Below are 57,671 nucleotides of genomic sequence, written 5' to 3'. Positions count from 1 at the left end.
GGCCGGTGATCGTGGCGAGGTCGCGGACCGCGCCGTCGATCAGCTTGGCGTCGCGAGCAGCCTCGCCGACACCCATGTTGACGACGATCTTGACCAGCCGCGGCACCTGCATGGGGTTGCCGTAGCTGCGCTGCTCACGCAGCTGGGCCACGATCTCGTTGCGGTACCGCTCCTTGAGGCGCGGCAGGGTCTTTTCGGTAGCCGTGGTCATCACAGGTCCTTACCGGTGCTGCGCGCGATGCGGACCTTCTGGCCGTTGTCGTCGATCCGGTAACCGACGCGGGTCGGCTTGCCGTCGGAGTCCAGGACCTGCACGTTCGAGACGTGGATCGGGGCCTCCTGAGTGACGATGCCGCCGGTCTTGGCGCCACGCTGGGTCGTGCTGATGCGGGTGTGCTTCTTGACCCGGTTCACGCCCTCGACCAGGACCTTGTCCTGCCGCGGGTAGGCCTGAATGACCTTGCCCTTGGCACCCTTGTCCTTGCCGGCGATGACGACGACCGTGTCGCCCTTCTTGACCTTCACGGTCACAACACCTCCGGCGCGAGGGAAATAATCTTCATGAACCGCTTGTCCCGCAGCTCCCGGCCCACCGGGCCGAAGATACGGGTTCCACGCGGGTCCCCGCCGTCCTTGATGATGACGGCGGCGTTCTCGTCGAAGCGGATGTACGAGCCGTCCGGACGCCGCCTCTCCTTGGCCGTGCGAACGACGACAGCCTTGACGACGTCGCCCTTCTTCACACCGGCACCCGGGATCGCGTCCTTGACCGTGGCCACGATGACGTCGCCGATACTCGCGTAGCGCCGACCCGAGCCGCCGAGAACCCGGATGCACAGGATCTCCCGGGCACCCGTGTTGTCGGCGACGCGCAGTCGCGACTCCTGCTGAATCACGTCTATCTCCTATGTCTGCCGGTTCTCCGGCCGCCGTAGCGGCCGGAGCCTGGCGGAACCAACGCCCGACGCAACGCCGGGCGAGCTCGAGCCTTCGCTACTTGGCCTTTTCCAGGATCTCCACGATCCGCCAACGCTTGGTGGCGCTCAGCGGCCGGGTCTCCATGATGAGAACCCGGTCACCGGTGCCAGCGGCGTTCTGCTCGTCGTGCACCTTCAGCTTGGCCGTACGGCGCATGATCTTGCCGTACAGCGCGTGCCGAACCCGGTCCTCGACCTCGACAACGACGGTCTTGTCCATCTTGTCGCTGATCACCAGGCCCTCGCGGACCTTGCGGCGCGACCGCGCGGCGGCGGTGGCGGTCTCTTCGGTCATGATGCAGTCACCTCAGTCGGCGCGGCCGAGAGCCCCAGCTCGCGCTCACGCATGATCGTGTAGATCCGGGCGATCTCCCGACGGATGACCTGCAACCGCCGGTTGTTGTCCAGCTGCCCGGTTGCGGCCTGCACGCGGAGGTTGAACAGCTCCGCCTTGGCCTCCCGCAGCTTCGTGACCAGCTCCTCTTCGGAGAGCTCACGCAGCTCGGTCGCCTTAACGCCCGCTGCCATCAGGATTCACCCACTTCGCGCGTAACAATGCGGCACTTCATCGGGAGCTTGTGGATCGCGCGACGCATGGCCTCTCGCGCGGTCTGCTCGTTGGGGAAGGACATCTCGAAGAGAACCCGCCCCGGCTTGACGTTGGCGACCCACCACTCGGGCGAACCCTTACCGGAACCCATCCGGGTCTCGGCAGGCTTCTTGGTGAGGGCCTGGTCCGGGAAGATCGTGATCCAGACCTTGCCACCACGCTTGATGTGGCGAGTCATCGCGATACGTGCCGACTCGATCTGCCGGTTCGTCACGTACGCCGGCTCGAGAGCCTGGATCCCGAACTCGCCGAACACCACCCGGTTACCACCCTTGGACGCGCCACTGCGGTCCGGGTGGTGCGGCTTGCGGAAGCCCTTCGGGGGCTTGCGCGGCATCAGCATCTGTCAGCCCTCCTGCTGCGTTTCTGCCGGAGCAGCAGCGGCGGCGACAGCTGCGCTGTCCACCGGCTCGCCGCTCGGCGTCTCGGCCTGCTGCGCGATGGTGGTCGCAGCAGCCCGCCCGGCCTCGGTGCCACCGGCCGTGGTGCCGGACGAACCCGACCGACCACGACGCGGACGCTCGGGACGGTCGCCACGCTCACCACGACGCGGGCGGGACGGACCGGCCTCGGCCGGAGCTTCCCGGCCCGGGACGGCGTCGCCCTTGTAGATCCAGACCTTCACACCGATCCGACCGAACGTGGTACGGGCCTCGAAGAAGCCGTACTCGATGTTGGCCCGCAGCGTGTGCAGCGGAACCCGGCCCTCACGGTAGAACTCGGTCCGGCTCATCTCGGCGCCGCCGAGGCGACCCGAGACCTGAACCCGGATGCCCTTGCAGACCGGGTTCTTCATCGCCGACTGCATGGCCTTGCGCATCGCCCGACGGAAGCTGACCCGGCTGGACAGCTGCTCGGCCACGCCCTGCGCGACCAGCTGAGCGTCCGACTCGGGGTTCTTCACCTCGATGATGTTCAGCTGAACCTGCTTGCCGGTGAGCTTCTCAAGCTCGCCGCGGATCCGGTCGGCCTCCGCACCCTTACGGCCGATGACGATGCCCGGCCGGGCGGTGTGGATGTCGACCCGGACCCGGTCGCGGGTGCGCTCGATGTCGACCTTGGAAATCCCGGCACGCTCGAGGCCCTTGGACATCATGCGGCGGATCTTGACATCCTCGCCGATGTAGTCCTTGTAGAGCTTGTCCGCGAACCAGCGGGACTTCCAGTCGGTCGAGATGCCGAGCCGGAACCCAGTGGGGTGAACCTTCTGACCCATTACTCGGCGTCCTCCGTCTTGCTCTGCGCTTCGGCCGGTGCGGCCTCCGTGGCCGGGGCGGCCTTCTTCGCCGCGGCCTTCCTCGGCGCTGCCGGCGCGACCGCTTCGACCGCCACAGTGATGTGGCAGGTGCGCTTGCGGATTCGGTACGCCCGACCCTGCGCCCGCGGCTGGAACCGCTTCATCGTCGGGCCCTCGTCCACGAAGGCCTCGCTGACGAGCAGCGCGTCGGGGTCCAGCCGCTCGTTGTTCTCCGCGTTGGCGATCGCGCTAGCGAGCACCTTGTACACCTGCTCGCTCGCAGCCTGCGGCGCGAACTGCAGCACCGTGAGCGCCTCCTTCGCGGGCAGGCCGCGGACGAGGTTGACCACCCGGCGCGCCTTCATCGGCGAGATGCGCACGTGCCGCGCAACCGCCCGCGCGCCCGGAAGCACCGGAGCGTCGCCCTTTCCTGGCATCGCTGTAACCCCTTGTTCCCTCTATCCGTATGCCCGCGGCGTCAGCGCCGACGGCTCTTCCGGTCGTCCTTCTCGTGACCCTTGAACGTGCGGGTCAGCGCGAACTCGCCGAGCTTGTGCCCGACCATCGCCTCGGTCACGAACACCGGGACGTGCTTGCGTCCGTCATGCACGGCGATCGTGTGCCCCAGCATCTCGGGGATGATCGTCGAGCGCCGCGACCAGGTCTTGATCACGTTCTTGGAGCCCTTGTCGTTCTGAACTTCCACCTTCTTGAGCAGGTGGTCGTCTACGAACGGGCCCTTCTTCAGGCTGCGAGGCATGTCTTATCTCCCTCAGCCGCGCTTACGCGTGGCGTAGCGGCGGCGGACGATCAGCCGGTCACTCGGCTGGCCCTTACGGCGGGTGCGGCCCTCGGGCTTACCCTGCGGGTTGACCGGGTGGCGACCACCGGAGGTCTTACCCTCACCACCACCGTGCGGGTGGTCGACCGGGTTCATGGCGACACCACGGACGGTCGGGCGCTTGCCCTTCCACCGCATACGGCCGGCCTTGCCCCAGTTGATGTTCGACTGGTCGGCGTTGCCGATCTCGCCGACGCTGGCGCGGCAGCGCACGTCCACCCGCCGGATCTCACCGGACGGCATACGCAGGGTCGCGTACGCGCCCTCACGGCCGAGCAGCTGGATGCCGACGCCGGCGGAACGGGCCAGCTTGGCCCCGCCACCCGGACGCAGCTCCACGTTGTGGATCGTGGTACCGACCGGGATGTTGCGCAGCGGCAGGTTGTTACCCGGCTTGATGTCGGCGCCCGGGCCGGACTCGACGCGGTCGCCCTGCTTCATGTCCTTCGGCGCGATGATGTACCGCTTCTCGCCGTCGGCGTAGTGCAGCAGCGCGATGCGCGCCGTGCGGTTCGGGTCGTACTCGATGTGAGCGACCTTCGCCGGCACGCCGTCCTTGTCGACCCGCTTGAAGTCGATCAGACGGTACTGACGCTTGTGACCGCCACCGTGGTGCCGCGTGGTGATCCGGCCGTGGGCGTTACGCCCGCCCTTCTTCGGCAACGGAGCCAGCAGCGACTTTTCCGGCGTGGACCGGGTGATCTCGGCGAAGTCAGCGACACTCGAGCCACGTCGGCCCGGCGTCGTCGGCTTGTACTTACGGATAGCCATTGTCTACACCCCTCAGCTGACCGGGCCGCCGAAGGCCTCGATACGGTCACCGTCAGCCAGCTTCACGATCGCCCGCTTGGTCGCCTTGCGCTGACCGAAGCCGGTCTTGGTGCGCTTGCGCTTACCCTGGCGGTTGAGCGTGTTGACCGTCAGGACGCGGACGTTGAAGATCTGCTGGATAGCGATCTTGATCTCGGTCTTGTTCGCGTCCGGGTGCACCAGGAAGGTGTACCAGTTCCGGTTCAGCTCGCTGTAGCTCTTCTCCGAGACGACCGGCGCCACGATGATGTCGCGCGGGTCGGCGATGGTGCTCACTTGCCACCCTCCTCGGTGGTCTCGGCGGGCACGCCCAGGAACTCGTCCAGGGCGTCCTTGGTGAAGACCACGTCGTCGGCCACCAGCACGTCGTACGTGTTCAGCTGGCCGGACTCGATCAGGTGCACGCGCGGCTCGTTGCGCAGCGACACCCAGTTCAGCTCGTCGGTGCTGCTCAGCACGACCAGGACCCGACGGGCCTCGGTGAGCTTGGTCAGCGTGGCCAGGGCCGCCTTGGTCGACGGCTTCTCGCCCGAGACGAACGCCTCGACGACGTGCACCTGCCCGGCGCGTGCCCGGTCGGAGAGGGCACCCCGCAGAGCGGCGGCCTTCATCTTCTTCGGGGTCCGCTGGCTGTAGTCGCGCGGCACGGGACCGTGCACGACGCCACCGCCGGCGAACTGCGGCGCGCGGATCGAGCCCTGCCGGGCGCGACCGGTGCCCTTCTGCTTGTACGGCTTCTTGCCGCCACCGGCGACCTCGCCGCGGGTCTTGGCCTTGTGCGTGCCCTGTCGGGCCGCCGCGAGCTGGGCCACCACGACCTGGTGCATCAGCGCGACGTTGGCCTGCACGTCGAAGATGTCCTCCGGCAGCTCCACGGAGCCGCTGGTGGTGCCTTCGACGGTGCGCACGTCAACGGTGGTCACTTGGCCGCACCGCCCTTCTTCACCTTGCTCTTGGCCGCGGTACGGACCAGAACGAGCGCGCCCTTGGGACCAGGAATGGCACCCCGGACGAGCAGCAGGTTGTTCTCGGTGTCGACCGCCTGGACGGTGAGGTTCTGCACGGTGTACCGAACGCCACCCATACGGCCGGCCATCCGGGTGCCCTTGAAGACACGACCCGGAGTGGCGCAGGCGCCGATGGAGCCGGGCGAGCGGTGCTTGCGCTCGACGCCGTGCCCGGCGCCCAGACCGTGGAAGCCGTGCCGCTTCATCGGGCCGGCGTAGCCCTTGCCCTTGGTCTTGCCGGTGACGTCGATGGTGACGCCGGCCGGGAACTCCTCGACAGTGACTTCCTGGCCGAGCGAGTATTCCCCAGCGTCAGTGGTGCGCAGCTCGACGATGTGCCGGCGCGGCGCCACGTCCGCCTTGGCGTAGTGCCCGCTGATCGGCTTCTTGACCTTGCGCGGGTCGATGGTGCCGTACGCGAGCTGGACCGCGGAGTAACCGTCCTTCTCGGCGCTACGAACCTGGCTGATGACGCACGGGCCGGCCTCGACCACGGTCACGGGAACAACACGGTTGTTCTCCCAGACCTGGGTCATGCCGAGCTTGGCGCCCAGGATCCCCTTGACTTGCCTGTCCATTTGTCCGGTCCCTACAGCTTGATCTCGATGTCGACGCCAGCCGGCAGGTCGAGGCGCATGAGCGAGTCGACCGTCTTCGGGGTCGGGTCGATGATGTCGATCAGCCGCTTGTGCGTGCGCATCTCGAAGTGCTCGCGCGAGTCCTTGTACTTGTGCGGCGAGCGGATAACGCAGAAACGGTTGATCTCCGTGGGCAGCGGCACCGGGCCCGCGACCTGCGCCCCGGTGCGCGTCACCGTCTCGACGATCTTCCGAGCCGAGGAGTCGACGACCTCGTGGTCATAGGCCTTGAGCCGGATGCGGATCTTCTGTCCCGCCATGGTGGCTTCTGTTCCTTCTCTCGATGCCGCTGTGTTGCGGGCGCCTGTACCGGCTGGCACAGGCCCACTTCGCCGACCCCCGCGGTCGGGCGTGTCGCGCCCTCGGGCCGAGCTCCGCCCCTAGGTACCGGAGTGGTGCTGACCGCACGGGGGGTCAAGGCGCCGATCGCATTACCGCGACCTGAACGCCGTGCGAGGGTGGTTGGCGACTGGGCCGCCAACCACCCTACGCTCGACTGCCTCGCCACCCGGAGGTTCAGCGAAAGCCGAACACAGGCGACGAACTGTCGTTACGCAACCTGACTAGTATGCCGCACGACCGGCGGCGGGTCTAATCGGGGTTACCTAGTTCACTTGTTAATCTTGGTGACGAACCCGGCGCCGACGGTGCGGCCACCCTCGCGGATCGCGAACTTGAGGTTCTCCTCCATGGCGATGGGCTGGATCAGCTTCACCGACATGGACGTGTTGTCACCCGGCATGACCATCTCGGTGCCCTCGGGGAGGGTGACGACACCGGTGACGTCAGTGGTCCGGAAGTAGAACTGCGGGCGGTAGTTCTGGAAGAACGGGGTGTGGCGGCCACCCTCCTCCTTGGAGAGGATGTAGACCGTCGCCTCGAACTCCGTGTGCGGGGTGTTCGAGCCCGGCTTCACGACGACCATGCCGCGCTCGACCTCGTCGCGCTTGGTACCGCGCAGCAGCAGGCCGACGTTCTCGCCTGCGCGGGCGTCGTCAAGGGTCTTCCGGAACATCTCGATCGCGGTGACCTTGGTCTTGAAGCTCTTCTCCTTGATACCGACGAGCTCAACATCCTCGTTCGGCAGGAGAACGCCGCGCTCCACGCGACCGGTGACGACGGTGCCACGACCGGTGATCGTGAAGACGTCCTCAACCGGCATCAGGAACGGCTTGTCAACCTCGCGCTCCGGCTGCGGGATCGAGGTGTCGACAGCGGTCATCAGGTCCAGCAGCTTGCCGGTCCACTCGGGGTCACCCTCGAGGGCCTTCAGCGCCGAAACCCGAACGACCGGCAGGTCGTCACCCGGGTACTCCTGCGAGGAGAGCAGCTCACGGACCTCGAGCTCGACGAGCTCCAGGAGCTCCTCGTCATCGACCATGTCGCTCTTGTTGAGCGCCACGACGATGTACGGCACACCGACCTGACGGGCCAGCAGCACGTGCTCGCGGGTCTGCGGCATCGGGCCGTCAGTCGCCGCCACCACCAGGATCGCGCCGTCCATCTGCGCGGCACCGGTGATCATGTTCTTGATGTAGTCGGCGTGCCCAGGGCAGTCGACGTGCGCGTAGTGCCGCGACTCGGTCTGGTACTCGACGTGCGCGATCGAGATCGTGATGCCGCGGGCCTTCTCCTCCGGCGCCTTGTCGATCTCGTCGAACGGCGTGTAGGGGTTCAGGTCCGGGTACTGGTCGTGCAGGACCTTGGTGATGGCCGCCGTCAGCGTCGTCTTACCGTGGTCGATGTGACCAATGGTGCCGATGTTGACGTGCGGCTTAGTCCGCTCGAACTTAGCCTTCGCCACTGGTGTCCTCCTGTGGACTTCTTGGTTCGTACGCCCGGCGCGCCGGTCGGCGCTTAGGACTCTGTCGACAGCCTTTCCGGCCTGACGGCCGGAGAGCCTTTGTGGGTTCTGCGGCGATGAAGCCTACAGGCCCGGTCTCACGCGATCCGATCGTGGTGGCCGCGGGCGGGTGAACCCTCCCGCGACCAACCACGAATCACCTGCTCAGAGCGCTACTCGCCCGTTGCCTTGGCGATGATCTCCTTCGCGACGCTCTGCGGAACCTCGGCGTAGGAGTCGAACTGCATGCTGTAGCTAGCCCGGCCCTGGGTCTTCGACCGCAGGTCGCCGACGTAGCCGAACATCTCCGACAACGGCACCAGGGCCCGGACGATGCGGGCGCCACTGCGCTCCTCCATCGCCTGGATGATGCCGCGGCGGGAGTTGAGGTCACCGATGACGTCACCCATGTTCTCCTCAGGAGTGGTGACTTCAACGGCCATCATCGGCTCGAGCAGTGCCGGATCGGCCTTGCGGGCCGCGTCCTTCATCACCATCGAGCCGGCGATCTTGAATGCCATTTCCGACGAGTCGACCTCGTGGTACTGGCCGTCCAGCAGGGTCAGCTTCACGCCGACCAGCGGGAAGCCCGCCAGGATGCCGTACTGCAGCGCGTCCTGCGCACCGGCGTCCACCGAGGGGATGAACTCCCGGGGGATGCGGCCGCCGCTGACGGCGTTGGCGAACTCGTAGGTCGGCGAGTCGTTGTCCAGCGGAAGCGGCTCGACGCTCACGATCACGCGGGCGTACTGGCCGGAACCACCGGTCTGCTTCTTGTGGGTGTACTCGACCTTCTCCACCTTGCGGCGGATGGTCTCGCGGTACGCCACCTGCGGCTTGCCGACGTTCGCCTCGACGTTGAACTCGCGGCGCATCCGGTCGACCAGGATGTCCAGGTGCAGCTCACCCATGCCGGAGATGACCGTCTGACCGGTCTCCTCGTCCAGCTGGACGCGGAAGGTCGGGTCCTCCTCGGCCAGGCGCTGGATGGCCGTGCCCAGCTTCTCCTGGTCGGACTTGGTCTTCGGCTCGATCGCCACCGAGATGACCGGCTCCGGGAAGGTCATGGACTCCAGGATCACCGGGTTCGCCGGGTCGGAGAGAGTGTCGCCGGTGGTGGTCTGCTTGAGACCCTGCACGGCGATGATGTCGCCGGCCTGCGCCGACGGACGCTCTTCCCGCTTGTTGGCGTGCATCTGGTAGATCTTGCCGATCCGCTCCTTGCGGTCCTTGGTGGAGTTGACCACCTGGGAACCGGAATCGAGCGTGCCGGAGTAGACCCGCACGTAGGTGAGCTTGCCCAGGTGCTTGTCCGTCTGGATCTTGAAGGCCAGGCCGGAGAAGGGCTCCGAGTTGGACGGCTTACGCAGCAGCGGGGTCTCGCCGTCGGTGGCCGTACCCTCGATCGCCGGAACGTCCAGCGGCGACGGCAGGAAGTCGACAACGGCGTCGAGCATGGGCTGAACGCCCTTGTTCTTGAACGCCGAGCCGCAGAGCACCGGGTTGGCCTTGCCGGCGATGGTGGCACGCCGGATGGCGGCCTTGATCTCCCCGGCGGGGATGTCCTCGCCCTCCAGGTACTTCTCCATCACCGCGTCGTCGACGTCGGCGAGGGTCTCCATCAGCTTCTCGCGCCACTCGGCCGCGGAGTCGGCCAGCTCGGCCGGGATCTCCTCAACCGCGTAGTCCTCACCCTTCTGGGTCTCCCCGCGCCAGGTGAGCGCGCGCATGCCGATCAGGTCGACGACACCGATGTGGTCACCCTCGAGCCCGATCGGGATCTGGAGCACCAGCGGGGTGGCGTTCAACCGGTCGATCATCATCTGCACGCAGCGGAAGAAGTCGGCGCCGGTCCGGTCGAGCTTGTTGACGAAGCACATACGCGGGACGTTGTACTTGTCGGCCTGCCGCCAGACGTTCTCCGTCTGCGGTTCGACGCCGGCGACACCGTCGTAAACCGCTACCGCACCGTCCAGGACCCGCAACGACCGCTCGACCTCGACCGTGAAGTCGACGTGGCCAGGCGTGTCGATGATCTGGATCGTGTGGTCTTTCCACTCACACTTGGTAGCAGCGGAGGTGATGGTGATACCACGCTCCTGCTCCTGCTCCATCCAGTCCATGACGGCAGCGCCCTCGTGGACTTCACCGATCTTGTACGTGATGCCGGTGTAGAACAGGATTCGCTCGGTGGTCGTGGTCTTACCGGCATCGATGTGCGCCATGATGCCGATGTTGCGTACCTTGGCGAGCGCGTCTGCGGCGGCCACTTCAATCCCTACTTATCGTCGTCTCGACTCAACTGGTGGCGGTTCCGGCGCCCGGAGGCGCCGGAACCAGGGTGTTACCAGCGGTAGTGCGCGAAGGCCTTGTTCGACTCGGCCATCTTGTGCGTGTCCTCGCGCCGCTTGACGGCGGCACCGAGGCCGTTGCTCGCGTCCAGCAGCTCGTTCATCAGCCGCTCGACCATGGTCTTCTCGCGCCGGGCGCGGGAGTACGTGACCAGCCAGCGCAGGCCCAGGGTGGTCGCCCGGGTCGGGCGGACCTCGACCGGAACCTGGTAGGTGGCGCCACCGACACGACGGCTGCGCACCTCGAGGGTCGGCTTGACGTTGTCCATCGCCCGCTTGAGGGTGACGACCGGGTCGGTGCCGGACTTCTCGCGGCAGCCCTCGAGGGCCGCGTACACGATGGACTCGGCGAGCTGACGCTTGCCACGGAGCAGGATCTTGTTCACCAGCTGGGTGACCAGCGGCGAGTTGTACACCGGGTCAGCGACCAGTGGCCGCCGCGGAGCGGGTCCCTTACGCGGCATGTCAGCTCTTCTCCTTCTTCGCGCCGTAACGGCTGCGCGCCTGCTTGCGGTTGCGGACACCCTGGGTGTCCAGCGAGCCGCGAACGATCTTGTAACGCACGCCGGGGAGGTCCTTCACCCGACCACCGCGAACGAGCACGATCGAGTGCTCCTGCAGGTTGTGACCGACGCCGGGGATGTAGGCGGTCACCTCGATCTGGCTGCTGAGCTTCACGCGAGCGACCTTGCGCAGCGCCGAGTTCGGCTTCTTCGGGGTGGTGGTGTACACGCGGGTGCACACGCCGCGCCGCTGAGGGGAACCCTTCAGCGCCGGGGTCTTGGTCTTGGTCGTCTTCGCCTGGCGGCCCTTTCGGACCAGCTGCTGGATCGTGGGCACCGGGTTTCTCCGCTCCCTTCGGCCGCATCGCGGCCGCGCCGTCTGCTCGTTAGCCGGCCTGATGACCGGCTCTCCTACATTCCGACCAGGGTCGCCTTACGGAGACCCCGGCACCCGCGGTCGGGCGTGTCGCCCTCGTCACGGCCCCGTTGCGACGCTCTCGCGTTCGTACCGGGTTTTGTCACCGGCGCGCGGGTCGCCCCGCCCCGGATCCTTGGCTTGTCGTGCCGCCGCCCGTAAGCCGGAAACAGCGCACGCACGAGTTGCCCGGGCATGCCCGGGCACAAGGGGAAAGAGTACCTACCACAACCGCCCAGGTCAAAACGGAATGGCCCGGCGGCCGTCTCACACCCGCCGGCCGGATCTCGTCCTGCCCCGTCGCCCGCGATGGGCACCTACGAATACAAGTGTACCGGCTTCCCCGCAGAAGCACCCATCGCCCCCGGGGTGACCGGAAGCCTTCCGCGGAAAACCGCCGTCAGGTGCCGGATCTCTCGGTGATGACCCTCACGTCAGTGTGAGGAGCAGGGCGAGACCCAGGCCCAGCAGGCTGAGCAGCGCCCCCGCCGCGCCGCAGCTGATCCCGGCCATCGCCAGCCCACGGCCGGTGAACTGGACCGCTGAGGGCGCGGTCGGCCTCCGGATCTGCCGCCGGCCGAGCAGCCCGATGACGACCGCCGCCCCGCCGGCCAGCACACCCAGCACGGCGAACGCCCCGGAGGCCCAGGCCCCGCCGTCGTTCTTGAAGGCCACTCCGAAGCAGATCACCAGCAGGGAGACCAGAAGTGACGCGATCCCCGCCACCAGCGCCCCGATGGCCAGCCCGGAGGTGACCGGTGCCACGTCCAGGTGCACGACGCCGAACGGCGTACCCGAAACCCCCTCCACCCGCTTCGGCGGCCGGCGTTGGTCGTCGGTGGGCGGCGGTACCGAACGCCCCGACGCGCCACCCCACCCGGGGCCGTGCCCCGGCGGCGGCGGACCCCAGCCGGGCGGCGCACCGGGCCCGGACGACGGCGGGCCCCAGCCGTACGGCGCAGCCGGCCCGGACGTGGACGGGCCCCACCCAGGCGGCGCAGACGGCGCAGACGACGACGGACCCCACCCAGCCGGCACACTCGGCGCAGACGAGGACGGACCCCAGCCGTACGGCACTCCCGGTCCAGCCGCCGGCGGGCCCCAGCCGGGCGGCGCACCCGGCCCGGAGGTGGGCGGGCCCCATCCCTGCGGAGTCGAGGTCGGTGCGCTGGAGACCGGGTACGGCTGGTCGGAGCCGGGCGTCGCGGTCGTGCCCCAACCGTTCGGACCCCAACCGGGAGGCGGCACCGCAGGGGGCGGCGGGACCGGAGTGGACACCGGTGGGTGCGGCTCACCGCTCGGACCGGGTCGCGCCCAGTCGCTCGGCTCGGATGGCGGAGCCGGCGGGTCCGGCGGGCCGGCCGGTTCGTCCGCAGGGGGCCGCGCCGGTTCCGTCACGAGGTCCTCCTGTCGAAAGGCCGCCACCGACACACGGCGGACACCGGCCAGGCTACCGCCGCGAGCACCGCCGCCCGCGCCGGGCGCGGCCACCGGCCGCTCAGTCCATGTTCGCCGGGTAGTCGTGGCCGAACGGGGCACCGGCCAAACGGACCACCCCGATGACCACAGCGACCACCACACTGACCGCGACCAGCACCAGGCCGGTCCAGGCCATCCACTCCCCCCGTCGCAGCCAGACGCCGCCGGTCAGGAAACCCCCCGAGGCGTACGCCTCCCGGCGCGCCTGCCGGGCCAGTTGCAGGGCCACAGTGGCCGGCACCACGCCACCGATGAACAGCCCGGTCAGCATGCCGAGCAGGCCCAGCGCGAAGACCGCCCGTGCCTTCGTGGCGCGGGCCGGGTCCGGGTCCAGCGGGTGGCGCACGCCCTGCTGGGCGACGGACACCTGCCCGGGTGCGGTCGTCATCCCCCCATCATGCCGAACCCGGCCCGAGGGTGGGTGGGCACGGACACGACGAGGCCCCCGGCTTTCACCGGGGGCCTCGTCGTGTGACTGGTGCTTAGCGGTACGACCCGAAGTCGAAGTCGTCCAGCGGCACTGCCTGCCCGCTGGCCGGCCCGAACCCGTAGTCGGTCTCCGGGTAACCGGTCATCGAGTAGACCTTGGCCTTGGCCTCCTCGGTCGGCTCGACCCGGACGTTGCGGTACTTGCTGATGCCGGTACCCGCCGGGATGAGCTTTCCGATGATCACGTTCTCCTTGAGGCCGACCAGCGAGTCGCTGCGCGAGTTGATCGCAGCGTCGGTCAGCACCCGGGTGGTCTCCTGGAAGGAGGCCGCGGAGAGCCAGGAGTCGGTGGCCAGCGAGGCCTTCGTGATACCCATCAGCACCGGACGACCAGCGGCGGGCTCGCCGCCCTCCGAGACGAGCCGGCGGTTCTCCGACTCGAACAGCGCCCGGTCGACGAGCACACCCGGCAGGAACTCGGTCGAGCCGGAGTCGATGACCGTCACCCGCTTGAGCATCTGGCGGATGATGATCTCGATGTGCTTGTCGTGGATGAGCACACCCTGCGAGCGGTAGACCTCCTGGACCTCACTGGTCAGGTGGACCTGGACCGCCCGCGGACCCATGATCCGCAGCAACTCGTGCGGGTCGATGGTGCCCTCGGTCAGCTTCTCGCCGACCGCTACGTGACCGCCGTCGTGGGTACGGAGCTTGACGCGCTTCGAGATCTTGTCGTAGACGATCTCTTCGCTGCCGTCGTCCGGCACCACGATGATCTTGCGCGAGCGCTCGCCATCCTCGATCCGGATCCGACCGGGGGTGTCGGCGATGGGCGCCTTACCCTTCGGGACCCGAGCCTCGAAGATTTCCTGAACACGCGGCAGACCCTGGGTGATGTCCTCACCCGCGACACCACCGGTGTGGAAGGTACGCATCGTCAGCTGCGTACCGGGCTCACCGATGGACTGGGCGGCGATGATGCCGACCGCCTCGCCGATGTCGACCGACTTACCGGTCGGCAGCGAGCGGCCGTAGCAGGCCGCGCAGACGCCCAGCTTCGACTCGCAGGTGAGCACGCTGCGCACCCGGACCGTCTCCACACCAGCGGCGACGATCTTGTCGACCCCGATGGAGTTGATGTCCTGACCGCGCTCGGCCACCACGGTGCCGTCCGGCCCCTTGATGTCGTCGGCGAGGGTCCGGGCGTGCACGCTGGTCTCGGCGTGAGTGTGGACGACGAGCTTGCCGTCCAGCTTCTCGCCGATCTGCATCGGGATCGCCCGGTCGGTGCCGCAGTCCTCTTCGCGGATGATGACGTCCTGCGAGACGTCCACCAGACGACGGGTCAGGTAACCCGAGTCGGCGGTCCGCAGCGCGGTGTCGGCGAGACCCTTACGGGCACCGTGCGTGGAGATGAAGTACTCCAGCACGGACAGACCCTCCCGGTAGCTGGCCTTGATCGGCCGCGGGATGATCTCGCCCTTGGGGTTGGCCACCAGACCACGGATCGCCGCGATCTGCCGGAGCTGGAGCAGGTTACCGCGAGCACCCGAGTTGATCATCTTCCACAGCGGGTTCTCCTGCGGCAGCGCGGTGTCCATCTCCTTGGCGACCTCGTTGGTCGCCTTGGTCCAGATCTCGATGAGCTCGCCGCGACGCTCCTCGGCGGTCATCAGACCACGCTGGTACTGCTTGTCGATCTGGTCGGCGTCCTTCTCGTACTTCGCCAGGATCTCCGCCTTGCGCGGCGGAGCGATGACGTCCTCCATGCCGATCGTCACGCCGGACCAGGTGGCCCAGTGGAAACCGGCCTCCTTGAGCCCGTCCAGGGTGGCGGCCAGCGCCACCTTGGGGAAGCGCTCCGCGAGGTCGTTGACGATCGCGGAGAGCTGACCCTTGCGGATCTCGTAGTTCACGAAGCGGTAGCCCTGCGGCAGCGTCTCGTTGAACAGCACCCGACCCAGGGTGGTCTCCACGGTCAGCGGGTCACCCTCGACCCAGCCCTCCGGGGCGCTCCACGCCTCGGAGCCGTTGCCGTTGTCGACACCGACCACGCCACGCAGGCGGATCTTCACCGGCGCCTGCAGGTGCAGCTCGCCGTTGTCGAAGGCCATCCGCGCCTCGGCGTCCGAGCTGAACGCCCGGCCCTCGCCCTTCTCACCGGCGGTGAGGTGGGTGAGGTGGTACAGACCGATGACCATGTCCTGGGTAGGCATGGTGACCGGCTTACCGTCGGCCGGCTTGAGGATGTTGTTCGACGACAGCATCAGGATCCGCGCCTCGGCCTGAGCCTCGGCGGACAGCGGCACGTGCACCGCCATCTGGTCACCGTCGAAGTCGGCGTTGAACGCGGTGCAGACCAGCGGGTGGATCTGGATCGCCTTGCCCTCGACCAGCTGCGGCTCGAAGGCCTGGATGCCCAGGCGGTGCAGGGTCGGCGCCCGGTTGAGCAGCACCGGGTGCTCGCCGATGACCTCTTCCAGCACGTCCCACACGACCGGGCGCTGACGCTCGACCATCCGCTTGGCGGACTTGATGTTCTGTGCGTGGTTGAGGTCGACCAGCCGCTTCATCACGAAGGGCTTGAACAGCTCCAGCGCCATCTGCTTGGGCAGACCGCACTGGTGCAGCTTGAGCTTCGGGCCGACCACGATGACCGAACGGCCGGAGTAGTCGACGCGCTTGCCCAGCAGGTTCTGGCGGAACCGGCCCTGCTTGCCCTTGAGCATGTCGGACAGCGACTTCAGCGGGCGGTTACCCGGGCCGGTGACCGGCCGGCCGCGACGGCCGTTGTCGAACAGCGCGTCGACGGCCTCCTGGAGCATCCGCTTCTCGTTGTTGACGATGATCTCGGGCGCGCCGAGGTCGATCAGCCGCTTGAGGCGGTTGTTCCGGTTGATCACGCGGCGGTACAGGTCGTTCAGGTCGGAGGTCGCGAAGCGGCCACCGTCGAGCTGCACCATCGGGCGCAGGTCCGGCGGGATGACCGGGACGCAGTCCAGCACCATGCCGAGCGGCGAGTTGCGGGTGTTCAGGAACGCCGCGACGACCTTGAGTCGCTTGAGCGCACGGATCTTCCGCTGACCCTTGCCGGACCGGATGGTCTCCCGCAGACTCTCGGCCTCGGCGTCGAGGTCCATGTTCTGGACCAGCGCCTTGATCGCCTCGGCGCCCATGGAACCGGTGAAGTACTCACCGAACCGGTCGCGCAGCTCGCGGTAGAGCAGCTCGTCGGTGACGAGCTGCTTCGGCTCCAGCTTGCGGAAGGTGTCCAGCACCTCGTCCAGGCGGTCGATCTCGCGCTGGGCCCGGTCGCGGATCTGGCGCATCTCGCGCTCTCCGCCCTCCTTGACCTTGCGCCGGACGTCCGCCTTGGCACCCTCGGCCTCCAGCTCGGCCAGGTCGGCCTCGAGCTTGGCGGCCCGCTTCTCGATCTCCGAGTCGCGGCTGTTCTCGGACTGCCGCTTCTCGGCCAGGATCTCGTTCTCGATCGTCGAGAGGTCGCGGTGACGCGACTCCGCGTCCACGCTCGTCACGACGTACGAGGCGAAGTAGATGATCTTCTCGAGGTCCTTGGGAGCGAGGTCCAGCAGGTAACCCAGCCGGCTCGGAACGCCCTTGAAGTACCAGATGTGGGTCACCGGAGCGGCGAGCTCGATGTGCCCCATCCGCTCACGGCGGACCTTGGAGCGAGTCACCTCGACGCCGCAGCGCTCACAGATGATGCCCTTGAACCGGACGCGCTTGTACTTACCGCAGTAGCACTCCCAGTCCCGCTGCGGACCGAAGATCTTCTCGCAGAAGAGCCCGTCCTTTTCCGGCTTCAGGGTGCGGTAGTTGATCGTCTCAGGCTTCTTGACCTCGCCGTGCGACCACTGACGGATGTCGTCGGCGGTGGCGAGGCCAATGCGCAGCTCGTCGAAGAAGTTGACGTCGAGCACTATGTCCCCTATGTCGTCGTCTGTACTGCTAATTCTCGGGTGGGGTCGGGGGCCGGCGAGCCGGCCCCCGACCGCTCACCTCAGACCTCTTCGACCGAGCTCGGCTCGCGCCGGGACAGGTCGATGCCCAGCTCCTCAGCGGCCCGGAACACCTCGTCGTCGGTCTCGCGCATTTCCAGGGCCACACCGTCGCTGGAGAGCACCTCGACGTTGAGGCACAGCGACTGCAGCTCCTTGAGCAGCACCTTGAACGACTCCGGGATGCCCGGCTCCGGGATGTTCTCGCCCTTGACGATGGCCTCGTAGACCTTCACTCGGCCGAGCACGTCGTCGGACTTGATCGTGAGCAGCTCCTGCAGGGCGTAGGCAGCGCCGTACGCCTGCATCGCCCAGCACTCCATCTCACCGAAACGCTGACCACCGAACTGCGCCTTACCACCCAGCGGCTGCTGCGTGATCATCGAGTACGGGCCGGTCGAACGAGCGTGGATCTTGTCGTCGACCAGGTGGTTGAGCTTCAGGATGTAGACGTAGCCGACAGCGATCGGGTCCGGCAGCGGCTCACCGGAACGACCATCGAACAGCTGCGCCTTGCCGGTACGACCGATGAGCTGCTTGCCGTCCCGGTTGGGCAGGGTCGACTCGAGCAGACCGGAGATCTCCTCTTCGCGAGCACCGTCGAAGACCGGGGTGGCCACGTTGGTGTCGCCCTCGGACTCGTGCGCGTCGATCGAGCGCAGCTGACGCTTCCAGTCGGCGTCGTCGCCCTCGACCTTCCAACCGGTCTTGGCGACCCAACCGAGGTGGGTCTCCAGCACCTGGCCGATGTTCATCCGGCTCGGAACACCGAGCGGGTTGAGCACGATGTCGACCGGAGTGCCGTCCTCGAGGAACGGCATGTCCTCGATCGGCAGGATCTTCGAGATGACACCCTTGTTGCCGTGCCGGCCGGCGAGCTTGTCGCCGTCCTGGATCTTGCGCTTCTGGGCGACGTAGACCCGGACCAGCTCGTTGACACCCGGCGGCAACTCGTCGCCGTCCTCGCGGGAGAACGTGCGCACACCGATGACCGTGCCGGTCTCGCCGTGCGGCACCTTCAGCGAGGTGTCCCGAACCTCACGCGCCTTCTCACCGAAGATCGCGCGGAGCAGGCGCTCCTCCGGGGTCAGCTCGGTCTCACCCTTGGGCGTGACCTTGCCGACCAGGATGTCACCGGGGACGACCTCGGCGCCGATCCGAATGATGCCGCGCTCGTCGAGGTCAGCGAGCATTTCCTCGCTGACGTTCGGGATGTCGCGGGTGATCTCCTCCGGACCGAGCTTGGTGTCCCGGGCGTCGACCTCGTGCTCCTCGATGTGGATCGAGGTGAGCACGTCCTGCTGCACGAGGCGCTGCGACAGGATGATCGCGTCCTCGTAGTTGTGGCCCTCCCAGCACATGAACGCCACCAGAAGGTTGCGTCCGAGTGCCATCTCGCCCTCGTCGGTGCACGGACCGTCGGCGATGACCTGACCGGCCTCGACGCGGTCGCCCTCGAAGACGACCGGCTTCTGGTTGACGCAGGAGCCGGCGTTGGAGCGGCGGAACTTGTGCAGCAGGTACGTCCGGCGGTGGCCGTCATCCTGGTGGATGGTGACGTAGTCGGCGCAGAGATCCTCGATCACACCGCCGACCTCGGCGACCACCACGTCGCCAGCGTCGACAGCGGCCCGGTACTCCATGCCCGTACCCACGAGCGGCGCCTCGGCCTTGACCAGCGGCACCGCCTGGCGCTGCATGTTCGCGCCCATCAGTGCCCGGTTGGCGTCGTCGTGCTCGAGGAACGGGATCATGGCGGTCGCGACCGAGGTCATCTGCCGGGGCGAGACGTCCATGTAGTCGACGGCACCGGGGAGGACGTCCTCGGTCTCGCCGCCCTTACGACGGCAGAGCACCCGCTCCTCGGCGAACGTGCCGTCAGCCTTCAGGCGCGCGTTGGCCTGGGCCTTGACGAACCGGTCCTCCTCGTCCGCGGTCAGGTAGTCGATCTGGTCGGTGACCCGACCCTCGACGACCTTCCGGTACGGCGTCTCGATGAAGCCGAACGGGTTGACCCGGGCGAAGGTGGACAGCGCGCCGATCAGGCCGATGTTCGGGCCTTCCGGCGTCTCGATCGGGCACATCCGGCCGTAGTGGGACGGGTGCACGTCGCGGACCTCGAAGCCGGCCCGCTCCCGGGACAGACCACCCGGGCCGAGCGCGCTCAGCCGACGCCGGTGAGTCAGGCCCGCCAGCGGGTTGGTCTGGTCCATGAACTGGGACAGCTGGGACGTCCCGAAGAACTCCTTGATCGCCGCCACCACCGGGCGGATGTTGATCAGGGTCTGCGGGGTGATCGCCTCGACGTCCTGCGTGGTCATCCGCTCGCGGACGACCCGCTCCATCCGGGACAGGCCGACCCGAACCTGGTTCTGGATCAGCTCGCCAACGGTACGGAGACGCCGGTTGCCGAAGTGGTCGATGTCGTCGGCCTCGTAGCCGTCCTCACCGGCGTGCAGCCGGCACAGGTACTCCACGGTGGCGACGATGTCGTCCTCGGTCAGCGTGCCGGTGGTGATCGGAACGCCGACTTCCAGCTTCTTGTTGAACTTGTAGCGCCCGACCTTGGCGACGTCGTACCTCTTCGGGTTGAAGAAGAGGTTGTCGAGCAGGGTCTGGGCGTTCTCGCGCGTCGGCGGCTCGCCAGGGCGCAGCTTGCGGTAGATGTCGAGCAGAGCCTCGTCGGCGCCGGCGATGTGGTCCTTCTCGAGCGTGGTCATCATCAGCTCGGACCAGCCGAACTTCTCACGGATCCGCTCGGCCGACCATCCGATGGCCTTGAGCAGGACGGTGACGGCCTGCCGACGCTTGCGGTCGATACGTACACCGACCGTGTCGCGCTTATCGATGTCGAACTCCAGCCAGGCACCCCGACTCGGGATGACCTTGACGCTGGAGAGGTCGCGGTCGGAGGTCTTGTCCGGCTGCTTGTCGAAGTACACGCCCGGAGACCGGACGAGCTGGCTGACCACGACGCGCTCGGTGCCGTTGATGACGAAGGTGCCCTTGGGCGTCATCATCGGGAAGTCACCCATGAACACCGTCTGGCTCTTGATCTCGCCAGTGGTGTTGTTGGTGAACTCCGCGGTCACGAAGAGCGGAGCGCAGTAGGTCAGGTCCTTCTCCTTGCACTCCTCGATCGAGGCCTTGACCTCGTCGAAGCGCGGCGCTGAGAAGGAGAGCGACATGGTGCCGGAGAAGTCCTCAATGGGACTGATCTCTTCAAGGATCTCCGCGAGACCCGATCGTGCGTGCGGGTCGTCCGCCGACCGGCCCTGCCAAGCCTCGTTGCCGACGAGCCAGTCGAAGGACTCGTTCTGAATGGCAAGGAGGTTGGGGACCTCGAGGTGTTCGGTGATCCTGCCGAATGAAACTCGGCGGGGAGCGAATGCGCTCGACGTACGACTGGTCTTCGCAGGGCGGGAAGCTGCCAAGATGCGTCCTTCCGAGGACCGGTGCTGCAGAACGGCTGGTACGCGTGCACTCCAATGACCCCACCAGAAATATCCGTAAACGGACATTTCCGAGCAGGGGTCAAGTCGGAAGGCAGCGCAAACTAGCAGTGTAGCCGAGAGGCTAACCGCTGTCCAGCCCACCCCGCAGGTTGTTTGCGGAGCGCGCCTCGGCCCCCGTCAACCGGGGTCTGCCGGGCCGCTCAGAACGCAACTCCCCACTGGGCCGCTCGGGTTACAGCGGCCGATGGTGCCGTCGCTGTCATACCCACGTCGTGGCCGTCGCAAGCGCGGTGTCTTGCTGGTGTCAGCGTGCCTGGCAGCCCCGGGCCGCGTCAAGGGCCGGTATCCGGGTTGTCCCTTGTTTCCCACTGGAGGGCGACCCGCCACGCTCGTTCGGGTCAAGGGTACCCATGCTCGGAGCCCAGCTCAGGACCGGTCGCAGCCAGATCCACCAAAACAGCGGGCGGTGATCCTTGTCGGATCACCGCCCGCCGCTACGCGATGGTGTCCCAGCTCACGAGCCGGGTACGCGTTGGTGGAACGTCAGGTCACTTGAGGGTGACCTTGGCGCCCTCACCCTCGAGCTTGGCCTTCGCCTTGTCGGCGGTCTCCTTGTTGACCTTCTCCAGGATGGCCTTCGGCGCGGACTCGACCGCGTCCTTGGCCTCCTTGAGGCCCAGGCCGGTCAGCTCACGCACGACCTTGATGACCTGGATCTTCTTGCCACCGTCAGCCTCGAGGATGACGTCGAACTCGTCCTGCTCCGGCTCGGCCTCGGCCGCAGCGGCGCCGCCGCCGCCACCCTGGGCGATCGCGACCGGAGCGGCAGCGGTGACCTCGAAGGTCGTCTCGAACTGCTTCACGAACTCAGAGAGCTCGATCAGCGTCATCTCCTTGAACGCGTCGAGCAGCTCGTCGGTGCTGAGCTTCGCCATATCTGGCGTCCTTTCCTGATTCTGTTAAGTAAGAACTGGTGCGCCGTGGGGGCCTCAGGCCGCCTCGGCGCTCTCCTTCTCGCGCTTGTCCTGCAGTGCAGCCGCCAGACGGGCGGTCTTCGACAGCGGGGCCTGGAACAGGGCCGCGGCCTTGCTCAGGTTGCCCTTCATCGCGCCGGCCAGCTTGGCCAGCAGCACCTCGCGGGACTCAAGGTCGGCGAGCTTCGTGACCTCGGCCGCGGTGATGGCCTTGCCCTCGAAGACACCGCCCTTGATGACGAGCTTCGGGTTGGCCTTCGCGAAGTCGCGAAGCCCCTTCGCCGCCTCGACGACGTCGCCCGAAACGAAAGTCAGCGCGGTAGGACCGGTGAACAGCTCGTCGAGGCCGGTGATGCCCGCGTCCGTCGCAGCACGCTTGGCCAGCGTGTTCTTCGCGACCGTGTAGCTGGTATCGGCGCCGAGCGAGCGCCGAAGCTGGGTGAGCTGGGAAACCGTCAGACCGCGGTACTCGGTCAGCACGGTGGCGCCCGAGCTGCGGAAGCTCTCGGTCAGCTCAGCGACGGCCGTGGCCTTGTCGGCCCGGATCGGCTTGTCCGCCATGTCCCTCCTCTCTCGTTACTCGAGGCTGGTCCCCGTCTCGGCCGAAGCCGGAACGGGGGCGGAGGCGACGCGACAACGAAAAAACCCCGGCGCAGGGCGCACGGGGCGAGGGCCGGCGGATCGTCATGGTCGGCGGACCATGCTCACTGCCGAGTTACGCTTGCCGCCCTACGCGGGTCGCCCGTCGTCGCGGGACCTTCGACCGTGCCGAAGCACGGTGACCAGCGGTCTTTGGGTGGTTCCTCATCCATGAGAACACGGATGACGGTTGAAGAGTACGCGCCCCGACCAGCAGCGCCAAATCGCGCCCGGTGAGCCGCGTCACCCGTACCAGCGCCGGTCAGCCCTGGGCCCGCCGGCGCCACAGGTAGCCGCCGACGACAGCGGCGCTCCAGGCCAGCGCCCACCCGCTCAGCCCCAGCAGGGTCAGCGCGGCGGCGTCGCCGGCGGTGGTGCGAGCGGCCGCCATGATCGGCGGCGCCAGCCAAGGGGCCACCGAGCCGGTCAGGCCGAACACCACGGCGCCGACCCCGCCCAGGGCCAACACCGCGACGCCGTACCCGGCACCGCCCACCGACGCCCGGCTGGCCAGCGCCCCCAGAGCAACAGCAGCGGGTACGACCAGCACGTGCGCCCACAGCCCCAGCGCGAGCCCGACCGGAATCGACCTGTCCCCCGGATCGACCGGGCCGGACACCCCGCCGACCAGCCACGGAAAGAGCAGGGCGACGGCCACCGTCACCAGCGCCGCCACCGCGGCGGCGAGCAGACCGGCCAACCGCTCCCGGGCCACCCCGACCGTCACCTGCGCCAGCCGACGCTGCACGTCCGGCTCGACGTCCAACAGGATCTTGGTCTGCCAGGCGAGCACCGGAAAGAGCACCACAGCGGAGACCCCGTACGCCTCCGCCGGCTGGGCGCGGCCACCGCCGTAGAGGGTGCCGAGCGTGATCAGCCCGGCGAGCAACGGCGCCAACGCCCGGCCGGTTCGCAGGAAACCGGCCAGCCGCATCCGGACCAGGGCGCTCACCGGGACTCCCCCGCTGCCGACTCGACAGCGGCGTCAGCGGCCTCCGGCTGCTCCGCTGTCAGCTCCCCGGCCATCCCGGGCGGCGGCTCGGCGGGTCGGGCGGCACCGACCGGCCGGAGCGGTTCGACGGGTAGGGCCTGGGATGCGGCGGTGGAGGCGTCGGAGCGTACCCGCAGCACCTGGTGGCCCTCGGCGCGCAACCGGGCGACCGTGCCGGCGACCCGCGCGGCCGGCACCGCGACCTCGACAACAGCGATCGTCTCGTCCGTCGACGACGTCTCCTCGCGGAGCGAGCCGTCGGCCACCGACCAGCGGCGCGCGGCCGGGAGCCGGACCGTCTCGCCGCGGTGGTCGCTGACCAGGACGGACCCGTCGGCGGCGAGCACCTCGGCGATCAGCTCCGGCACCAACTCACGGGTGGCGGCGTCCAGCCCCTCCCACGGCTCGTCGAGCACCAGCAGGCCCGGTGGGCGCAGCAGCGCCTGGGCGAGGCCGACCTTCTGCGCGGTGCCCTTGGACAGCTCCGGCAACCGGACCGAGCGGAAGGCGGACAGCCCGAGCCGGTCCGTCCAGGAGGTCACGGCCTCGTCGGCCGCAGCCCTGCCCAGCCCCGCCACCCGGGCCATGCCGGTCAGATAGCGGGTCACAGTGAACGGTTGGTCAGCGGGGAAACGCTCCGGCACCCAGCCCACCCGCGCCGGCCGGTCGGTGACCCGGCCCCGGCCCGGGCGGAGGACCCCCGCGGCCACCTGGAGCAGTGTCGACTTGCCCACCCCGTTGCGACCCAGCACGATCGCCACCTCGCCGGGACCGATCCGCACGTCGATGCCTTGCAGCACCCACGGCCCTCGCCGGTGGTACCGCAACCAGACATTTTCCAGCCGCATGGCGTCGAGCCTGCCACACCTGGAACGCGCCGGGGCGCCGCCACGATCGTGGCGGCGCCCCGGCGGAGCGAACTGTCGACTCAGGCGTCGGCCTGGTCCTCCCGAAGGTTCTTCACCAGGTTCGGGTCGACCGGGACACCCGGACCCATCGTGGTGGTCAGGATGACCTTGCGGAGGTACTTGCCCTTGGCCGCGGACGGCTTGGCACGCAGCACCTCGTCGAGCACCGCAGCGTAGTTGTCCACCAGCTGAGTCTCCGTGAAGGAGGCCTTGCCGATGATCAGGTGCAGGTTGGAGTGCTTGTCCACCCGGAAGGTGATCTTGCCGCCCTTGATGTCCGACACCGCCTTGGTGACGTCCATGGTCACCGTGCCGGTCTTCGGGTTCGGCATGAGACCGCGCGGGCCCAGGATCCGCGCGATCCGGCCGATCTTGGCCATCTGGTCCGGCGTGGCGATCGCCGCGTCGAAGTCCAGCCAACCACCCTGGATGCGGGCGACCAGCTCATCGGTGCCCACCTCGTCCGCACCCGCGGCGGCGGCCTCTTCGGCCTTCGCGCCGCTGGCGAACACGATCACGCGGGCGGTCTTACCGGTGCCGTGCGGCAGGTTGACCACGCCGCGGACCATCTGGTCCGCCTTGCGGGGGTCGACGCCGAGGCGCATGGCGACCTCGACCGTGGCGTCGAACTTGACGTTGGTGGTCTCCTTGGCCAACTTCACGGCCTCGGTGGGGGTGTAGAGCTTCGACCGGTCGATGACATCGGCGGCCTTGCGGTAGCTCTTGCTGCGCTGCATTGCTGATTACTCCTGTGGTCTCTGGCGGGCCGCTCGGCGCGAGCCCTCCCACGATTCGGGTCGAAGGCCGGGGCCGACGTCAGTCGTTGACGGTGATGCCCATCGACCGGGCGGTGCCGGCGATGATCTTCTCGGCCTGGGCGATGTCGTTGGCGTTGAGGTCGGCCATCTTCTTCTCGGCGATCTCACGCAGCTGGGCGCGGCTGACCGAGCCGACCTTCTCGGACTGCGGAACACCCGAACCCTTCTGCACACCGGCGGCCTTGATCAGCAGCCGGGCAGCGGGCGGGGTCTTCAGCACGAACGTGAAGGACCGGTCCTCGAACACGCTGATCTCGGCGGGGACGATGTCGCCCCGCTGAGACTCGGTCTGCGCGTTGTAGGACTTGCAGAACTCCATGATGTTGACGCCGTGCTGGCCGAGCGCGGGGCCGACCGGCGGCGCCGGCGTGGCCTGGCCCGCCGGCAGCTGAAGCGTGAACGTCTTGACGAGCTTCTTCTTCGGAGGCATGTCACTTCCTGGGGCTTGGAGCTGGGAAAATGCGGCTGTCGCCGCCCTCGGGCGCGCACGGTCAGCGCGGTGCGACAGCGGCGACATTCAAGAGTAGCGCAGGCCGCAGCCCACTCGTCCGCCGAGGTCGAGCGAGAGCGCGTACGCCGACGTCGGCGGCGGGCCGGGCCCGCCGCCGACGACCAATCAGATCTTGGCGACCTGGTTGAAGTTGAGCTCCACCGGAGTCTCGCGACCGAAGATCGACACCAGCACCTTGAGCTTCTGCTGGTCGGCGTTGATCTCGCTGATCGTGGCCGGCAGCGACGCGAACGCGCCGTCGGTGACGGTGACGGAATCGCCCACCTCGAAGTCGAGGACCTTGATCTCCGGCTTCGACTTCTTCTGCTCGGTCTCGACAGCCGGCGCCAGCCACTTCAGCACCTCGTCGAGCGAGAGCGGAGCAGGCCGGTCGGCCCGGTCGGTCGCGCCGACGAAGCCGGTCACACCCGGGGTGTTCCGGACACAGGAGTAGGACTCGGCGGTCAGCTCCATCCGGACCAGGATGTAACCCGGGAAGACCTTGGCCTGGATCTGCGAACGCTTACCGTTCTTGACCTCGACCTCTTCCCGGGTCGGCACCTCGACCTGGTAGATGAAGTCCTCCATGTCGAGGCTCGTGATCCGGGTCTCGAGGTTGGTCTTGACCTTGTTCTCGTAGCCGGCGTACGAGTGCACCACGTACCAGTCACCCGGCGCGTAGCGCAGCTTCTGCCTCAGCTCCGCGACGGGGTCGTAGTCCTCGTCCGGTGCGGGCTCGGTAGTAGGGAACTCCGGCTCGCTGGCGGCCTCGACCGACTCGTCACCAGCCGCCGTCGCGACAGTGGACTGCTCGTCCACCGGTCCGGCGGTCTCGTCGTACTCAGGCACGCTCGCTCACTTCCGTCACTATGGCTGGAGGCAGCCGGTCAGTCCGAGTTGCCAAAGACAAACAACACGACCTTGGCGAAGCCGAAGTCCAGCACACCCACGATCGTCAGCATCACCGCGACGAACGCCACCACCACGGCGGTGTAGGTCAGCAACTCCTTGCGGGTCGGCCAGATGACCTTACGCAGTTCAGCTACGACCTCGCGGAAGAACCGGGCGATGCGGCCGAAGACGCCCACCCGACCCGTTTCCGACCGCGTGGTCGGCTTGCTGTCCGCCGACTCCGCCCGGGCACGGGACCGCGTGGCGGTGCCCCCCCGGGAAACCGGCTCGTCCGCGCCGGAGGCGTCGTCGTCGGCCACGTCGTCGACGATCTCGTCGTCCAGACGATCGTCGCCGTCGTCGTCGCGCCGCTTGTTGTCGGCCACTTCGCCCTCCGTCGCGGAATCTGGGGTCGCACGCCGAGTGGCGTACGCGGCGCTGGTCACGCCGGCCGGACCCAACCGTCCCGCGACGGGCCGCGGCCGGTGGATCACCCGGAGGGCCCCGATTGCCTCGGAACCACCCCGCCGATGCCACCACCACGGGCCGGACGCCGCCAAGCTGGCGGCGCGACCCACGGGAACGGTCAGGCCTGAGGCGCAGGGGTGACAGGACTTGAACCTGCAGCCTGCGGTTTTGGAGACCGCTGCTCTGCCAATTGAGCTACACCCCTATGTGGCAACACTCGCCCCACGCGGCCACAGACGACCGAGCAGGGGTCACTTGCCCCACGGCGGACCAGTGTACGGGTAGCCGCCCGACTTTCCCAACCGGTCTCTCCGCCACGCGTGGCGGGCTCGGTTCAGCGTGCCGTTCGGATGGTTGCCCGCGCCTGCGACAGCACCTTGTCGCCCAGGCAGGTGGCGGTCACCTCGAGTCGGGTGAGACCGTCCTCGGTCACCTCGCGGACCCGCGCGGTCACCTCGATCTCAGTCCCCTGGTCGTCGTCGGGGACCACCACCGGCCGGGTGAAACGCACGCCGTACTCGACCACCGCGTCCGGCGACCCGGCCCACTCGGTGACCGCCCGCCCGACCAGCGCCATGGTGAACATGCCGTGGGCGATCACTCCGGGCAGACCCACTTTGGTGGCGACCCGGTCGCTCCAGTGGATCGGGTTGAAGTCGCCCGAGGCGCCGGCGTAGCGCACCAGGTCCGCCCGGGTCACCTGAAACGTCTGCGCTGGCAACTCCATCTCAGGCCTCCCCGCGAATGACATACCTGGCCCAGACCGCGACCACGGGCTCCCCGCCGACGGTGCTCACGTCGGTGCGCGTGGTCAGGAAACCGTGCCCACCCCTGGTGCTGACGTCCTCGATGGTGTTGGTGCAGACCAGCTCGTCGCCGGCGACCACCGGCCGGGTGTACGCGAACCGCTGGTCGCCGTGCACCAGGCGGCTGTAGTCGACACCCAGGGCCGGGTCCTCGATGATCTGGCTGCTCGCGGCCATCGTCACGATCACCGGAAAGGTCGGCGGGGCGACCACGTCGGGGTGGCCCAGCGCCTGCGCGGCCTCCGGGTCGTGGTGGGCCGGGTCGGTGGCGCCGATGGCGCTGGCGAACTCGCGGATCTTTTCACGGCCCACCTGGTAGGGGGCGGTCGGCGGATACGTCCGGCCGACGAAGGAAGGGTCCAGAGGCATGCCGCGAACCTACACGGAAAGCCCAATCGCCGACCTGATCGGTAGGCGGCGGCGGAGCCGCACCAAACCGGTCAGATCGGCGATCGGAAAGCTTCGACAACGGCCGGCCCTGAGGCCGGCCAGCAGTCAGCGGGTCTCGCGGTGGACCGTGTGCCGACCGTCACGCGGGCAGAACTTCTTCAGCTCGATGCGGTCGGGGTCGTTGCGCCGGTTCTTGCGCGTGATGTAGTTGCGCTCCTTGCACTCCACACACGCCAAAGTGATCTTCGGCCGGACATCGGTAGCCTTCGCCACGGCGGAGTGCCTTCCTCGCTAACGGAAACAACTACGACGCGCCAGCCTAGACGCTGACAGCGCGGACATGCAAAGTGGGCGCCAGAAGCGCCCATTTTCTTACGACCACCGGCAACGAGCCCGGAAGACGAGAGTAGCGGTGGCCGGACTTGAACCGGCGACACAGCGATTATGAGCCGCTTGCTCTACCATCTGAGCTACACCGCTGCGATGGGTCCAGCTGAACCCTCGAGCCCCCTTACGGAATCGAACCGTAGACCTTCTCCTTACCATGGAGACGCTCTGCCGACTGAGCTAAGGGGGCCTGCGCGATCTCCCCGTGGGGCGCGCAGGAGTAAGAGTACACGGCCCGGCTCGACAGGTGAAATCGGATCCCCGGTGATCGTCCGCGCCCTGTTCAGGGCACGACACGCAGGCGCGGCAGCTCTCCGTTCGACGCTGTCTCCGGCTCGACCTGGGCGCCGAACCAGGCAGCCAACCGCTCGTACGGCAGCGGCCGGCTGAACAGGAAGCCCTGCCCGATCTCGCAGCCGATGTCCTGAAGAAGCTCCAGGGTCAGCTCGCTCTCCACCCCCTCGGCCACCACCGCCAGGCCGAACTGCTGGGAGAGGGTGACCACCGCGTTGACGATCGCCAGGTCACCCGGATCGGTCGCCATGCCCTGCACGAAGGAACGGTCCACCTTCACCTCGTGCACCGGCAGCCGGCGCAGGTGCGCCAGAGACGAGTCACCGGTGCCGAAGTCGTCCACCGACAGTCGTACGCCGAGATCCCGCAGCCGTTGCAGGGTGGGGATCGGCCGGTCCGTGCCGTCCAGCACCCCCGACTCGGTGATCTCCAGGGTGAGGCGCTGCGCCGGCACCTTGTACTCGGTCAACAACTCTTGGACCCGGTCCGGGAAGTGCCGGTCGATGAGCGTACGAGCCGAGAGGTTGACCGCGATGGGCAGCGGCTGGTCGGCCAGCGCCCAGTCCCGGCTGCGCCTAAGGCCCTCCCGGAGCACCACCTCGGTGAGCCGGCTCAACTGGCCGGTGTGCTCGGCCACCGCAACGAAGTCCTCGGGCGCGACAGTGCCGTGCGCCGGGTGCTCCCAGCGGGCCAGACACTCCACACCCACCAGGCGCCGGTCCCGCAGAGTCACCTTCGGCTGGAAGTAGACCTCCAGCTCGTCCTGGTCAAGTGCTCGGCGCAGATCGCCGGCCAGACCCAACCGGCGAAGTGAACGGGACTCCAGCGCGGGATTGAACAGCTGCACGCTGCCCGGCACCGACTTGGCCGCGGTGGCGGCGAGGTCGACCCGAAGCAGCAGGGTCGCCGCGTCGCTGCCATGATCCGGGTGTACGGCCACCCCGACGGCCGTGTCCACGTCGAGGGTGAGCGCGTCGAAGACCATCTCGTCGCGGATCTGGTCGCGCAGTTGGGCGGCCAACTCGAGTGCGGCCTCAGCGCTCTCCAACCGCAGCGTCACCAGGAACTCGTCCCCGCCGGCACGGCCGACCAGAGCCGACGACGGCGCGCTGGCCCGCAACCGATTGGCGACCTCGATGAGGACCTTGTCCCCGGCCGCGTGCCCCAGGGACTCGTTGACCTGGCGCAGCCCGTCGACGTCGAAGAGCAGCAGCGCCACCACCTCGCCCGGTGCGCGGATCTTGACCGACTCGTCCAGCGCTCCGGTGATCCGCCGCCGGTTGGGCAGTCGGGTCAACGTGTCGTGGTGCGCGTCGTGCCGGAGCCGGTCGACCAGCCGCGAATTCTCCAGGGCCACTGCCGCGTGCGCGGCGACCGTCTCGAAGACGGGGATGTCGCCGGGCGTGAAATGACCCACGTCGCTGAGCCGGTTGACCACCTCGAGCGTGCCGATCACCGCCTGACCCGAGTAGAGCGGCACCACGATGATGTCCTTCACACCGGTGGCGCGCAGCGACCCCCGCAGGCTCTCCTCGTCACCGAGGCGCACACCCATGGCCAGACTGCGGCGCTGACGGCGGGCCTCCTCGCGAACGACCACCGGCGTCGGCGACGTGTCCAACAGGCCGGTGTCGTCGACCCGCGCGGTCAGCATCACCTCCGGGTGACGCCCCTGGGCCGGCAGCCACAGCGTCGCGTACTCGGCCTGCATCAACCCCCGGATCCGACCGAGCAGGACGTCAGCCAGGTTGCCGCTCTGCCCGTTGGCGGTCATCGCCTGGGTGAGTTCGTACATGTCGCCGAGCGTCCGGTGCTGCCGGAAGAACTGCTCGTACGACCGGTAGACCTTCGCGAGCGCGACCCCGAGCACGACGATCAACACGGCCGACCACCAGGTGCTGTCCACCGCGATCAGGACGATCAGCCCGACCACGAGGTTGACACCGTTGGCCAGCAGAGACGGCAACCCGCTACGCAGCACACCCAGCGCGGCGTGCCGGCCGTGCATGATCGCAATCACTCCGGCCACGCCGGCGAGGGTCGACACCACGACGGTGCCGACGGACGCGAAGAGCACGCCCCACGTCCGCGGTCCGACCCCCACGACCGGTGGGAGCGCCAGCAACACGAGGCCGGCCAGCGATACGGCAGCAGCGGCGTTGGCGACGTTGAAGGCCAGTTTCTCCGCGCCGAAGCGGTACCGCAGGTGGGTTATCAGCGTGGAGAGGGTGTAGACCAGGACGACCATCAGCGGCGGAAGAAAGACGAACGCCGGCACCAGCGGGATCTCGACGAGCCGCACCCCGAAGGACTGCCGCCCGATGACGAAGTTCAGCATCGGCAGGCCGGCGATTACCATCACGCCCAGCAGGACGGCGGCGAGCCCCCAGGACCCGGAGGGGTGCGGCCGGTTCGGGGTCACCAACCCGATCGTCATCGAGAAGACGACGGCCAGGAACATCAACGGGCCGGTGATGAACCATGCGTACTGGGCCGGGCGCCGAGGAGACCCCGAGCCACCCGACGCGGACCGGCGGCCAGCCATCCCACTCCTTACCGGTCACTGCTGCGAAGGACGCGCGGCCGGGAACGAAGCTGACGACACCGTCCGATGCGACCCTGGTGTCACCAGCCCCGGCTAGCGCTGCGGCGCCGTCCAGACGTAGTCAAAAGCCTGGAACTCCCCGAAACTTCCGGAAGCCCCACCTGCCACTACAACGAAAGCCAGTGCTGCGAACACCATGCCGACCCGCCGGGCCAGCCTTTGACCAGACATCGTGTGCTCCTCATGGCAGGGGTGTCGGGAAGGCAAGATTCCACGATGGTGCCACACACGAGGCAGCCCGCAAAGCGGTCGGACGGCTGAGCAGCGCAGGCCCATCCAGCCGGCCTGAACGCTTCAACGACGGAAGCCCTGCAAGGTCGTCGGCTCGTCCCAGGAGACGCGCAGATGATGCGTGTTCAAGTTATAGCCACAATTTGGATCTACGTCATGGATGCCGCTTCCAGTAGCAAAGCCCGCCGCGAACGCAAAGCCGGCAGGTATGGGCGGCACCGGATCTTCCCGACCATCGAAACTCCCCAGGACGATGGGCGCCGGTTGGCCGGGTTCGCAACCGGTGACCAGTTGAACACAACAATCCTCTCGGATCCATAGGATCGGAGTCTCTCGATTATCACCACCGGAGACGGACGGTTCGAGACTCTGTAGCCTTCGCGACCGATCGGCGAGTTCCGGACGGCTCCTCCCAGGCCGCGAAGTGGCCTCCTTGAAGTACGAGAGGCCGGGCCCGGCAATCGTCTAGACCTCAGCCGGAAATCGCCCGATAACTCCTGGTACCACCCGGGCGGACGAGGTGCCGGTCCCGGACAGCCAGTACAGCGCCACGGTGTCGACAAGGGACTCGCGAGTGAGACCGCCCCTCGGTGTGCCATCGAGCAACGGTGCCGTTCATGCGTAGAAAGGCGAGGCTGTCAGCCATGTGACGACACCCTGACGGAGCGAGAGGATGCGCCTACCCTGTGCGCAGGGTTCGCCCGGCAACGCTCCGAAGGGGGCCGTCCCATGCCATCCATCCTCGGCGCAGCTCTCCTCGCGGCCGCCTTGACGGCCGCACCAACCGCGTCCGCCGCACCAACCGCGTCCGCCGCCGCCCCCGTGCGCGGCACCGTGGCCGGCTACCGGCTGGTGGAGCTCGGCACCCTCGGCGGCGACAGCAGCTTCGCCACCGCCATGAACAACCGCGGCGACGTTGTCGGCCGCGCACAGGCCGCCGACGGCACCTACCGCGGGTTCCTCTGGCGGCACGGCCGGATGACCGATCTCGGCGCCTTCACCCCCACCGACGTCAACGACCGCGGCCAGGTCGTCGGCTACCCCGCCGACGGCTCCGGCGGGTACGTCTGGGACCACGGCGTGGTGCGGCCGCTGGGCCCGTCCGCCCTACCCCTGGCGATCAACAACCGTGGCCAGGTTGTCGGCCGCACCGACGAAGGCCCCGTCCTATGGACGAACGGCCGTGCCCGGTCCCTGCCTCTCACCGAGGTGTCCGACATCAACGAGCACGGCCAGGTCTCAGGTGGGACGTACCTGCCCCCGGACGGCTTCCACGCCGTCCGGTGGCACAACGGCCGGGTCACCGACCTCGGCGCCGGCCCCTTCAACCGCAGCAACACGTACGCCCTCAACGACCGCGGCTGGGTGATCGGCTGGCATTTCTCGGCCGACCAGTTCCCGCGCGGCATCCTCTGGCGGCACGGCCGCGCCCTGGACGTCGGCACCCTCGGCGGCAACTCCACCGAGTTGCGGGCGATCAACAACCGCGGGGAGATCCTGGCCACCTCGCAGGCCGACGACGGAATCTCCCGCCCGGCGCTGTGGCGACGCGGCGTCCTGCACGACCTCAGCCTCGTCGGCGTCGGCATGTACGGCGAGTTCGTCGGCCTCGATGACCGCGGCCGTATCGCCGCCTCGATCCGCACTGTCTCGGGTGTCAGAGCGGTCGTCTACCACCCACGCTGACCGCCCTCCGCATCGCCTCGCCTCGTTGCAGGGTCGCCTTGATGGCGGGAAGGTTCGCGCCGGCCGGCACGGCGAAAGCGGCAGAAGGGAGTTCCTTGCAACGCCGTCTTGAAGGATCAAGCCGCGGGTTGCTCGCATAGATCATCCGGCCTCGCGTGCGGTCTACAACGGCGCAGTCAGCCAGACAAACGACAACGGCCCCCGATCAGCATTCCTGCTGGTCAGGGGCCGTGTCTGCACCTGGTGGCGGGTACAGGATTCGAACCTCTGAAGCTTTCGCGACGGATTTACAGAGCGTCGGCGGTCATATCCAACCCAGGGCCGGTGACCTGGCGTTTCGGTCGTCGGAGGAAGAAACGATCCAGTCAGCCGCCCACCATCTGCCCACACCCACAGGCTTCACTTCTGCGGCAGGGTCAGGCCGTTCGGAGGATTACCGAGGAGCCCATCATCGAATTTCGGCGGAACCTGAAACCTCGCCGTGCGGAAGGACACGTTCCCCCCAACAAAAATGACATATTTGAAGGACACATTCCCGCCGCTGAACGTCGCCCGGTCGAAGGCAACCTTCCCACCCCTGAACGCCGCCGCGTCAAAAGAAATGTCTCCGCCACTAAATATCGACTCGCCGAAGAACACCTCCCCGTCACTAAACACCGTGTTCTCGAATGACACCAACCCACCACTGAACATCGCCATGTAGAAGACCTTCGCGCCAGTGAATCTCACCCTGTCGAAGAACACCTGCCCGCCACTGAACGTCACCCCGCCGAAGAAAACCTCACCGCCACTGAACGTCGCATCCCCAAAGAACACGTCTCCACCACTGAACGTCGCCTTGGTAAAGAGCACATCTCCGCCGCTGAGGGCAGCCCCGCCGAAGAGCACCCGTCCGCCACTGAATTCCGCATCCTCAAAGGACACTTTTCCACTACTAAACGTCGCCCCGCCGAAGGAGACTTTCCCGCCGCTGAACGTCGCCCTGTCGAAGGACACGTCCCCCCCACCACCGAACGTTGCTCCCTCGAAGGAGACGTCCCCGCCATTGAACCTCGCCCCCGTCAGGTCCCCACCGTCGAAGACGGCGCCGGTGAAGTCAAAGTCGTAGCCGCACCAAGAGGCCGGGTCGTCGTCGGCAAGACGTAAGTGCCTGCCGACGAGGCGGACAACGGTATGACGTACCTCCCGCTCCTCGCGTGCGGCTCGGGCCTCATCTGCGGCCCCGATCGGCGTTTGGTCCTCAGCCCGCGTAGGCGTCTCGCTCGAAGCGTCCGCAGGCGGCGTGTAGGGCATGCGAACGTAGGCGCAGAGAACATCGATGCACGTCTGCCGCCCTTGTCGCCAGTCATCAGCAAGGCCAGCCATGGCATAGACGCCGGCTAGCCGTACGGCTGCCTTCTCCGAGCCGAGTTGCTCGGATGCCTTGGCGAAGCGCTCGTTGAAAAGTCGGACACCGTTGCGTTCAGTCTCGACCTTTGCCCGCTCATCGGCCGCTTCAGCGAAAGCCTTGGCCTCCTCGGCGCGCAGATCAGCAGCGTGCGCCAGTTGGTGCGCGAATTCGGCCAGCTTGTTCGTGTGCTCCGCCACTCGCTGCCGTCGGTAGGCGACCACCAAAGCGGCGACACCCCCGACACCCGCCACAACTGCGAATGCAAGCTTCAGGAGATCGAATAGCGTGGCCGCTGTGACGCTCGCGTCACGTTTGAAGGCCGGCCAGCCTGCGCCCCAGAAGGCCGCAACAATCAAGGCTCCGACCAGCAGAAACGCCACCGCAACTGCCAGAGCGATTGACCGGCCCATGTCCCTGAGTTGCAGCTCCGGCACTGGGCTTTTTGCGCCTCGGATCGCACCAACCCTCACTTGGACCTCGGGCTGGGCTACGTGCGGCGGTATAGGCGACTCCACAACCACTCCTTCTAGCGCACGCCGTCCACTCAGCTCTCCGCACGGGCCTGCGGCCAGTGCGCAGGGTCTCATCTGAGCGCGTCGCCGATCTTGTCGTTCATGGTGTCGTCTCCCCCGTCGATGCAGTTGCCGTAGACCCGGAGCAGGACGGCGACGCCGTGGCCCAGACGCCGGGCGACCTCGGTCGGCGGGACACCTGCATGAGAGCAGGCCAGACGCGGATTCCGAGACGGAGACGCGACGACGCCAGGTCGCCGCCGACCCGGAGCTGGCAGCCCTCTTCGCTGTCGAAGTCGGCACTGCGCTAGTCGAACAAGAGAGCGTTACCCGAACAAACGGAGCGGTCGGCACAGTCATCAGAAGCTACCGACTGCTTCGAACGAGACAGTAGCGGTCGGGACCTAGTGCGCCGCTAGAGCCTCACCGATGCCACTGTTGTCCCCCAACCGCTTGACCTGCAATTACGGCCCGCCACCACGGGCGACATCTCGGCGACCGCCCCTTTGCCGCCGACTGTGCCTCAACGCTCTCAGTGGCTAGGCCAGCCATTGGTGGGCTACCAAGGGCGGGAGCGTGCAGGTATAACCACCTGATGGCCCTTGCAGAAGTACTCACCATCAACATCGGTGTGTCGATCACGAAGTGGATCACCAAGGCGTGGCTTGGGGACGGCTTGCGAGCGGAACTGGCGGGCGGCGCCTACGACCTCGTTGGTCAGCGTGTCCCAGAGTTCTTCGCACAACGGCGACTCAATCGACAACTCGAACAAGTGGCCGAGACCTCCGGCGAGAAGCTCTCAGCTCTGATTGAGCAGGAGTTCAGAAACACTCCCGATAACGAGAGGAGCGCCGCAGTCATCGCTGCGTCGGATTCCCTGGAGGCAGGCATCGGCCGCATTAACCTTGCCGAACTGGACTTCGACCCTTTCCGTCTTTACAAGGAGTTGAAGCTAATTGATCTGCATAGGGTAGAGCGAGCTGCATTGTCCGGATCAGCCGCACGGCTATACGACCTTGTGCTTTCGGAGTCCTGCACCTACATAGTGGAGGTGGCATTGACGCTTCCACAGGCAGCCACGTCTGCATATATCGAATTACTACGTCGTGATACGGCCCTAATTGACCTTGTTCGCGAAGTATATCAACGGCTCCCAGACCCGCGGGCATTGCAATCTCATTCGAAGAGTCACCTCGCGGAATACGAAACAAGCTATCGACGCCTCATGGCTCGAAAGTTCGACCGCCTCGAGTTGTTTGGCTTGTCAGTATCCGAACTAGGCCGGCGGTATGCTCTGAGCGTCGCTTACATCACGCTTTCCGTCAAGCAGAGGACCCCCACGGCGGTCGCGGACCGAAGCGTGGAAGACGACCTCATAGACGAGACCCCCGACGGAGACCAAGATTACCTACGTGTCGATGAGGCGATCGGCCGGACTGAACGAATTTTCGTTAGAGGGCCAGCAGGGTGCGGCAAGACCACTCTACTTCAATGGCTTGCAGTAAAGGCGGCGCGCGAGGATTTCGAAGGACCGCTCGCCGAATGGAACGGGCTAGTCCCAATATTCCTTCCGCTCAGAAGGCTTGATCCGGGCAACCTTCCTGGCCCACGCAACTTCCTCAAGCATACGAGCGCTTCTATTGCCGAGGAAGCGCCTGAGGGGTGGATTGATGGAACTCTGCGCCATGGTCGGGCGCTGGTTATGGTCGATGGCGTGGATGAGGTTCCTGAGAGCGCGCGTCCAAGTGTTCGCCGCTGGCTAGAGGACCTCATGGATACGTATCCAGACTGCCGATACGTAGTAACAAGCCGCCCTGCGGCCGTGCCAGAAAACTGGTTACGATCTTCAGAGTTCGAGCCAATGGATTTACAGCCGATGACCGGAAGCGACATTCACGCATTCGTTTCACACTGGCACGAGGCAGCCGCTCGCGGCGTAGATGACTCAGAGGCTCTAGGCGAACTCGAGGGATACAAGATTGCTCTTTTACGATCTGTCAGAACAAATCGGCAGATCAGAAATCTGGCTACGACTCCACTCCTCTGTGCGATGCTCTGCGCCCTGAATCGAGATCGACGCACTCACCTTCCAAGAGATCGCGTAGAACTTTACCGGATTGCCCTTGAAACTTTATTGGAGAGGCGAGATATAGAGCGGCAAATCGACCATACTGCCTACCCTCAGCTATCGCTTCCTCAGAAGATCATATTGTTGCGCGAGCTCGCTTACTGGTTGATGCTTAATGACCAATCTGATACCGATCTATCAATTGCTGGGGATCGGATCGAGTACAGGCTGCGGAATATGCCAGGGGTCCCGGACTCTGCCCCCGAAGTTGTGAGATATCTGCTCGTACGGAGCGGACTACTTCGGGAGCCTATCCCGGGTAGGGTTGACTTCATTCATCGAACCTTCCAAGAATATCTAGCCGCGATTGAGATTGCCGAGTTAGGCAATATCCCATTCCTCATCAGTAAGGCGGATGAGGATCAGTGGCGAGAGGTGGTCATTCTGGCATCTGGCCACTGCAGTGTCAGGCAAAAGGAGTTGCTGCTTGATGGCATCATAGACCGCGGAAACGAGGAGCCAGCAAACCGACACCGCTTGCATCTGCTCGCGGTGGCTTGCTTGGAAACGGCCAGAGAGTTGCCGCCCGCCCTCGCCGATCGGATTACCCAATGCCTCTACGAGCTTCTTCCCCCAGGCAACTTTACTGATGCTCGGGACTTGTCGTCCGCAGGCGACCTTGCACTGACCCTCCTCGGTCGTTACGCGCGCGAGCGCGCGCCTATCGCTGCCGCATGTGTAAGAACCGCAGCGCTCGTCGGGGGGGATCTCGCGACCGAAGTTCTGGCTTCATTCGGGAGCGATCGACGAATTACTGTGCAGAAAGAATTGATTCGCGCTTGGGGACTTGCCGAGAACTCCGAGGAGTTCGCCCGCAGAGTCCTTGCTGACACGCCCTTTGCCAGGGGTTCCGTTGTCATTACAGATTCCAACCTGCTGCCCTCTGTCCATATGCTCCGCGGTGCAGCCGACGTCCGCGCCCGTGTGCCCGGTTCGCCAATCGACGAAATACCGCCTACCCCGACCCTTACGTTCCTTGATGTTTCGGACTCTCCGCGGCTACGTCACCTCGAACACCTTCGTCGTTCGCCGAATCTGAAGACGCTGATCACGTCTCGTTGCGGCTCGATTGAGAATCTAGACTTCCTTGGCGAGTCTGTGAACCTTGGGCGGCTGGCGATCCAGGGCTGTTCTGGCTTGGTTGATGTTGCAGGTCTGCGGGGTGCGCCCAGGCTTCAGTACTTAAACGCATCTTTTTGTGATCGCGTCGTGGACTGGACACCACTACAGGCGCTGAAGTCACTGACGCAGCTTTACCTAACCGCAACTAATATTACCGACCTTGAGCCTCTGTCGGAGATGACCGCCCTAGAGATCATCGGATTGGAAGGGACAGAGATTACGTCGCTTGACCCATTGATTAGCTCTGCAAGAACGATCAATAATCTCGACATTTCTGGGTGCGAGCAGCTTCAACACCTAGATGCAATAGCAGAAATGACGCATTTAAGCACTCTCAGTTGCGTGGATTGCGCCGCCCTTTCCCATATGCCGGATCTGAAGCGGTTGGAGGCTCTTCGCCACCTCAATTTAACGAGCTGTTCGGGCCTCGTGAGCCTCACATCACTTCCTCGTAACTTGGAATTCCTTGCGATGGATCACTGCGGTTCGCTGCAGATCGGCCGGGACGCATGGGAGCTGCCACGACTTGACACCCTTTACCTAGATGGCACGACGACGGACGACCTTTCTTTCCTAGAAGGCTGCGAGCGATTGAGCTCCTTGACACTCTACGAGTCGTCCAACCTCCGTAGCCTACGGCCACTTGCCAGCCTTAAACAGTTGAGCGATCTAGACATTCGAGGCTGCAACGAAGGCTTGGACCTCCGGGATTTGGGCGATTCCCGAGATGAATCGATTGTCGTGTTCCTGAGGTCCGATCAGGCTGTTCAAGGTGAGAGGGAGTTCCTGGACTGGGGTAACTATGTAAACCGGTCGGGCTCCTACAGCGCCATATAGGAAGCAGACCCTGCTTCAGATTGCATCTACTCTGCAACGAAGCGACGAGGGATTATTGGGGGGCTTAAGCGAAGCCTTAACACCCCTCCGGGGCCCACCCCGGCACTCTTTTCGCCCGTCGTAGCTCCCGTCTTGCACTCTTGTTCGATAACGGGAGTGGCTCAAGCCTGGGTCGGCAGGCGGAACTAGCCTCGCGGGACGGTGTGCTGACGTCCTAGCCCGCCGGTGATTCGCCCCGTTGCCGAATTTCTCTGTTCTGGATCAAGAGCGCCGCTGCGCGGCGCAACGCGGGGGGCGGTAGACCGCCCAGCGGCAAGCCACCCCGGACCGCTACGCGGCCGGGGCGGGAAGCCACCGAATGCCGCCGGGCAGCCGCCCCCGCGCCGAGGTGGGGGCAGTCGATCCGCCGGCTACGGGCGTGAAGCGTCTTCCCTGTCCTGACTGACCGCGAAGCAGGCAACGACGCGGGAGCCGTCAGGTGCGAGGAAGAGTTGGTAGAACCAAGCCGTCCCGGCGCCGCCAACCTGACCGATCAGCAACTCTCCCATTTCTTCGGCCGAGACCAGCCGATCCACCGCCTGGACGAACCCGAGCGTCCGGATGCCGCGCGTACGGGTGTGACGCTCTCGACGCCGGTAGGTGGTGACCAGGGCCGCAACCGGTGCCGCCCCGTCGAAGACCTTGAAGTCGTGGCCCGCTCGCAGAGCGTCGCGACATGACTCGTAAGCGTCGCCGTCCTCAGCGCCGAGAAGGACGATCAGGGTGTCTCGCTTCACCGGGCCATCCTGCCGGTCCGCCGACGTCCCAGGCCCGGGAGGGAGCAGACTCCGAAGCCGACGAGCTCGACCACCGGACGGCGGTACGGAAGCCGGCACCGCTGGCCGCCGTCGAAGTCTGGGCTTCCGACTGCCGCACCAGTCCAAGAAACGGGATTGGCTTGCCCCCGAGCGTCCGGCTGCCGGCCCGCAAGGCCGCGCCTACCTAGCAAGGCCACCCCGCGCCGGTATGCCGTCGAGAGGCGCCTAGAACCGATCTGCCGAGTCCAGGAGCCCGCACTCGGCCGCTCGGCGTCGACCGGCAGGAGCAAGATCGACCTGCCCACCATCTGCCCACAACCAGTCGTCATCAACTGGACTCAGCCGGACTCGACCAGATAAACGACAACGGCCCCCGATCAGCATCTCTGCTGGTCAGGGGCCGTGTCTGCACCTGGTGGCGGGTAGAGGATTCGAACCTCTGAAGCTTTCGCGACGGATTTACAGTCCGCTCCCATTGGCCGCTCGGGCAACCCGCCAGGGCACCCCACCGCGTCGTAACGCGGCGGCGGAAGCAAGGATAGCGGCTCCCCCCGGCACCTACGCAACCGGGTACGGTCAGGGGGTCGTGCCGCTGGTCGGCGGCCGACGGCAGGCCCAGACCGCCGGACAGCAGGAGCAGAAACATGGCAGCGAACCCGTCGTTCGACATCGTGAGCAAGGTTGACCGTCAGGAGGTCGACAACGCCCTTCGGCAGGCGGAGAAGGAGCTTGCGACGCGGTTCGACTTCCGCGGCACCGGCGCTGAGATCTCCTGGTCTGGCGAGGAGGCGATCGGCCTTCAGGCGGAGACCGAGGAGCGCGTCCGCGCCGCACTGGACGTGTTCAAGGAGAAGCTCGTCAAGCGGAACATCTCGCTGAAGTCGCTGGATGCTGGGGAGCCGCGCCCGTCGGGCAAGATCTTCAAGATCGACTGCAAGGTGATCCAGGGCATCGAGACGGACAAGGCCAAGGCGATCAGCAAGAAGATCCGCGAAGAGGGCCCCAAGGGCGTGCAGGCGCAGATCCAGGGCGACCAGCTGCGGGTCACCGGCAAGAAGAGGGACGACCTCCAGGCGGTCATCTCGCTGCTCAAGGGCGAGGACTTCGGCGTCGCCCTCCAGTTCAACAACTACCGCTGACGGCTGTCCTCAGCAATCCGGTCCCCGGCCGCAGCGCGTCCGGCTGAGATCGACTCGGGTTCCTGAAAGTCGGGGCATCCGGGCGAGTGGGACCCCGCGACTTTCAGGAACCCGAGTCGATCAAGGACAACCAACCACGGCACCGCGGTCAGACGGGGACGGGGTGTTCGGCGCGTACCGCTGTGGTTTCCGCACGGGCGATGGGCCCGGCGGGTAGTGCGGCGACCGCGGCCCCGACGGCGACCGCCGCCCCGGCGAACAGGAACGCCCAGCGGACACCGCCGGCGTGGTCCACGATCAGACCGGCCACCGAGCCGCCGGCGGCGCTCGCCGCCACCGCGACGGTGACCACCCAGGTGTACGCCTCGTTCAACATGCCGGTTGGGGCGATCCGGCCGACCAGGGTGTTCTCCAGGGTCAGCGCGGGCGCGATGGTGGCCCCGCCGGCGACCAGGGCGACACCCAGCGCGAGTGGGGTGGGCATCACCGCGAACACGGCGAAGGTGGCGGCCAGCGCGGCGAGCAGCAGGGCGAACTGCCGGGTCATGTTCGGTGCCGGCTTGCGGACGCCGAACCAGAGCCCACCGAGGGCACTGCCGACCCCCCAGACCGCGAGCAGCACGCCGGCGAGGCTCTCCGGGTCACCGGTGGAGTGGTCGCTCGCGAACGCGGGCACGATCACGCCGGCGGCCCCGAACGCGATGCCCAGGCCGGCGACGCAGATCAGCAGGGCGGGGAAGCCGGGGACCCGTAGCGGGCCGAGCCCGCGCGCGTGGTGTTCCCGCGGGTGCGGACGCCAGCCGCGCATGACCCGGCCGAGGGCCACGGCGGTGGTGCCGACCAGGGTGACCACGGCGGCGCCGATCAGCGCGGCCGCCGCGTCGGCGACGAGGACGAAGCCGGCGACGAGCAGTGGGCCGAGGACGAAGACGATTTCGAACAATGTGGTCTCGGCGGCCAGCGCAGTGTTGCGGAGGTGGTATCGGCCGGAGTTGGGGCCGGTCACGTCGTTCCAGGCGCCTCGGATGGCGGCGGTGAGCGGCGGGTAGGTGGCGCCGGCCACGCCTGCGGCGAGGTAGATGACGGGGAGCGCGGCGTCGCCGGAGCGGCTGGCCAGCAGCAACCCGATGAGTGCCAGCGGATGGGCGACTGCGGTGAGCAGCAGGACGGGGCTGGGGCCGACCCGGTCGGCGATCCGTCCGGCCACCGGGCTGAGCGCGGCACCGGCGAGGGCGTAGATGCCGCCGGCGATGGCCGCCAGCGAGTAGCGCCCGGTCACCTGCTCGACGACCAGGAGCAGCGCCAGCGGGGTCATGCCGATTCCGAGCCGCCCGATGATGCCGGTGATCAGCAGCATGGGCGCGCCGGGGATCCGCCAGACACCCAGGTACTGACGCAGCGCGGTCACCGTGAACCTCCCGAGGATGTAATGAGCGTGAGCCGTTATGACCCTAACGCCGCCGCCTGACAGCAGGACAGCGGAATAGGTCCACGACACAGCGATCCGCCCGCACCCGGCGTGGCCGGGTACGGGCGGAGGCGGTCGATCAGTGGATCAGCGGGTCAGCGGGTCAGCGGGTCAGCGCTGGAACTGCACAGGCCCCGAGTTGCGGGCCATCTGCTCCAGCCGGGCGACGCGGTCCTCCATCTTCGGGTGGGTGGAGAAGAGCGCTGCCATGCCGCCGCCCCGGAACGGGTTGGCGATCATGAGGTGGGCGGTGCTGGTGAGCTGGCCCTGGGCCGGCAACGGCCGACGTCGGGCCACCGCGTCGATCTTGCGGAGCGCGCTGGCCAGGGCCAGCGGGTCGCGGCTCAGCTCGGCGCCGGAGGCGTCCGCCTGGAACTCGCGGCTCCGGCTGATCGCCAACTGGATCACCGTGGCCGCGATCGGGCCCAGGATCAGGGTGAGCAGCAGCACGGCCGGGTTGGGTCGGTCCTCGTCGTCCCCGCCGCCCAGCGGGATGAAGAAGGCGAGGTTCGCCAGCAGGGTGATGATGCTGGCCAGGCCGGCCGCCACGCTGGAGATCAGGATGTCCCGGTTGTAGACGTGGGACAGCTCGTGCCCGATCACGCCGCGCAGCTCACGGTAGTCGAGGATCTCGGTGATGCCCTGGGTCACGCAGACGGCCGCGTGCTGCGGGTTGCGACCGGTGGCGAACGCGTTGGGCTGGGCGGTGGGGCTGACGTACAGCCGCGGCATCGGCTGCCGGGCGTCGGTGGCCAACTCCCGGACCATGCGGTACAGCTCGGGGAACTGCGCCTCGGTGACCGGTTGCGCCCCCATCGAGCGCAGTGCGAGCTTGTCGGAGTAGAAGTAGGTGACGCCGTTCATGACCAGAGACACGACTACGGCGATGACCAGGCCGCCGCTGCCGCCGAACCAGTAGCCCACCGCCAGGATCAGGGCGCTGAGCAGGCCGAGCAGCGCTGCGGTCTTCAGACGGTTGTGGTGCACGATGTCTCCTTCGGTGCACGGATCGCCGGGATCCGCTGACCGGTATAACAACCCGGTACCCGCCAACCATCCGTCTCAACGCTGAGAGTTGACTGAGATCGGGGCCTCGGCAGGGTCAGCGGCCGGCCAGGTCGAGCACCAACTGCGGGGCGACGCCGAGCACCACGGCGGCCACCGTCGCCACCGCGAGCACCACCGCCACCACACCCACCACCGGTACGCCCGACGCTCCGCCACCGGCGAGCGCCGCGGCCGGGCCGGGCGTGGTCGGCGGCGCCCAGAGCGCGGCGGTGACCCGCAGGTAGTAGGCGAGCCCGATCACGGCGTTCAGCGCCACCACCAGCGCCAACCAGGCCGCGCCACCGTCCAGCAGCGCCCGGACCACAGTCACCTTCGCGAACAGGCCGGCCAGCCCCGGCGGCAGACCAGCCAGACCCACCAGCGCGAGACCGAACGCCGCAGCTCGCCACGGGTGCCGCCGGGCTGCCCCGCGCAGGTCGTCCAGCGTGCCGCCGTCCGCACCCGCCGGCCGCAGCGCCGTCACTCCGGCGAACGCGGCAAGCTCCAACACCACGAAGAAGACGGCGTACGCCACGGCGGCCGCGTACGCGGCGGACCGTGCCTCGTCCGTGCGACCGGCGGCCAGCGCCAACGCTCCCAACGGGGCGAGGATGTAGCCGGCCTGCGCGACGGACGACCAGGCGAGCAGCCGGACGGTCCGCCGCTGACGCAGGGCGACCAGGTTGCCGACGGTCATGGTGAGCACGGCGAGCAGGGCGAGCACCGGACCGGTCTGGTCCGCCGGCAGCGCCCGTTGCACCACGGCGAGCAGGGCGACCAGGCCGCCCAGCTTCGACGCGGTGGACAGGTACGCCGCCACCGGCAGCGGCGCGCCGTCGTAGGTGGCCGGCGCCCAGGCGTGGAACGGCACCGCCGCCACCTTGAAGGCCAGGCCGACCAGTAGCACCGCCACCGCGGCGGTGGTCAACGGCAGGTCCCGCAACTCCGGCTGCTCGGCGAGCAACGCGCCGAGCCGGTCCAGGTGCAGCCCACCGGTCACCGCGTACAGCAGCGCCGCGCCGAGCAGGGTCAGCGTGGTCGCCACCACGCTGACCACGAAGAAGGTCACCGCCGCCTCGGCGCTCGCGAGGCTTCCCCGGCGCAGGCCGACCAGCACGTACAGCGGCAGGGTCAGCGTCTCCAGGGCGACGATCAGCGTGATCAGGTCGCCGGCCGCGCCGAGCACAACGCCGCCGGTCATCGAGCAGGCCAACAGGAAGGCGTACTCCCCGACGGGTGACCGGCCGGCCCGTAGCGCGGGCACCGACAGCCCGAGCACGCCCACCGTGAGCAGCGCGATCACCACGGCGACCAGTGCCGCGCGACCGCCGAAGATCCAGGAGCAGTCGGCGCCCACGCAGAACGTACGCCGCTCGGCACCCGCCCCGACCAGCGCGGAGCCGACGGCAGTGCCGAGCGCGCCGAGCGCGGCCACGGCGATGGTGGCCCGTGGCCGGGCCACGACCAGATCGGTGATGAGCACGAGCACGGCCGTGCCGGCGGCCAGGTAGGCCGGCAGCAGAGCGACGCTGTCCACGCTCTGCACGACGTTCATCTGAGCCTGCCTTCGTTCGCGACTGCGGGGCTCCGCTTCGCTGCACTCCTCGCGCTCACCGGGAAACCACACCGATCAGGGCGTCGACGGGGGCCTCGGCGACGCCGAGGACCAACGTCGGCGCCAGCCCGATGGCCAACGCGAGCAGCACGAGCGGCACCCAGGCGGTCAACTCCGCACCGGCCAGGCCGGGGCCGACCCGACCGACGGCGGGGCTCGGCCGGTTGTGGGTGACCTGGCGCAGCAACCGCAGGAAGTACGCGGCGGTGAGCGCCCCACCGACAGCCGCCAGCACCCCGAGGGTGGTCCAGAGCGGGCCGCCCACCTGCACGGCGGCGATCACCGCGAACGCCTCGCCCCAGAAGCCGGCCAGCCCCGGCAGGCCCAGCGACGCGATCGCCGCGAACGCGAGCAGACCGGCCAACCGGGGCGCGGTCTCCCGCAGCCCGGACAGCTCGGCGAGGGTGCCCGTGCCGGTACGGTCCTTCACCGCCCCGGCCAGGAAGAACAGCAGGCCGGTGATCACCCCGTGGGCGACGTTGCCGATCAACGCTGCCTGGATGCCGGTGGCGGTCAGCGTGGCGACGCCCAGCAGCACGAAGCCCATGTGCCCCACGCTGGAGTACGCGATGAGCCGCTTCACGTCCGACTGGGCCAGGCAGACCAGCGAACCGATCAGGATCGCGGCGACGGCGAGCACGCCGAGCACCGGCGCCGCCCAGCGGGCGCCCTCCGGCGCCACCCCCACCGCGACCCGGATCAGGCCGTACGTGCCCATCTTGAGCAGCACACCGGCCAACACGACACTGCCCACAGTGGGTGCCTGGGTGTGCGCGTCGGGCAGCCAGGAGTGCAACGGCCACAGCGGGCTCTTCACCGCGAACGCCAACGCCAGCAGTGTGAACGCGGCCAACTGGGTGCCCCGGGACATCCCCGCGCCACCGGTCAACGTCACCAGGTCGGCGGTGCCGGCGGCGGCGACCACGACGTACACGCCGACCAGCAGCAACACCGAGCCGAACAGCGTGTAGAGGGCGAACTTCCGGGCCGCCCGACGCCGGTCCGCGCCACCCCAGCCGGCGATGATCGCGTACATCGGCAGCAGGACGACCTCGAAGAAGAGGAAGAACAACACCAGGTCCAGGGCGAGGAAGGTGCCCAGGATGCCCACCTCGACCACCAGCAGCAGCGCGACCAGCGCCCGGCCGCTGCCGCCGTCCGGAACCCGCCACATCGTGTACGCGCAGCAGAGCAACGTGAGCAGCGCGGTCAACACCACCAGCGGCCAGGAGATGCCGTCGACGCCGAGGTGGAAGCGCAACTCCAGACCGGGCACCCAGGGCAGGTCCAGTTGGTGCCACGGGCGCACGGCCGGCGCGTCCGCCGACCAGGCGACCCAGCCTCGACCGCCGAACACCAGCGGCACCGCGGCCAGCAGGGTCAACGCCGCCGCGACAGTGCCGACCAGCCGGGCCGCTCGGTCCCGGGGCGTCGCCGCCACCGCTACCGCGCCCAGCGCCGGCACCGCCAGCACCGCGACCAGCAACCCCTGCCCAAGCGTCATCGGTTAACTCCAACCAGGGCGGCGGCCAGGCCGATCAGCAGCGCGCCGGCCAGTACGCCTGCGGCAGCCCGGGGCAGCGCCGCGCGGTGCAGCGCGGCCAGCCCCGCGCCCAGACCGGACGCGGCTCGCCCGCTGCCCTCGACAGCGCCGTCCACCACCACCTCGTCACTCGTGCGCGCGGCGCGGGCCAGCGCGCGGACGGGGCGTACCACGAGGGTGCGCTGGACGTCGTCGAGCCGGAACGCGCGGGCGAAGACCGGCCGCAGCGGACCCAGCGCGGCAGCCGGATCGGCGGCCCTGTCGCGCCGCCAGCCCAGCGTGACCAGCGCGGCGCCGAACAGCAGGAACGCGAGCGGCAGCAGCACCCCCGGCCCCAGGTGGACCAGGCCGTCCTCGGAGCCCGCCACCGGCACGGTGGGGAACCGCAGGCGGTCGGCGAACACCCCGACGAACCCGGCCAGACCGAGCAGCGCGGCCGGCACGGCCAGCAGCAGCACCGGCCAGCGCAGCACGGCCGGCGGGTCGTGCGGTTGGACCAGGGGCAGGCGCGGGGTGCCGAAGAAGGCGCGCAGCAGCAGCCGACCTGCGTACCAGGCGGTGATCGCCACGCCGACCAGCCCGGCGATCCAGACGATCCAGCCCACCCAGGACGGGGCGGGGCCGGTGCCCTCCAGCGCTGCGGACTCGGCGACCGTCAGTACGCCGTCCTTGCTCCAGAAACCGGCCAACGGCGGCACCCCGGCCAGCGCGCCCAGGCCCACCACTGTGCACCAGAACGTCACCGGCATGCTGCGCCGCAGCCCGCCCATCTCCGACATCAGTGTGGTGCCGACGGCGTGGATCACCGCGCCGGCGGCGAGGAACAGCAGCGCCTTGAAGGCGGCATGGGTGAGCAGGTGGAACAGCGCGGCCGACGGTGAACCGACAGCCAGCGCGCCGGTCATGTAACCCAGTTGGGACACTGTCGACCAGGCCAGGACGCGTTTGATGTCGTCCTGGGCGGTGGCGGCGAGCGCGCCGAGCAGCAGCGTGATCGCACCGAGCACCCCCAGCACGGTCAGCGTCACCGGCGCGGCAGTGAACAGCGGGTAGAGCCGGGCCACCGCGTACACCCCGGCGGCGACCATCGTCGCGGCGTGGATCAGAGCGGAGATCGGGGTCGGACCGGCCATCGCGTCCGGCAGCCAGGTGTGCAGCGGGAACTGCGCGCTCTTGCCTGCCACACCGGCGAGCAGCAGCAGGCCAGCGGCGGTCAACGTCGCGCCGGAGTGGTCGTGGGCAAGCACGTCGGCGATCCGGAAGCTGCCCGTCGACACGCCCAGCAACGCGATGCCGAGCAGGAACCCGACGTCACCCACCCGGGTCACCAGGAACGCCTTCATGGCGGCGGCGGGGGCGTCGGCCAGTCGGCGGTCGTGGGCGATCAGGAGGTACGAGCAGAGGCCCATCACCTCCCAGCCGACCAACAGCATGATCAGGTCGCCGGCGACCACCACCAGCAGCATGGCACCGGTGAAGAGGCTGATCTGGGCGGCGTAGGGCGGGTAGCGGTGGTCCACGTCGACGTCGTCGTGCGGACCGCGCCGCAGGTAGCCGATCGAGTAGACCTGCACGGCCAGGGCGACAGCGGTGACCGCCACCGCTACCAGTGCGGCGGCGCCGTCCAGGCGTACGCCGAGAGTCACCGCCAGCCCGCCGAAGTCCACCCAGGTGGCCGACGTCTCCGTCGGCCCGTCGACAGTGAGCAGCAGCGCGACGGCCAGCGCCAACGCGCCGGCCGCACCCGCGACGCCGAGCGTCACCGCGGCCGTCCGGGCCCGGTCGCCGCCGGTCGCGCCGTCGCGCCGAGGGGCCGGTGGCAGCAGCAGACCGAGCAGCCCGGCGACCAGCGGTACGGCGGGCAGCAGCGCCCCGAGCAGCCCGGTCACCGGCTCGCCTCCGAGTTTCCGACGGCCGGCTCGCGCCCGCCGACGGGATCCGGCGACTCGGTGAGCGGCACGTCGTCCACTGCGACTGTCGCCCGCAGCCGGTAGAGCTGAAGGACGATCGCCAGCCCCACCCCGATCTCCGCGGCGGCGAGGACGATGACGAACAGCGCGAAGACCTGCCCCGAGTGCGGGAGCACGGCGCGGGCGGTGGTGTCAGCGGTGACCAGGATCAGGTTGACCGCGTTGAGCATCAACTCGACCGACATCAGCACCAGCACCGCGTTGCGCCGGCGCAGTACGCCGTACACGCCGAGGCCGAACAGCAGCGCGGCGGTGACGTACGGGATGACCGGCCTCACCGGCGCCCCCCGGGCTCGCTGTCGACCAGGTCGCCTGCCGTGCCGTTACGTTGCGGGGCGGCTCGGCCGATGTCCGGCCGGGACAGCACGATCGCGCCCACCAGCGCGGAGAGCAGCAGCACCGAGAGCACCTCGAACGGCAGCACCCAGGATTGGAAGATCTGCTCGCCCAACCGCTCGGCGGTGCCGGCGTGCGGCAGCGTGACGGTGCTCCAGTGGTACGCGTCGATCAGCAGGGCGGTCAGCCCCAGCCCGGCGCCGCCACCGATCAGCGCGGCCGGCCAGCCGGGCCGGTCCAGGTCGTCGGAGGCGCCGATCGGGGCCCGGGTCAGCATCACCGCGAACAGCAACAGGACCACCACCGCGCCCACGTAGATCAGCACCTGCACCCAGGCCACCAGCTCGGCGCTGAGCACCAGGAAGTCACCGGCCAACGCGCCCAGGCACACCACCAGGTAGAGCCCGGCCCGGACCAGGTGTTTCGTGGTCACCACCAGCACGCCGGCACCGACCGCCACCGCGCCGAGGGCGAGCAGCAGCACGTCCGCCCCGGTCACCGGGGCGCCCTTGCGGCTCGGGCGCTCACGACGCCGGGTCCTGGTCGGCGTCGGGGCGTACCGCCGGCGGAGCGGGACGTGCGGCGGCCGCCTTGCGCGCGGCGGAGGTCTCCTCCTTGGCCGGCTCGCCGTTCGGGTCGTGCGCGGGCGGCGGCGGAACGGTGGCCATCCACTGACCGAGGTGGTCCTTGTCGTGCAGCAGGTCCTTGATGTCGTACTCGGCGTACTCGAACTCCGGCGACCAGTAGAGCGCGTCGAACGGGCAGACCTCGATGCAGATGCCGCAGTACATGCAGAGCGAGAAGTCGATGTCGAACTTGTCGAGCACGTTGCGCTGGCGGGGGCGGGCGGCGCCGGGCACCACCACCTCCTCCTTGTGCGAGTCGATGTAGATGCACCAGTCCGGACACTCGCGGGCGCAGAGCATGCAGACCGTGCAGTTCTCCTCCGACAACGCGATAACGCCACGCGAGCGCGGCGGCAGGTCGGGGGCCACGTCCGGGTACTGCTGGGTGGTCGAACGGCTGGTCATCGTCTTGAGGGTGACCGCCAGCCCCTTCACCAGGCCCGCGCCGGGTAGGCCGCGTCCGCTGGCGTCATCGCGCTCGCTGGGGTCGCTCATGTCGACCATCCTGCCCTGTGGCCACGGCGCGCGCGACCACCACCCACAGGTCGACGGCGGTACCGTGGTCGCGGGGAGAACGAGCGCACCTGGAAGGACCTGCCATGACCGCCGCGCTGCAGAGCGACTACCCGCCCGAGAGCGGATGGACGACTGACGATCTGGACGCGCTGCCCGAGGATGGCCGCCGCCGGGAACTGCTCGATGGAGTGCTGCTGATGTCCCCCTCCCCCACCCGCACCCACCAGACCATCGCTGGCCACCTGATGGCCGCGCTCGACGAAGAATGCCCCGATGGCTACGACGTGACCCAGGCGGTCGAGGTGCGGATCAACCGCACCCGGTCCTTCATCCCCGACGTGCTGATCACCACGGCTGCCGCGGCGGCTCGGGAGCCGTCGAAGTACGAGCCGCACGAGGTGGTCCTTGCCATCGAGATCGTCTCACCGAGCACCCGCTCCATCGACCGGGTGTTGAAGCCAGCGTTGTACGCCCAGGCCGGCATCCCCTACTACTGGCGGATAGAGACCGAAGCCGCGCTGGAGGTCGTTACCTACCGGATCGACGCGGTGAACGAGGTCTACACCGAGACCGGGCGGTGGACGAAGTTCGTCGACACCGGCGAGCCCTTTCCGATCAATCTGCCGATCAGCCGGATCACGCCCCGGGTCCGCTGACGACTGCCGGTGGGAGCATCTCGACGCCGAGTTGTTGCAGCAACTGGAACAGCTCGTTGCAGCTCCACACCTCGACGATCCGGCCCGCCGTGTCGAAGCGCAGGAACGTCGCCCCCGAGTAGCTGACCACCTGCCCGGTCGGCGGCACCGGCCCGAACTGCCCGGCGTGGGTGCCGGCGGCCCGCCAGTGCACTGCCACCCGCTCGCCGGCCGCGACCACGTCGACGATCTTGTAGCGGAGGTCCGGGAAGGCGGCCCGGCGCTCGCGATGCCAGGCCAACGTCGCCTCCGGCCCGGTGCCGCCCAGCCCCGGGCACTCCTCGGCGACCAGCTCGTACGCCGACTCCTCCTGGCGGGCATTCCACACATCGGCGATGAACCGCCGGGCCGCCGCCTCCACATCCGTCATGCCGGCAGGGTATCCGGGACCACTGTGCGCCGTAGATCCGCGAGGATTGGGTAGAGACACTGACCAGACCGGGAGGGCGACGTGGGCGAGGAAAAAGGCGGCAAGTACGTCGAGCCGGGCGGCGAGTTCACCCGCGACCAGCGGTACATCGCCACCCGGATCACCGAGGACGGGCGCGACGGATATCCGGTCGAGCCGGGCCGGTACCGGCTGGCGGTCAGCCGGGCCTGCCCGTGGGCCAACCGACTGATCATCGTGCGGCGGTTGCTCGGTCTGGAGGACGCCATCTCGATGGCGGTGGCCGGCCCGACCCACGACGCCCGGAGCTGGACCTTCGACCTCGACCCGGACGGCCGGGACCCGGTGCTCGGCATCGAGCGCATCCAGGAGGCGTACTTCAAGCGCTTTCCCGGCTACGAGCGCGGCATCACAGTGCCGGCGATCGTGGACGTGCCGACCGGGCAGGTGGTGACGAACGACTACGCGCAGATGAGCCTGGACCTGTCCACGCAGTGGAGGGCGTACCACCGCGAGGGCGCGCCGCAGCTCTACCCCGAGCACCTGCGGGAGCAGATCGACGAGGTCAACGCCGTGGTGTTCCGGGACGTGAACAACGGCGTCTACCGGTGCGGGTTCGCGGGCAACCAGGAGGCGTACGACAAGGCGTACCACAAGCTCTTCGACCGGCTGGACTGGCTCACCGAGCGGTTGACCGACCAGCGCTACCTGGTCGGCGACACCATCACCGAGGCCGACGTGCGGCTGTTCACCACGCTGGTCCGCTTCGATCCGGTCTACCACGGCCACTTCAAGTGCAACCGGCAGAAGCTGAGCGAGATGCCAGTGCTGTGGGCGTACGCCAGGGACCTGTTCCAGACTCCCGGTTTCGGCGACACCATCGACTTCGACCACATCAAGCGGCACTACTACGAGGTGCACCGCGACATCAACCCGACCGGGATCGTGCCGCTCGGCCCCGACCTGTCCAACTGGCTCACCCCACACGGTCGGGAAGCGCTGGGTGGCCGCCCCTTCGGCGACGGCACCCCGCCCCCACCCCCCGCCGAGCCCGTAGACCCCGCACACACCCCGCTGCGCTGACCGGCCCTTGCCCTCTTGCGCGCGTCGATCTTGCACTTTCTGACGCCGAAATGCCCTACTCGGTCACTTTCGCCGGGACAGAAAGTGCAAGATCGACGCGGACGTTTGAGGGTTCTACAGGGCTATGCGGACTGCTGCGGTGAGGACCAGTTGGGCCAGGGACGCGGGGACCAGGACCAGCCAGCAGAGGCGTTGGAGTTGGTCCTCGCGTAGCCGGGGGTAGGACACCCGGAGCCAGATGATCACGAAGGAGACCGCGAAGATCTTGAGCAGCGTCCAGAGCCAGCCCAGCTGGTCGTCGGCGAACGGGCCCTGCCAACCACCCAGGAACAGCACGGTGGTCAGCGCGGCGATCACCACGATGCCGACGTACTCGGCGAGCAGGAAGAACGCGAACCGCAGACCCGTGTACTCGGTCATGTAGCCGAAGACCAGCTCCGAGTCGGCCACCGGCATGTCGAACGGTGGCCGACGGATCTCGGCCAGCCCGGCGACGAAAAAGATGATCATCGCGGGTGCCTGCCAGAGCAGCCACCACGGCTGCCACGCCTCGACGATGCCCGACAGGCTGAGCGTGCCGGCCGCCATCGCCACCGACGCGGCGGCCAGCACCAGCGGCAGCTCGTAACCGAGCAACTGGGCCGCCCCGCGCAACCCGCCCAGCAGGCTGTACTTGTTTGCCGACGCCCACGCCGACATCAGCACCGCCACCACCCCGACGCCGACCACGGCCAGCACGAAGAAGAGACCGATGTCCAACGGTTGCCCGACCAGGTCGTTCGGACCGAGCGGAATGACGAGCAACACCAGCAGGTAGGGCACCAGGGCCACCGCCGGCGCCAACCGGAACACCGCCCGGTCCGCCTCGCGCGGGGTGATGTCCTCCTTCTGCACGAACTTGACCCCGTCGGCCACGAGCTGCGCCCAGCCGTGGAAGCCGCCCGCGTACATCGGGCCGAGCCGGCCCTGCATGTGCGCCATCACCTTGTGCTCGGCCTGGCCGACAAGCAACGGCAGGGTGAGGAACGCGACCACCACGCCGCCGATCCGGATCACCAACTCCACCCAGAGCGGCATCAGGCCGTACCCCCGTCGTGGTCGCTCCGGCCATCGCGGCCCGGCGGGTCCGCGATCGGCTCGCCACCCGACGCGGCCGGGCCGGCGTCGGGCTTGCCAGGTACGGCCGGGCCCCCGCCGGGTTGGTCAGGTGCGGCCGGGCCTGCGTCGGGCGCGGGCTGGTCGGCAGGGACCGGGCCGTCGGTGGCGTCGGCCGGCCGGGGAGTACGCGCCGGACGGGCCCCCGGTGCGGGCCGCGCCGGACGCTCACGGGCCGGTCTGGCCGGGGTGCCACCACGCGGGCCCTCCCCCACCCCACCGGCGCCGGCCGGGGTGGGCGTGGGCCCCCACTCACCCGGAGCGGGAACGCCCGGCGGGCGGATCGGTCGACGACCGCCGCCGGCCTCGGATTCGCCCGGTTCCTTCGCACCCGGCCAGGGCTTCGCCACCCGGGAAGCCAGCACGAACTCCTTACGCAGCGGGTGACCCTCGAACTCCGGCGGCAGCAGCAGCGGCAGCAGCTCCCCATGCCCGGCGAAGTCGATGCCGAACATCTCGTGCGTCTCCCGCTCGTGCCATGCGGCACCGGGGTAGACGTCGACCACCGAGGCGACGGTGGGCGCGCCGCGCGGCAACCGGGTACGCAGCAGCAGGCCGTGACGCAGTCGCGTCGACCACAGGTGCGCCACCACGTCGAAGCCCTCGGCCAACTCGTCGACGGCGGAGAGCCAGTCGAAGAAGTCGCAGGCCAGTTCGGCGTCGTCACGGGCGGCGGAAACCGCGGCCAGCCAACTCGCGGGCGGCACGTCGACTGTGGCCCGGGCGAACCTCTGCCCGCCGGAGACCGACGGGGTCGCCTCGACCGGCGCGAGCAGCGCGACCAGTCGAGCGCCGACCTCTTCGGGAGTCATGCCGCTGATCCTAGTGCCGGCCGGGCCCGCACCTGGCCGCCGCCGATGCCCAACGATCTGCCGGCTTTGCGCGCGGCGCACGCCTCGGCGGGGAAAGATGAGGGCGTGCGCGCTGTGACGGTAAGACCAGGGGTCGCCAACTCGCTGAGCCTCGTCGAGGATCAGCCGGAGCCGGCTGCCGAGGAGGGCTCTGTCCTGGTCGAGGCGCTGGCGGTGGGGATCTGCGGCACCGATCACGAAATCATCGCCGGAGAGTACGGCGAGGCGCCGCCGGGTGCCGACCGCCTGGTCATCGGGCACGAGTCACTGGGCCGGGTGATCGAGGACTCCAGCGGCACCCTGCAACCCGGTGACCTGGTGGCCGGAATCGTCAGGTACCCCGACCCGGTGCCCTGCCCGAACTGCGCTGTCGGCGAGTGGGACATGTGCCGCAACGGTCAGTACACCGAACACGGCATCAAGGGCCTGGCCGGGTTCGCCCGGGACCGCTGGCGGGTCGAACCGCGGTTCGCGGTAGCGCTAGACCCGGCGCTGGCCCAGGTGGGCGTGCTGCTGGAGCCGACAAGTGTGGTGGCGAAGGCCTGGGACCACATCGAGCGGATCGGGCACCGGGCCGAGTGGCAGCCGCAAACCGTCCTGGTGACCGGGGCCGGGCCGATCGGTCTGCTGGCCGCATTGCTCGGCACCCAGCGTGGGCTCACCGTCCACGTGCTGGACCGGAACACCGAGGGGCCGAAGCCGGAGCTGGTCGCCGGGCTGGGCGCCACCTACCACACGGTGCCGGTCAACGACCTGCCCTTCGAGCCGGACGTGGTGATCGAGTGCACCGGCGCTCCCACAGTGGTCCTCGACGTCATGTGCAAGGCGGCCCCGACCGGGATCGTCTGCCTGGCCGGGGTGTCCAGCGGTGGCCGGAGCATCGACTTCGACGCCGGGGCGCTCAACCGGGCGCTGGTGCTGGAGAACAACGTGGTGTTCGGGTCGGTGAACGCCAACCGACGGCACTGGACCATGGCCGCGCAGGCGCTCGCCCGCGCCGACCAGGTCTGGCTCGAGTCGCTGATCACCCGACGGGTGCCGGTGAACCGGTACGCCGACGCGTACACCCCCGGGCCGGACGACATCAAGGTGGTGCTGGAGTTCGCGTCCTGAGCGACGCCGCGCCCGATCAGATGCCCGGCAGTCGACCGTTGCGGAACAGGTCGACGAAGAGCTGATGGTCCTGGCGGGCGCGCACCCCGTACGCGTGCGCGAAATCCACCAGGTGGGCGACGAATCCCGCCTCGTCGGCGTCCACCGCCGCGACGATCGCCTCCTCGGTGGAGTAGTCCACCAGGTCGTGACTGGATTCGTCGTCGGCGACCGAGTGCATCCGGGCCACCGCCCGGCCGAGGTCGACGAGAACCCCGGTCAGCTCCTCCGGCTCGTTCACGTCCGACCAGTCCAGATCGGCGGCGTACGGGGAGACCTCGGCGACCAGCTGACCGGCCCCGTTCAGCTCGGTGAAGCCCAGCCACGGGTCGGCGTGCGCCTGCAACGCCCGCTGCGACTCGGCGGTCCGGTGCCCCTGGTGCTGGAAGTAGCCGCGAACCGACTCGTCGGTGACGTACCGCGCCACGGCCGGCACCTGCGCCTGCTTCATGTAGATGACGACGTCGTTCTCCAGCGCCTGGGTGTGCCCCTCCAGCAGCAGGTTGTACGACGGCAGCCCGGCCGAGCCGATGCCCACCCCCTTGCGCAGCACCACGTCCTTGATCCGCGCCGCCACCGGGCGAAGTTGCGTCGAGGCGGTCGGCAGGGTGCCCAGGTAGTCCTGAAAGGCGGCGCTGACCAGGTCCCGGGTGGCGTCGTCGATCTCGAAGACCCCGTCGCCGATGGAGAAACGTCGCTCGTAGTTGTCGATGGTGGTCTGCGCGGCGAGCAGGTCCACGCGGGTGTTGAGCCGGGCCCGTTGGAGCACCCGGCGCAGCACCCCGTCGGCGTTGTCCAGGGTGATCGAACCGATCGCGTCGTCACCACCGGCGGCGATGGCCCGCAGCTCGGTCAGGTACGACCGGGCGAACCCGGCCACCAGCTCCCCGATCGCCGTGTCGGAGAGCGCCTTGCCGTAGCCGAGCAGCGCCACGCTGGCCGCGAGCCGGCGGAGGTCCCAGGTGAACGGCCCGACGTACGCCTCGTCGAAGTCGTTGACGTTGAACACGAGCTGCCCGGAGGCGTTCATGTAGGTGCCGAAGTTCTCCGCGTGCAGGTCACCGTGAATCCATACCCGGCTGGTCTGCTCGTCGGAGAACCGGTCGTCGGCGAAGTCGCCGAGCTGGTCGGCGTAGAACAGCGCGGCGCTGCCCCGGTAGAAGGCGAACGGCGACGCCGCCATCTTGCGGAACTTGCGGCGGAAGGCGGCCGGGTCGATCGCCATCGACGCGCCGAACTCCTCGGTGAGCACGTCGACGATGTGGGTGGACCGCTGGTCCGCTGAACTGCTCATAGTCCGCAGGCTAGTGCGGCGGGTCCACAACAGGGCGGCGAGCGCGCCGTCGTGGGTGGTGACTCACCCTGTCAGCTGGCGGTGGGTGGGCGTACCGGCGGGGCGGTGAGCGAGTCGACCGAGCGTGGCGCGGCGGCCTCGCGGGGCGGGGCGTCCAGCGGCGCGGCCAGCACGTCCCGTTGCGGCACACCCCCGATGCCGGACTGCTCGGCGGCGATCTTCTCTTGCAGGCGCAGGATGCCGTGCAGCAGCGCCTCCGGCCGGGGCGGGCAGCCGGGCACGTACACGTCGACCGGGATGAGCTGGTCGACGCCCTTGGTCACCGAGTACGAATCCCAGTAGGGCCCGCCGCAGTTGGAGCAGGCGCCGAACGAGATGACGTACTTCGGCTCGGGCATCTGGTCGTAGAGCCGCTTGATCGCCGGAGCCATCTTGTCGGTCACCGTGCCGGAGACCACCATCAGATCGGCCTGGCGGGGGCCGTGCGCGAACGGGATCACGCCGAGTCGGATGAAGTCGTGCCGACCCATGCTGGTGGCGATGAACTCGATGGCGCAGCAGGCCAGACCGAAGTTGAACACCCAGAGCGAGTAGCGACGGCCCCAGTTCAGCACGAACCGGATCGGCTCGCCGAGCACTGCCGGTAGCTGCACGACCGCCCCCTCTCCTCACCGACAGTGAATCACAGACGGCGTCCGCGCGGTCCGGCGGTGATCGGCCCTAGGGGCCCACCAACTGTCCCGGAGCCGACAAGGATCGGCAGCGACTGACGCGCAACCTACTGGCGCGCTCGCTTGTGTGACCGGTGCTGGCGA

54 protein-coding genes, 4 tRNA genes and 1 pseudogene (1 of these 59 cut by a window edge) are annotated in these 57,671 nt (G+C 68.2%); 6 read left to right on the top strand and 53 right to left on the bottom strand.

Features of this window, described 5'->3' with window-relative positions; all coding sequences use genetic code 11:
• The 37 genes from rplE to OG598_RS30365 form a co-directional block, all read right to left on the bottom strand.
• Window positions 1–211 carry the beginning of a 50S ribosomal protein L5 gene (gene rplE / locus OG598_RS30545; RefSeq protein ID WP_091402385.1) on the bottom strand. The gene continues 356 nt to the left of window position 1, outside the view, so 211 of the gene's 567 nt are visible here — the first part of the coding sequence; the start codon lies at window positions 209–211; its stop codon lies off the left edge, out of view.
• Window positions 211–531: a 50S ribosomal protein L24 gene (rplX, locus tag OG598_RS30540; RefSeq protein ID WP_172899047.1), complete on the bottom strand. Its 321-nt coding sequence runs from the start codon at window positions 529–531 to the stop codon at window positions 211–213. The genes rplE and rplX overlap by 1 nt, the downstream gene beginning before the upstream one ends.
• Window positions 528–896, bottom strand: a complete 369-nt coding sequence (rplN, locus tag OG598_RS30535) for a 50S ribosomal protein L14 (RefSeq protein ID WP_007465279.1) — start codon at window positions 894–896, stop codon at window positions 528–530. The genes rplX and rplN overlap by 4 nt, the downstream gene beginning before the upstream one ends.
• Before the next feature lie 97 nt (window positions 897–993).
• Window positions 994–1,272, bottom strand: a complete 279-nt coding sequence (rpsQ, locus tag OG598_RS30530; RefSeq protein WP_030489590.1) for a 30S ribosomal protein S17 — start codon at window positions 1,270–1,272, stop codon at window positions 994–996.
• Window positions 1,269–1,505, bottom strand: a complete 237-nt coding sequence (gene rpmC / locus OG598_RS30525) for a 50S ribosomal protein L29 (protein WP_007465283.1) — start codon at window positions 1,503–1,505, stop codon at window positions 1,269–1,271. The genes rpsQ and rpmC overlap by 4 nt, the downstream gene beginning before the upstream one ends.
• Entirely contained in the window at window positions 1,505–1,930 is a 426-nt protein-coding gene (gene rplP / locus OG598_RS30520; protein WP_053653940.1) for a 50S ribosomal protein L16, read from the bottom strand. The genes rpmC and rplP overlap by 1 nt, the downstream gene beginning before the upstream one ends.
• A gap of 3 nt (window positions 1,931–1,933) precedes the next feature.
• Window positions 1,934–2,803 (bottom strand): 30S ribosomal protein S3, encoded by an 870-nt coding sequence (gene rpsC, locus OG598_RS30515; RefSeq protein WP_007465294.1) that lies wholly within the window; start codon window positions 2,801–2,803, stop codon window positions 1,934–1,936.
• Window positions 2,803–3,261, bottom strand: a complete 459-nt coding sequence (gene rplV, locus OG598_RS30510; RefSeq protein ID WP_007465297.1) for a 50S ribosomal protein L22 — start codon at window positions 3,259–3,261, stop codon at window positions 2,803–2,805. The genes rpsC and rplV overlap by 1 nt, the downstream gene beginning before the upstream one ends.
• A gap of 41 nt (window positions 3,262–3,302) precedes the next feature.
• Window positions 3,303–3,584, bottom strand: a complete 282-nt coding sequence (gene rpsS, locus OG598_RS30505) for a 30S ribosomal protein S19 (RefSeq protein WP_007465299.1) — start codon at window positions 3,582–3,584, stop codon at window positions 3,303–3,305.
• A 12-nt stretch (window positions 3,585–3,596) separates the two neighbouring features.
• The gene (rplB, locus tag OG598_RS30500; RefSeq protein ID WP_088950237.1) at window positions 3,597–4,436 is read right to left on the bottom strand and encodes a 50S ribosomal protein L2; all 840 of its coding nucleotides are present in this window, start codon (window positions 4,434–4,436) and stop codon (window positions 3,597–3,599) included.
• Window positions 4,437–4,448: 12 nt separating this feature from the next.
• Entirely contained in the window at window positions 4,449–4,751 is a 303-nt protein-coding gene (gene rplW, locus OG598_RS30495; protein WP_007465304.1) for a 50S ribosomal protein L23, read from the bottom strand.
• The gene (gene rplD / locus OG598_RS30490; protein WP_030489587.1) at window positions 4,748–5,398 is read right to left on the bottom strand and encodes a 50S ribosomal protein L4; all 651 of its coding nucleotides are present in this window, start codon (window positions 5,396–5,398) and stop codon (window positions 4,748–4,750) included. Before rplD ends, rplW begins: the two co-directional genes overlap by 4 nt.
• A complete protein-coding gene (gene rplC / locus OG598_RS30485) occupies window positions 5,395–6,060 on the bottom strand; it encodes a 50S ribosomal protein L3 (RefSeq protein ID WP_091402403.1) in 666 nt (221 codons plus the stop codon). Before rplC ends, rplD begins: the two co-directional genes overlap by 4 nt.
• An 11-nt stretch (window positions 6,061–6,071) precedes the next feature.
• On the bottom strand, window positions 6,072–6,380 hold the full coding sequence (rpsJ, locus tag OG598_RS30480) for a 30S ribosomal protein S10 (protein ID WP_007073037.1): 309 nt from the start codon (window positions 6,378–6,380) through the stop codon (window positions 6,072–6,074).
• Between the two features lie 350 nt (window positions 6,381–6,730).
• Window positions 6,731–7,924 carry an elongation factor Tu gene (gene tuf, locus OG598_RS30475; RefSeq protein ID WP_030489585.1) on the bottom strand — a complete coding sequence of 398 codons (1,194 nt, stop codon included), beginning with the start codon at window positions 7,922–7,924 and terminating at the stop codon, window positions 6,731–6,733.
• Window positions 7,925–8,136: 212 nt separating this feature from the next.
• A complete protein-coding gene (fusA, locus tag OG598_RS30470) occupies window positions 8,137–10,233 on the bottom strand; it encodes an elongation factor G (protein ID WP_328652108.1) in 2,097 nt (698 codons plus the stop codon).
• A 74-nt stretch (window positions 10,234–10,307) separates the two neighbouring features.
• Window positions 10,308–10,778, bottom strand: coding sequence for a 30S ribosomal protein S7 (gene rpsG, locus OG598_RS30465; RefSeq protein WP_007465317.1), 471 nt, complete (start codon window positions 10,776–10,778; stop codon window positions 10,308–10,310).
• 1 nt (window position 10,779) lies between these two features.
• Window positions 10,780–11,154, bottom strand: a complete 375-nt coding sequence (rpsL, locus tag OG598_RS30460) for a 30S ribosomal protein S12 (RefSeq protein ID WP_007465318.1) — start codon at window positions 11,152–11,154, stop codon at window positions 10,780–10,782.
• Window positions 11,155–11,661: 507 nt separating this feature from the next.
• The gene (locus OG598_RS30455; RefSeq protein ID WP_328652107.1) at window positions 11,662–12,042 is read right to left on the bottom strand and encodes a hypothetical protein; all 381 of its coding nucleotides are present in this window, start codon (window positions 12,040–12,042) and stop codon (window positions 11,662–11,664) included.
• 688 nt (window positions 12,043–12,730) lie between these two features.
• Window positions 12,731–13,099 carry a hypothetical protein gene (locus OG598_RS30450; protein WP_328652106.1) on the bottom strand — a complete coding sequence of 123 codons (369 nt, stop codon included), beginning with the start codon at window positions 13,097–13,099 and terminating at the stop codon, window positions 12,731–12,733.
• 94 nt (window positions 13,100–13,193) lie between these two features.
• Window positions 13,194–17,081, bottom strand: a complete 3,888-nt coding sequence (locus OG598_RS30445) for a DNA-directed RNA polymerase subunit beta' (RefSeq protein ID WP_091402411.1) — start codon at window positions 17,079–17,081, stop codon at window positions 13,194–13,196.
• Window positions 17,082–17,161: 80 nt separating this feature from the next.
• Window positions 17,162–20,593, bottom strand: a complete 3,432-nt coding sequence (gene rpoB / locus OG598_RS30440; RefSeq protein WP_238660443.1) for a DNA-directed RNA polymerase subunit beta — start codon at window positions 20,591–20,593, stop codon at window positions 17,162–17,164.
• Window positions 20,594–21,162: 569 nt separating this feature from the next.
• Window positions 21,163–21,549 (bottom strand): 50S ribosomal protein L7/L12, encoded by a 387-nt coding sequence (gene rplL / locus OG598_RS30435; protein ID WP_030489578.1) that lies wholly within the window; start codon window positions 21,547–21,549, stop codon window positions 21,163–21,165.
• A 54-nt stretch (window positions 21,550–21,603) separates the two neighbouring features.
• Window positions 21,604–22,149 (bottom strand): 50S ribosomal protein L10, encoded by a 546-nt coding sequence (rplJ, locus tag OG598_RS30430; RefSeq protein WP_328652105.1) that lies wholly within the window; start codon window positions 22,147–22,149, stop codon window positions 21,604–21,606.
• A 340-nt stretch (window positions 22,150–22,489) separates the two neighbouring features.
• Complete coding sequence (locus OG598_RS30425) at window positions 22,490–23,179, bottom strand: hypothetical protein (RefSeq protein WP_328652104.1); 690 nt, start codon at window positions 23,177–23,179, stop codon at window positions 22,490–22,492.
• On the bottom strand, window positions 23,176–24,066 hold the full coding sequence (locus OG598_RS30420) for an ABC transporter ATP-binding protein (RefSeq protein WP_328652103.1): 891 nt from the start codon (window positions 24,064–24,066) through the stop codon (window positions 23,176–23,178). The genes OG598_RS30425 and OG598_RS30420 overlap by 4 nt, the downstream gene beginning before the upstream one ends.
• Before the next feature lie 80 nt (window positions 24,067–24,146).
• Window positions 24,147–24,863, bottom strand: coding sequence for a 50S ribosomal protein L1 (gene rplA / locus OG598_RS30415; RefSeq protein ID WP_238667528.1), 717 nt, complete (start codon window positions 24,861–24,863; stop codon window positions 24,147–24,149).
• 79 nt (window positions 24,864–24,942) lie between these two features.
• Window positions 24,943–25,374: a 50S ribosomal protein L11 gene (rplK, locus tag OG598_RS30410; protein WP_091402426.1), complete on the bottom strand. Its 432-nt coding sequence runs from the start codon at window positions 25,372–25,374 to the stop codon at window positions 24,943–24,945.
• Window positions 25,375–25,560: 186 nt separating this feature from the next.
• Window positions 25,561–26,283 carry a transcription termination/antitermination protein NusG gene (gene nusG, locus OG598_RS30405; RefSeq protein ID WP_238667527.1) on the bottom strand — a complete coding sequence of 241 codons (723 nt, stop codon included), beginning with the start codon at window positions 26,281–26,283 and terminating at the stop codon, window positions 25,561–25,563.
• A 38-nt stretch (window positions 26,284–26,321) separates the two neighbouring features.
• Window positions 26,322–26,711, bottom strand: a complete 390-nt coding sequence (secE, locus tag OG598_RS30400) for a preprotein translocase subunit SecE (protein WP_328652102.1) — start codon at window positions 26,709–26,711, stop codon at window positions 26,322–26,324.
• 214 nt (window positions 26,712–26,925) lie between these two features.
• Window positions 26,926–26,998 (bottom strand) — tRNA-Trp (locus tag OG598_RS30395).
• Window positions 26,999–27,127: 129 nt separating this feature from the next.
• A complete protein-coding gene (locus OG598_RS30390) occupies window positions 27,128–27,520 on the bottom strand; it encodes a MaoC family dehydratase (RefSeq protein ID WP_328652101.1) in 393 nt (130 codons plus the stop codon).
• A gap of 1 nt (window position 27,521) precedes the next feature.
• Complete coding sequence (locus OG598_RS30385) at window positions 27,522–27,968, bottom strand: MaoC family dehydratase N-terminal domain-containing protein (protein ID WP_328652100.1); 447 nt, start codon at window positions 27,966–27,968, stop codon at window positions 27,522–27,524.
• Between the two features lie 126 nt (window positions 27,969–28,094).
• Complete coding sequence (gene rpmG, locus OG598_RS30380; protein WP_007073056.1) at window positions 28,095–28,262, bottom strand: 50S ribosomal protein L33; 168 nt, start codon at window positions 28,260–28,262, stop codon at window positions 28,095–28,097.
• A gap of 134 nt (window positions 28,263–28,396) precedes the next feature.
• Window positions 28,397–28,469, bottom strand: a tRNA-Met gene (locus OG598_RS30375).
• Between the two features lie 24 nt (window positions 28,470–28,493).
• Window positions 28,494–28,566, bottom strand: a tRNA-Thr gene (locus OG598_RS30370).
• 93 nt (window positions 28,567–28,659) lie between these two features.
• On the bottom strand, window positions 28,660–31,215 hold the full coding sequence (locus OG598_RS30365; RefSeq protein WP_442931413.1) for a putative bifunctional diguanylate cyclase/phosphodiesterase: 2,556 nt from the start codon (window positions 31,213–31,215) through the stop codon (window positions 28,660–28,662).
• Between the two features lie 1,020 nt (window positions 31,216–32,235).
• Between OG598_RS30365 and OG598_RS30360 the strand changes: the two genes are divergently transcribed.
• Window positions 32,236–33,192, top strand: coding sequence for a hypothetical protein (locus OG598_RS30360; RefSeq protein WP_328652099.1), 957 nt, complete (start codon window positions 32,236–32,238; stop codon window positions 33,190–33,192).
• Window positions 33,193–33,591: 399 nt separating this feature from the next.
• On the opposite strand, the gene OG598_RS30355 is transcribed toward OG598_RS30360, so the two are convergent.
• Window positions 33,592–35,097: a pentapeptide repeat-containing protein gene (locus OG598_RS30355; RefSeq protein WP_328652098.1), complete on the bottom strand. Its 1,506-nt coding sequence runs from the start codon at window positions 35,095–35,097 to the stop codon at window positions 33,592–33,594.
• Between the two features lie 592 nt (window positions 35,098–35,689).
• Here OG598_RS30355 and OG598_RS30350 point away from each other — a divergent pair.
• On the top strand, window positions 35,690–39,181 hold the full coding sequence (locus tag OG598_RS30350) for an NACHT N-terminal Helical domain 1-containing protein (protein ID WP_328652097.1): 3,492 nt from the start codon (window positions 35,690–35,692) through the stop codon (window positions 39,179–39,181).
• A gap of 410 nt (window positions 39,182–39,591) precedes the next feature.
• Here the strand turns inward: OG598_RS30350 and OG598_RS30345 are convergent, their stop codons facing one another.
• A complete protein-coding gene (locus tag OG598_RS30345) occupies window positions 39,592–39,957 on the bottom strand; it encodes a hypothetical protein (RefSeq protein WP_328652096.1) in 366 nt (121 codons plus the stop codon).
• Between the two features lie 434 nt (window positions 39,958–40,391).
• Window positions 40,392–40,475, bottom strand: a tRNA-Tyr gene (locus OG598_RS30340).
• 147 nt (window positions 40,476–40,622) lie between these two features.
• Here OG598_RS30340 and OG598_RS30335 point away from each other — a divergent pair.
• Window positions 40,623–41,117 (top strand): YajQ family cyclic di-GMP-binding protein, encoded by a 495-nt coding sequence (locus OG598_RS30335; RefSeq protein ID WP_091402478.1) that lies wholly within the window; start codon window positions 40,623–40,625, stop codon window positions 41,115–41,117.
• Between the two features lie 148 nt (window positions 41,118–41,265).
• Here the strand turns inward: OG598_RS30335 and OG598_RS30330 are convergent, their stop codons facing one another.
• The 8 genes from OG598_RS30330 to OG598_RS30295 all read right to left on the bottom strand — a co-directional run bounded on the left by OG598_RS30330 (window position 41,266) and on the right by OG598_RS30295 (window position 50,226).
• On the bottom strand, window positions 41,266–42,525 hold the full coding sequence (locus OG598_RS30330) for an MFS transporter (protein ID WP_328652095.1): 1,260 nt from the start codon (window positions 42,523–42,525) through the stop codon (window positions 41,266–41,268).
• Window positions 42,526–42,696: 171 nt separating this feature from the next.
• Entirely contained in the window at window positions 42,697–43,572 is an 876-nt protein-coding gene (gene htpX, locus OG598_RS30325) for a zinc metalloprotease HtpX (protein WP_124858758.1), read from the bottom strand.
• Between the two features lie 115 nt (window positions 43,573–43,687).
• Window positions 43,688–45,187, bottom strand: coding sequence for an NADH-quinone oxidoreductase subunit N (locus OG598_RS30320; protein ID WP_328652094.1), 1,500 nt, complete (start codon window positions 45,185–45,187; stop codon window positions 43,688–43,690).
• Window positions 45,188–45,242: 55 nt separating this feature from the next.
• A complete protein-coding gene (locus OG598_RS30315) occupies window positions 45,243–46,751 on the bottom strand; it encodes a complex I subunit 4 family protein (RefSeq protein WP_328652093.1) in 1,509 nt (502 codons plus the stop codon).
• A complete protein-coding gene (locus OG598_RS30310; protein WP_328652092.1) occupies window positions 46,748–48,679 on the bottom strand; it encodes an NADH-quinone oxidoreductase subunit 5 family protein in 1,932 nt (643 codons plus the stop codon). Before OG598_RS30310 ends, OG598_RS30315 begins: the two co-directional genes overlap by 4 nt.
• Window positions 48,676–49,038, bottom strand: a complete 363-nt coding sequence (gene nuoK / locus OG598_RS30305) for an NADH-quinone oxidoreductase subunit NuoK (RefSeq protein ID WP_328652091.1) — start codon at window positions 49,036–49,038, stop codon at window positions 48,676–48,678. The genes OG598_RS30310 and nuoK overlap by 4 nt, the downstream gene beginning before the upstream one ends.
• A complete protein-coding gene (locus OG598_RS30300; protein ID WP_328652090.1) occupies window positions 49,035–49,595 on the bottom strand; it encodes an NADH-quinone oxidoreductase subunit J family protein in 561 nt (186 codons plus the stop codon). The genes nuoK and OG598_RS30300 overlap by 4 nt, the downstream gene beginning before the upstream one ends.
• Before the next feature lie 25 nt (window positions 49,596–49,620).
• Window positions 49,621–50,226, bottom strand: coding sequence for a NuoI/complex I 23 kDa subunit family protein (locus OG598_RS30295; RefSeq protein ID WP_328652089.1), 606 nt, complete (start codon window positions 50,224–50,226; stop codon window positions 49,621–49,623).
• Between the two features lie 95 nt (window positions 50,227–50,321).
• Here OG598_RS30295 and OG598_RS30290 point away from each other — a divergent pair, with 95 nt between their 5' ends.
• Window positions 50,322–50,894: a Uma2 family endonuclease gene (locus tag OG598_RS30290; protein ID WP_238679537.1), complete on the top strand. Its 573-nt coding sequence runs from the start codon at window positions 50,322–50,324 to the stop codon at window positions 50,892–50,894.
• Here OG598_RS30290 and OG598_RS30285 read toward each other — a convergent pair.
• Window positions 50,875–51,303 (bottom strand): ester cyclase, encoded by a 429-nt coding sequence (locus tag OG598_RS30285; RefSeq protein ID WP_328652088.1) that lies wholly within the window; start codon window positions 51,301–51,303, stop codon window positions 50,875–50,877. The genes OG598_RS30290 and OG598_RS30285 overlap by 20 nt on opposite strands.
• 81 nt (window positions 51,304–51,384) lie before the next feature.
• On the opposite strand from OG598_RS30285, the gene OG598_RS30280 reads away from it, so the two are divergent.
• Window positions 51,385–52,404: a glutathione S-transferase family protein gene (locus OG598_RS30280; RefSeq protein WP_328652087.1), complete on the top strand. Its 1,020-nt coding sequence runs from the start codon at window positions 51,385–51,387 to the stop codon at window positions 52,402–52,404.
• Window positions 52,405–52,518: 114 nt separating this feature from the next.
• On the opposite strand, the gene OG598_RS30275 is transcribed toward OG598_RS30280, so the two are convergent.
• Together OG598_RS30275 and OG598_RS30270 are read right to left on the bottom strand one after the other, a co-directional pair.
• Complete coding sequence (locus OG598_RS30275; RefSeq protein ID WP_091402514.1) at window positions 52,519–53,481, bottom strand: complex I subunit 1/NuoH family protein; 963 nt, start codon at window positions 53,479–53,481, stop codon at window positions 52,519–52,521.
• 293 nt (window positions 53,482–53,774) lie between these two features.
• Window positions 53,775–54,371, bottom strand: a pseudogene (locus OG598_RS30270) (NADH-quinone oxidoreductase subunit C); the annotation flags it as partial.
• A gap of 105 nt (window positions 54,372–54,476) precedes the next feature.
• Between OG598_RS30270 and OG598_RS30265 the strand changes: the two are divergent.
• Window positions 54,477–55,523: a glucose 1-dehydrogenase gene (locus OG598_RS30265; protein WP_328652086.1), complete on the top strand. Its 1,047-nt coding sequence runs from the start codon at window positions 54,477–54,479 to the stop codon at window positions 55,521–55,523.
• A gap of 16 nt (window positions 55,524–55,539) precedes the next feature.
• Here the strand turns inward: OG598_RS30265 and OG598_RS30260 are convergent, their stop codons facing one another.
• Both OG598_RS30260 and OG598_RS30255 read right to left on the bottom strand, forming a co-directional pair.
• Window positions 55,540–56,856: a DUF2252 domain-containing protein gene (locus OG598_RS30260; protein WP_328652085.1), complete on the bottom strand. Its 1,317-nt coding sequence runs from the start codon at window positions 56,854–56,856 to the stop codon at window positions 55,540–55,542.
• Between the two features lie 71 nt (window positions 56,857–56,927).
• Window positions 56,928–57,509 carry an NADH-quinone oxidoreductase subunit B gene (locus OG598_RS30255; RefSeq protein WP_091402527.1) on the bottom strand — a complete coding sequence of 194 codons (582 nt, stop codon included), beginning with the start codon at window positions 57,507–57,509 and terminating at the stop codon, window positions 56,928–56,930.
• Between the last annotated feature and the right edge of the window lie 162 nt (window positions 57,510–57,671).

The organism is Micromonospora sp. NBC_00330 (assembly GCF_036136635.1).
GTDB lineage: Bacteria > Actinomycetota > Actinomycetes > Mycobacteriales > Micromonosporaceae > Micromonospora > Micromonospora salmantinae.
This window is presented reverse-complemented; position numbering and strand designations above follow the sequence as displayed.

Bases quoted from the DNA above. Each gene is read 5' to 3' on its own strand.
- OG598_RS30290 (WP_238679537.1), top strand. From the start codon at position 50,322: ATGACCGCCGCGCTGCAGAGCGACTACCCGCCCGAGAGCGGATGGACG.
- OG598_RS30450 (WP_328652106.1), bottom strand. From the start codon at position 13,099: ATGACGACCGCACCCGGGCAGGTGTCCGTCGCCCAGCAGGGCGTGCGC.
- rpsC (WP_007465294.1), bottom strand. From the start codon at position 2,803: ATGGGTCAGAAGGTTCACCCCACTGGGTTCCGGCTCGGCATCTCGACC.
- rpsS (WP_007465299.1), bottom strand. From the start codon at position 3,584: ATGCCTCGCAGCCTGAAGAAGGGCCCGTTCGTAGACGACCACCTGCTC.
- OG598_RS30390 (WP_328652101.1), bottom strand. From the start codon at position 27,520: ATGGAGTTGCCAGCGCAGACGTTTCAGGTGACCCGGGCGGACCTGGTG.
- rplK (WP_091402426.1), bottom strand. From the start codon at position 25,374: ATGCCTCCGAAGAAGAAGCTCGTCAAGACGTTCACGCTTCAGCTGCCG.
- rplP (WP_053653940.1), bottom strand. From the start codon at position 1,930: ATGCTGATGCCGCGCAAGCCCCCGAAGGGCTTCCGCAAGCCGCACCAC.
- OG598_RS30320 (WP_328652094.1), bottom strand. From the start codon at position 45,187: ATGAACGTCGTGCAGAGCGTGGACAGCGTCGCTCTGCTGCCGGCCTAC.
- rpsG (WP_007465317.1), bottom strand. From the start codon at position 10,778: ATGCCGCGTAAGGGACCCGCTCCGCGGCGGCCACTGGTCGCTGACCCG.
- rplV (WP_007465297.1), bottom strand. From the start codon at position 3,261: ATGCCAGGAAAGGGCGACGCTCCGGTGCTTCCGGGCGCGCGGGCGGTT.
- OG598_RS30350 (WP_328652097.1), top strand. From the start codon at position 35,690: ATGGCCCTTGCAGAAGTACTCACCATCAACATCGGTGTGTCGATCACG.
- OG598_RS30275 (WP_091402514.1), bottom strand. From the start codon at position 53,481: ATGCCGCTCTGGGTGGAGTTGGTGATCCGGATCGGCGGCGTGGTGGTC.
- rplL (WP_030489578.1), bottom strand. From the start codon at position 21,549: ATGGCGAAGCTCAGCACCGACGAGCTGCTCGACGCGTTCAAGGAGATG.
- rplB (WP_088950237.1), bottom strand. From the start codon at position 4,436: ATGGCTATCCGTAAGTACAAGCCGACGACGCCGGGCCGACGTGGCTCG.
- OG598_RS30295 (WP_328652089.1), bottom strand. From the start codon at position 50,226: ATGGTCGACATGAGCGACCCCAGCGAGCGCGATGACGCCAGCGGACGC.
- OG598_RS30285 (WP_328652088.1), bottom strand. From the start codon at position 51,303: ATGACGGATGTGGAGGCGGCGGCCCGGCGGTTCATCGCCGATGTGTGG.
- rpsJ (WP_007073037.1), bottom strand. From the start codon at position 6,380: ATGGCGGGACAGAAGATCCGCATCCGGCTCAAGGCCTATGACCACGAG.
- rplA (WP_238667528.1), bottom strand. From the start codon at position 24,863: ATGCAGCGCAGCAAGAGCTACCGCAAGGCCGCCGATGTCATCGACCGG.
- OG598_RS30335 (WP_091402478.1), top strand. From the start codon at position 40,623: ATGGCAGCGAACCCGTCGTTCGACATCGTGAGCAAGGTTGACCGTCAG.
- rpsQ (WP_030489590.1), bottom strand. From the start codon at position 1,272: ATGACCGAAGAGACCGCCACCGCCGCCGCGCGGTCGCGCCGCAAGGTC.
- OG598_RS30260 (WP_328652085.1), bottom strand. From the start codon at position 56,856: ATGAGCAGTTCAGCGGACCAGCGGTCCACCCACATCGTCGACGTGCTC.
- OG598_RS30365 (WP_442931413.1), bottom strand. From the start codon at position 31,215: ATGGCTGGCCGCCGGTCCGCGTCGGGTGGCTCGGGGTCTCCTCGGCGC.
- OG598_RS30360 (WP_328652099.1), top strand. From the start codon at position 32,236: ATGCCATCCATCCTCGGCGCAGCTCTCCTCGCGGCCGCCTTGACGGCC.
- OG598_RS30420 (WP_328652103.1), bottom strand. From the start codon at position 24,066: ATGCGGCTGGAAAATGTCTGGTTGCGGTACCACCGGCGAGGGCCGTGG.
- rplC (WP_091402403.1), bottom strand. From the start codon at position 6,060: ATGGACAGGCAAGTCAAGGGGATCCTGGGCGCCAAGCTCGGCATGACC.
- rpmC (WP_007465283.1), bottom strand. From the start codon at position 1,505: ATGGCAGCGGGCGTTAAGGCGACCGAGCTGCGTGAGCTCTCCGAAGAG.
- OG598_RS30315 (WP_328652093.1), bottom strand. From the start codon at position 46,751: ATGACGCTTGGGCAGGGGTTGCTGGTCGCGGTGCTGGCGGTGCCGGCG.
- rplJ (WP_328652105.1), bottom strand. From the start codon at position 22,149: ATGGCGGACAAGCCGATCCGGGCCGACAAGGCCACGGCCGTCGCTGAG.
- OG598_RS30385 (WP_328652100.1), bottom strand. From the start codon at position 27,968: ATGCCTCTGGACCCTTCCTTCGTCGGCCGGACGTATCCGCCGACCGCC.